Here is a 57,256-nt window from a genome sequence, read left to right as displayed (position 1 = left end):
ATTTGGGGGATGTGGCAGCGCCGACATCGGAAACCGCGTCGGAACCGGTGGCGGGTCGGAAGGCCGACCGCGAAGATCGCCGCGCCAACCGCGAGGATCGTAAAGAGCGGCGGCGCGCTGGCAAAGGGGCGTAGGTTGCGCGGCATCTTCAAAGGACGCGAAAATGGCTGAGGTTCAGGTGTTACGCCGCAGCCTTGGCGTGCGCGATTGTGACCTAGCTGGCGTGCCTCGGCTGCTCGACTGCGTGGAAACTGCGGACGAGCGACGGCGCTATTTCTTCGGCGCAGGCTCGCAAGCTGCGGCGTTTTTGGCGCAGGCCACGGTTGGTTGCGCTGTGATTGAGGCTATTGCCGAGGTCGCAGGTGCGGTAATGATAACCGCACATGGCGTTGGGCCACTGGCTTTGGCTGACGCTGAGGTCGGTATAGGCGATGGCGCTGCGGCTGAAGGCTCTGCCACGAGCGGATTTGCAGGTGGCACGTTCGACGCTACACCCTCACGCGCTGAGCCGGATCTGTTTTCGGGTCGCAACTGTTTGCTGTCCAGCCGGATTGACGAAACTGCGGCGCAGGTGGCTGAAGGGCTGGTCTATCACGCGCGGAAGTTCGGCGCGAACGGCGCGGTGATCATAAACCGAGCGCAGAACACCGATCCGGGGTTTGATGATGAGCTGGCTAAGGCCCTGAACGGTCTCGATTTTACCGTGGTCCTGCTGGACAGCCCGCTGCCGCTGGGTAGGCCGAACGACATTGCGCAGAACCATCTCTATCAAGCCCCCGCCGCCCCCGGTAAAGCCCGGATGCAAAAGCCCGAGCCTGACCGTTGGCGCGCAGCCTTGGGTGAGCCACTGATTTACGAGGTCGCAAAGTGGCGATTTCTAAGCGAAGCCCGCGCGGTGCTGGCGTTAGATGTATCGGACATAGTGGCGCGGGATGCGGTCAATCCGTTTGATCTGTGCACCACCACCGAGGGCGGCTGTATCGCGCTAAGCGGAATGCTGACCTATCCGTGGCGGGTGAAGGGTAACAAGGGTGCGGGCTTTGGTGACCATATCTGTCGCCAATTCGACGCCATCCGTGGGGTCACGCGCTGGGGGGTTGCCCCGCGCAAGGCCGGGTTGCCGCGTGCTTGGCGGATGATCCGCATTGCGGACGCGCATATGGCGACGTTACCCATGGTGCCGTTCTACCGTGCGATGGCAATTCGGGTGTCGGGAGAGTCTACCGCCAAACTGGTGCCGAAAACCTCGCTGATCGAAGATGCGCGGTTGCTTGCAATCGCTACCGAGGCATTCCAGCACAATCCGGTGCGGGTGCCCGTGACCGAATTGAAATCCGTGGCGGAAAAGTCGCCGCAAAATCTGCGCACAATGATTGTGACGACGATGAAGAACGAAGGCCCGTTCCTGCTGGAATGGATCGCTTATCACCGTGCGATTGGTGTCAGCGATTTTCTCGTTTACACCAATGACTGCACCGACGGGACCGACACATTTCTGCAACTTCTGCAAGCGAAGGGTATCTGCGAACACCGCGCCAATCCGTGGAAAGCAGGCGATGTAACCAACCCGCAGTATTCGGCGCTGCAAGCCTCGGAATCCGAGCCGATCATGCAAAATGCCGATTGGTCGATTTGTATGGATTGTGATGAGTTCATCAATATCAAACTTGGCGACGGCACCTTGCAGACCTTGTATGCGGCGATGGGCGAGGCCAACATGATCAGCATGACGTGGCGGCTGTTTGGCGACAGTGGCGTGGTTGATTATGAGGACAAACCGATTATCGCTCAATTTGACCGCTGCGCGCCGGAAATTATCCGCAAGCCGCATCAGGCTTGGGGCTTTAAGACGCTGTTTCGCAACAATGATATATTCCGCAAGTTCGGCGTGCATCGTCCGAAGGGTTTGCAGCCGGAGCATTGGGATCAGATCAAATGGTTGAATGGTTCGGGGCGTCCGATGCCGCAATCTGTTTTGCGTAACGGCTGGCGCTCTACCTTGGCGACCTATGGCTATGACTGGGTGCAGCTTAATCATTACGCTGTGCGCTCGGTGGAAAGTTTTCTGGTCAAGCGTGATCGGGGTCGGGTCAACCATGTCGACCGCGATCAGGGCAGCAATTACTGGTTCCGGATGAGCCATAATCAGGATCGCGATACGTCTATCCAGAACCGTTTGCCAATGTTTCAGGCCGAGATGGATCGCCTTCTGGCTGACCCCGACATTCGCGCAGCCCATCAGCACAGCGTCGGCAAGCACCGAGAAAAAATTGGCGGACTGCTGACGCAAGATGCGCAAAAGGCGTTCTACGCCGAATTGACCAGTGAGCGGATGCGCAGGCTTTGCCAGATGCAGAATGTGTTCGGCTCGGCGGTGTTCGCGCTTGGGCCGGATGTGATCCCTGATGCGGTGGCGTTGGACCGAAATCTGCCGGCGGATTTCTTTTTTACTGTAGAGCACGAAGGTGAGGCCAGTCATTGACCGGCGCGTTTCACTGACCCTGACGACGAGGAGCGACGCTGTGACGATTGATCTGATGGATGCAAATGGGGTGCCCAGCGTCGAAGGCGGCTGGTCAACGCAGATCAGAACAGTGCCGAACGGAGTGATCAACCATGTCAAACAAGGGTTTCGAGTGCACGGCTCGGGTGTGCTGGATGTTGATGGTGGGTATGTGCCGGAATCTGTGCTTTGGCGCAGCCGGCCGTTGATGGTGGCACCGCCCGTGCCGGAAAACCCTGCTTATCAGCCCGGTCGCTGGCTTTGGGGCGGCAAACTGCTGGACCATTTTGGACATTTCCTGATCGAAAGTACCGGGCGGTTGTGGGCACTTGATCACCTGAAAGGCCATATGGACGGCATCGTTTTCGTTCCCGAAGGCGATTTGAGTGGCGAGTCAGAGCCGCCCGAGCTGAAAGCGTTCCAGCGGGTGTTCTTTGATCTTCTGGGCATTACGCTGCCGATAAAAGTGCTGACCCGTCCGACCCGCTTTGAAAGGCTGGAAGTGCCGGGTCAGGGCTTTGGTACCGGACTGATGGCCGCCGGCACGGCGCAATTTCGAGATTTCATTCAAAACCGTTTTGGTGCCACAGTTGCCGCAAGCGGGTCTGAATTGCTTTATATCTCCCGTTCGCAACTCGGTCGCGATTTGGGTGGGATTGTGGGCGAAGCGCGGCTGGAACGGTATCTTTCGGAATGCGGCTATGAGATCTATCACCCGCAGAACCATTCTTTGACCGAACAAATAGCGCGCTATAAAGCGGCGCGGCAGGTGGTGAGCGTGGATGGTTCGGCGCTGCATTTGTTTGCGATGGTTGGCACGCCGCACCAGCGGATAGCCATGATAAGGCGCCGCTTGGGCACAACGCCCGAGGGTATTGTGCGACACCTACGTGCGTTCACGCAGACAGATCCGTTGGTTCTGGATGCCATTACCCAGAACTGGGTTCGATCCGATCGAAAGCATGCCGATAATTTTTCCTATGGCGAATTGGACTTTGCCGCTCTGGGCAAAGAGCTAAGCCGCAACGGATTCGTGCCTGCCGGGCTTAAGTGGCGACCGCTTTCGACGGCGCGGGCGGCTATGGCGATCCAGCGCATTGCGGCATGGTTTGCGCCAGAGGCTATTTCGTTCAACGCGGTGCCTGTCGCCGCCAAACAGCCGGAAAAACGCAGCGAACGCAACCTTGCCCGCAAAGGCGCACGTCCCTGAAGCCTCTGCTTCCGCCTATGTCAGGCCACCCGGTGGCTTTCCGCCATCCTAGGTTCAAACTGGCTGATGGGGGCTCTAACTAACGGATTTTTCTTCTCATTTTGCTGGTAATTGGCTCTGTCGTCCCCATCTAGGAAACAATCGCGCTAGTGCAAATCGAAATGGAGTCAAAACGTCGATGTCAAATCCAAGCACCCTTGCTGCTGTCCGGTTTGGCTGCGGCTTGCCGTTTCCGCCAAATGCCCCCGAAACGCCGGAATCTATCCTTACGGTTTTGGCGGGCCCCGACCTGATGGCGCAGGCTTGGCCGATCGCAGGCCATGCGCGTTATGTTGAAATCATCGGTGAAATGCGCGACTTGCGTTTGAGCGGTCTGGATAGAAAGTCCCCTGAAATGATCGCAGCCCGTGAGGTTTTCATCGAACAAACCCAAGCGGCGGCGCGGGATGCGGCAGTCGCCACTTTTGCGCGGGCGATTGACGCGCCCGATGGCTTTCGCGAGCGGTTGGTGAATTTCTGGGGAGATCATTTCTCGGTATTGGCGACACGCAAGTTGGAGACAATGTTTCCGTTTGCGATGATCGAAGACGCTGTGCGGCCGCATCTGAACGGGCTTTTCAGCGATATGCTGGTCGCTGTTTCGCTGCATCCGGCGATGTTGGTGTATTTGGATCAGTCAAGTTCCATCGGCCCCAATTCGCGCTTGGGTAAAAAGCAAAGCAAGGGGCTGAACGAAAATCTCGCTCGTGAAGTTATAGAATTGCATAGCCTCGGCGTCGGCGCTGCATATAGCCAGACCGACGTCACCGAACTCGCGCGACTGTTGGCCGGAATTACCATTGGGCCGACAGGCGAGATGATCTTTGATGAGCGTAAAGCCGAGCCGGGGCCAAAAACGCTATTGGGCAAAACCTATACTGCGGGCGGGTTGGATGATGTGCGTGCTGCCCTGCGGGATCTCGCGTTGCACCCGGGCACTGCCAAGCATGTTGCGCGCAAATTGGCGGTGCATTTCGTCTCAGATACGCCGGATGAGGCTTTGGTTGCGGCAGTCGGCGACGCATATCACAGCTCTGGTGGCGATCTGATGGCGACCTATGCGGCGATGCTTTACCATCCGGCGGCATGGGTAAACGCGACGACAAAGGTTCGTCAGCCCTTTGATTTCATTGTGGCTTGTTGTCGTGCGATTGGGATGACTGGGGCTGATATTCAGGCGCTGAACTACAAAATCTTTAAAGTTGTAATCTTAGATACGATGGCGGTGATGGGCCAGCCTTTCAAACGCCCGGCTGGGCCGAATGGCTTTCCTGAAGAAGCTGAGGAATGGATCACCCCGCAGGGTCTGGCGCGTCGGATCACCTGGGCGATGCGTGCGCCGACGCGATTGGTCAACCCGCTGCCAGACCCCGTGACGCTCGCGCAAAGCTGTTTGGCCGATCGGGCCAGCGAGGGTCTGCTATGGGCCGCAGCCCGCGCTGAAGATATCAGTCAAGGCGTTGGGCTGGTGCTCGCGTCAGCAGAATTTAACCGGAGATAGCGCATGGACAGACGGCATTTTCTGCGTGGTTTGGGCGTCTTGGGTTGCTCGGTGGCGGCGCACCCATTGCTTACAACGGTGACCATGGCCGGAGCGGATGGCGCGCGCAGCTTGGGTGATCAGCGGCTGATCGTGATCATTCTGCGCGGCGGTATGGATGGACTGGATATTGTGCAGCCGCAGGGCGACCCCGATTTCGCGACCCTGCGCCCCACGTTGCTGGCCTCGCAAGCGCATGATCTGGATGGATATTTCCGTTTGCATCCGGCGATGGGCGATCTGATGCCGCTGTGGCAAGCGGGCCAGCTTGGCTTTGTCCACGCCACCTCATCGCCTTACCGCGACAAGCGCAGCCATTTTGAAGGCCAAGACATGCTGGAGGCTGGCACTGGCATGGACGTGCCGTTGTTGCAGGTCAAAGACGGTTGGCTGAACCGGTTTTTGCAAAGCCAGCAAGGCTTGACATCAGAAACCGCCTATTCGATCGGTCAGGTAGCGATGCCACTGCTGGAAGGTGCCGCCGAGGTGCGCAACTGGTCGCCCGAAACGACGCTCTTGCTATCGCCGCAGGCGCGGTTGTTGTTCGAAAAAGTTTACCATGACGACCCGCTGTTTCAGGCGGCCGCAATGGAGGCGATGGAACTTGCCGACGCTGGCGACATCGGCATGATGGCGCAGACACCGCTAAAGGTGGCGGGCGTGCAACTGGCCGATATCGAGATGCTGGTTGATTACGCCGCAGGAAAGCTGCGGCAAGATGCGCGGATCGCGGCATTTTCGATGAGCGGTTGGGACACCCATCGCAACCAAGCCGATGGCTTACCGCGGTCTTTGACCCGCTTGCAGTACGCGATATTACGGTTGCAATCGGGCCTTGGGGCAGAGGTTTGGGGCAAAACCATGGTGTTGGCGATGACCGAATTTGGCCGCACTGCGCGTGAAAACGGCACCGCTGGGACCGATCACGGTACTGGCGGGGTGATGGTTATGGCCGGTGGCGCGTTGCGCGGTGGCAAGGTTTACGGGCCTTGGCCGGGCCTGTCCGAGGCCAATCTTTACGACAGGCGCGACGTGATGCCGACCTCTGACGTGCGCGCTTGGGCTGCGCATGCCATGCAGGCACTTTATGGGATCGACCGCGCCACGCTGCAAGGCTCGGTGTTTCCCGGTTTGCAAATGGGCACAGATCCAAAATTCGTTCTGTAGGGTCAGGGGCAGGGCAAAGGCAGGGCGAGCAAGTTGCCGCCCCGCCGTTGCTGTTATTCCGAGACGATGCTCTGCAAGTAGCGACCGTATTCGTTTTTCCTGAACAAATCGGCACGGGCTTGCAACGACGCTTTGTCGATCCATCCGGCGCGGTAGGCGATTTCATCCGGGCAGCCGACTTGCAGACCTTGCCGCGCCTCTAGAGTGCGGACGAAATTGCCCGCGTCGAGCAAGCTCGCGTGGGTGCCGGTATCGAGCCAAGCAAAGCCACGGCCCATTTTCTCGACCGTCAGGCTGCCCTCGGCGCGGTAGATTTCCAGAAGGTCGGCGATTTCCAACTCTCCACGCGGTGACATCTTCACTTGCGCTGCAAGTTCGGGCGCGCGGCCGTCCAGATAGTAAAGCCCGGTTACCGCATAGTTGGACGGGGGCACTTCCGGCTTTTCGATGATCGCTTCGACATTGCCCGCCGCATCAAATTGCACGACGCCGTAGCGTTCGGGGTCGGCGACGCGATAGCCAAACACTGTGCCGCCTGTTGTCTTAGCCGCAGCCGAGGCCAAAATCTCGGGCAGGCCGTGACCGAAGAAGATGTTGTCGCCCAATACCAGAACGCTCGGCGCTCCGGCCAGAAAGTCTTTCGCGAGCAGATAAGCTTGTGCCAAGCCATCGGGCGAGGGCTGCACGATGAAGGTCAGCGAAAGCCCCCACTGGCTGCCATCGCCCAAAAGCCGGACAAACTGGCTTTGATCGTCGGGCGTGGTGATGATCGCGATTTCGCGGATACCGCCGAGCATGAGCACGGACAGAGGATAGTAAATCATCGGTTTGTCATAGATCGGCAGCAGTTGTTTGCTGACGCCCATAGTAATCGGCCACAGCCTTGTGCCCGAACCGCCCGCCAGAATAATACCCTTACGCGTCATACCGTTAACTCCTGCAAAATCTTGTTCAAACCTGCGCGCCATTCCGGGCGGGCAATGCCAAAAGTCGCCAAACCGCTGCAATCGAGCCGTGAGTTTAATGGCCGTTTCGCGGGGGTGGGGTAGGCGCTGGATGGTATGTCATTGATCGCGCAGTTGAGGCCCGCTTGCGCCATGATCGCGCGGGCAAAATCCGCCCACGAGCAATCGGGTGCGCCTGCGAAATGCTGCACGCCACCGGGTTGACCTGCCAGCAATGCCGAGGCCATCGCGTAAAGCGCATCGGCAATATCCGCCGCCGGGGTCGGCCCACCGATCTGGTCGGCGACGACGTTCAGACTGTCGCGTGTCGCACCCAACCGCAGCATGGTCTTGACGAAATTCGCGCCATGCGCCGACACCACCCACGAGGTGCGCAAGATGATATGCGCGCCACCAGCAGCCTGAACCGCCTGTTCACCCGCCAGTTTGGTGCGACCATAGGCACCGAGTGGGGCCAACGGATGATCCGTGCCAAACGCCTGATCGCCTGTGCCATCGAACACGTAATCGGTTGAGATATGCAGAAACGGCAAACCCCGCGCCGCGCAAGCTCGCGCCATAGCGCCCGGAGCGTCGCCATTCACCACCAGCGCCGCCGCTTCCTCGGCCTCGGCCTTATCGACAGCTGTCCAAGCCGCGGCGTTGATCACCACATCGGCGTCAGTCGCAGCTATAGCCGCCGCACAAGCCGCCGGATCGGACAGATCAGCCTGACCGCGTCCAAGAAACTCTGCCGTCACCCCAACTGGCATCCGCCGCGCCAATTCCTGCGCAACTTGGCCGGTCTGGCCGAATACCAGCGCCTTCACGCCTTCACCCCCAGCCGCACACCGACACCGGCGCGGGCCTGCAACGGCTTCCACCACGCCTCATTGTCGAGATACCACTGCACGGTTTTCTCCAGACCTTCTTCGACCGTCACCGATGGCCGCCAGCCTAACTCATCGCGGATGCGCGACGGATCAATCGCATAGCGCGCATCATGGCCGGGGCGGTCGGTGACATAGGTGATCTGCTCGGCATAAGGCGCAGATTTCGGGCGCTTTTTGTCCAAAATCGCGCAGATCGTCTTCACCAGATCAATATTGCGCCGTTCATTTTCGCCGCCGATATTATAGCTGCGCCCCAGCGCGCCCTTTTCGACGACCAACAGCAGCGCATCGGCGTGATCTTCGACATAAAGCCAATCGCGGACGTTCTCGCCGCCGCCGTAAACCGGGATCGGTTTTCCCGCCAAAGCGTTCAAAATCACCACCGGCACCAGCTTTTCCGGGAAGTGGAACGGCCCGTAATTGTTGGAGCAATTCGTCAGCACCACGGGCAGGCCATAGGTTTCATGCCATGCCCGCACCAGATGGTCACTCGCCGCCTTGCTGGCCGAATAGGGACTGCGCGGGTCATATGATGTGTCTTCGGTGAACTGGCCTTCGGCGCCCAACGAGCCAAAGACCTCATCCGTGCTGATGTGGTGGAAACGGAAACCCGCAGGTTTGCCAGCGCTCAGCCAAAAGGCTCGCGCGGCTTCCAGCATGTTATAGGTGCCGTTGATATTGGTCAGGATGAAATCCCCCGGCCCGTCAATCGAACGGTCTACATGCGACTCCGCCGCTAAGTGCATCACCACATCTGGGCGATGCAGCTCGAAAATCTCATCCAACCGCGCGCGATTCCGGATGTCGGCTTGCTCGAACGAATAGAGGTTCGAGCTGGAAACATCAGCCACGTTTTCGAGACACGCCGCGTAGGTCAGCGCGTCAAGGTTCACCACCTCATGCCCGCGCGCAACTGCCAGCCGCACCACTGCCGAGCCGATAAAGCCCGCGCCGCCCGTCACCAGAATCTTCATGCGGACACCCATTCAAACGGCGATACCACCTCACCTAGCAGCGGAGCTATGGCATCTTTGCCCGACAACACTGCAGGACCGGATAGCCCCCAATCAATGCCGATTTCCGGATCATCCCAACGCACGCCGCCGTCACATTCCGGCGCATAAACGTCGGTGCACTTGTACTGAACTTCGGTATTGGCCGCGCGGGTCACAAAGCCATGCAGAAAGCCCTTTGGCACCAGCAGTTGCTTGCCGTTCTGCGCCGACAACTCGACGCCAAACCAGCGGCCAAATGTCGGCGACCCGCGCCGAAAATCCACCGCCACATCGAAGATCACCCCGGCCGTGCAGCGCACCAGTTTATCTTGCGCGCGTGGTGGTGCCTGATAATGCAAGCCGCGCACAGTACCGACGCCCGCCGACATAGAGTGATTGTCTTGCACAAACTCTAAATCCAGCCCGGCGCTTGCCATGGCGCTGGCATTCCAAGTCTCGGAAAACCAACCACGGTCATCGCCGAAGCGTTTTGGGGTCAGAACTAACACACCAGCAAGCACAGTTTCTTCTATCTGCATACACTCAATCTCGACATTGGGGCTTTGAAAATCTCAGCGAACATTTAACACGGCAGCTTAACATTGCAGCCAAGCTGTAACCACTTTATTTACCGACAGCGTTTTTGTTGCAATACCGACGCGCCGGTTATTGACGAATGCGCCAGCCAGTGCGGAAAATCCACCACACGGCCGCAAGGCAAAGCCCGGTGAACGCCGCGATCGCCAGCAAACTGACCGCAATCGGCACATCTGCGGTGTCAAAGAATGACCAGCGAAACACCGACATCAGATAGACCACTGGATTGAACAGCGCGATGGTGCGCCAGACGCCCGGCAGCATATCGACGCTGTAAAAGCTGCCGCCCAAAAAGATCAGCGGCGTCAGCACCAGCAAGGGGATCAGTTGCAACTGCTGGAAATCCTTCGCCCATATTCCGATGATGAAGCCGAACAGCGAGAAACTGGCGCTGGTCAGCGCAAGCAGGGCCAGCATTGCCACAGGATGCGCAATCGGCAGATCCACAAAGGCAAACGCCGTCGCCAGAATAACCAGCCCGATCAAGATGGATTTCGTCGCGGCTGCACCGACGTAGCCGATGACAATCTCCATGTAGCTGACCGGGGCGGTCAGCAACTCGTAGATCGTGCCGGTGAATTTCGGGAAGTTGATCGCAAAGGATGCGTTGGAAACGGATTGCGTGATCACCGTTAGCATGATCAGCCCCGGCACGATGAACGCGCCGTAGGTCACGCCGTTAACTTGCTCAATCTTGCTGCCAATCGCAGCACCAAACACAACGAAGTATAGTGAGGTCGAGATCACGGGGGAGATCAAGGATTCAATGATGGTGCGGAAAAACCGAGCCATTTCCTTGCGATAGATCACGTTGATGGCGCGAAAGTTCATGGCTTTTCCCTTACCATTCCAACGAAAATATCCTCAAGACTGCTTTGCCTTGTCGCAAGATCAGTCATCTGCAAGCCAGCACTGCGCAAATCACCCAAAAAGTTGGTGATCCCGGTGCGCTCGCGTTTGGTGTCGTAGGTGTAGATCAGGCTGCGACCATCGCTGCCGAGTTCCAAAGCATAACTTGCTAGTGCCTCGGGTATGGCCGTAATCGGCTCGGCGAGGTCAACATGCAGTTGTTTGCGGCCCATTTGCGCCATCAACTCGGCCTTGTTCTGCACCAGCAGAATTTCGCCCTTGTTGATCACGCCGACCCGATCTGCAATTGCTTCGGCTTCTTCAATGTAATGGGTGGTCAGGATGATCGTGACGCCCTGCGCCTTTAGATCAGACACCACAGACCACATATCTTTGCGCAATTCGACATCAACGCCCGCCGTGGGTTCATCCAAAAACAGCACGCGCGGTTGGTGTGCCAAGGCTTTGGCGATCAAAACGCGGCGCTTCATACCGCCAGATAGCGACTGGATATTGTTGTCCTTTTTGTCCCAGAGCGACAACTGCCGCAGGATTTTCTCGACATACTCCGGATCGGGCGATTTGCCAAACAGCCCGCGCGAGAAGGTCACGGTGTTAAAAACTTTCTCGAACGGCTCCAGCGAAATTTCCTGCGGCACCAGCCCAATTTGGCTGCGCGTGGCACGGAAATCGCGGACAACATCATGGCCTCCCACCAAAATCTGACCAGAGGTCGGCTGTACGATGCCGCAAATGGCCGAGATCATCGTGGTCTTGCCCGCGCCATTCGGCCCCAGCAGCGCAAGAATCTCGCCTTCTTCAATCTCTAGATTGACCGACTTTAGCGCCTGAAACCCGGTGCTGTAGGTCTTGGTCAAGTTGCGGATAGAAACGATCGACGGCATGGATCACCCATTTTAAGGAACAATCATCTCTAAACCAAGCTGCAGGAAAGGCAAAGACCGTCGTGCGCGCTTTGCAAACAGAAGATGGCGATGCAGACGGAGGTGGCGGGCTGGCATTTCGCCCTCTTTCCCTTCACTCCATTTCCAAATATCTCACAGGCGTCGGGGCCAGACCCCATTTTGCCGGAGCCAAGCCATGATCCCTGTAAAAGGCTATGAAGGCCGAAAAGTCGCTGTGCTCGGTCTGGGCCGGTCCGGTCTGGCCACTGCCCGGGCCCTGCAAGCCGGAGATGCAGAGTTGTTGTTGTGGGACGACAGCCCAGAGGCCCGCGCTAAAGCCGAGGCCGAGGGATTTCAATGCACCGACCTCACCCGAGCCGGGGCTTTTGACGGCGTGGTGGCCTTGGTCACCTCACCCGGCATCCCGCATCTTTATCCCACCCCGAACAAAGTGATCGCGCTGGCATTAGAGGCGGGCATCCCGCTGGATAACGATATTGGCCTGTTCTTTCGCAGCTTCGCCATGTCGGACTGGGACGATTTTGACATCACCCCTCGTGTGATCTGCGTGACCGGCTCGAACGGCAAATCGACCACTACTGCGCTGATCCACCATATCCTTGAAGTGGCAGGGCGGGCGACGCAAATGGCTGGCAACATTGGCCGCGGCGTTTTGGATATCGAGCCCGCGCAGGATGGCGAGGTCGTAGTGCTGGAACTTTCCAGCTATCAAACTGAACTCGCGCGGTCATTGACCCCGGATGTGGCAGTGTTCACCAACCTTTCGCCGGATCATCTGGATCGACATGCCGGGATGGGCGGCTATTTCGCGGCGAAGCGGCGGTTGTTTTCCGAAGGCGGCCCGGACCGGGCGGTGATCGGGGTGGACGAAGCTGAGGGGCGCTTCCTCGCCAATCAAATGGGCGAGGGACCGCAGGATGATCGGGTGATCCGTATATCGTCGGGGCAAAAACTGGAGGGTTTCGGCTGGGCGGTGTTCGCGCGGAAGGGTTTTTTGTCGGAATGGCGGCGTGGCAAGCAGGTGGCCTCGATTGATCTGCGCGAAGTGGCGGGACTGCCGGGTGCGCATAATCATCAGAACGCTTGTGCGGCCTATGCGGCGTGTCGGTCACTCGGGATCGGGCCGAAGCTGATTGAGACGGCGTTTCATTCGTTTGCTGGGTTGCCGCATCGCAGTCAGGTGGTGGGTGAAAAGGCCGGAGTGCGGTTTATCAATGACAGCAAGGCCACCAATGTCGATGCAGCGGGCAAGGCTTTGCAGGCGTTTCCGGCGATCCGTTGGATAGCGGGGGGTATGGGTAAGGATGGCGGGATTGCCGGGCTGCTGCCGTTCCTCGGGTCGGTGGTGAAGGCTTATCTGATCGGGCATTCGGCGCGGGATTTTGCGTTGGAACTGGGGGCGACCCCATATGAGATTTGCGAGACGATGGAGCGCGCGGTTCAGCGTGCGGCTGAGGAGGCTGTAGCGGGGGAGGTGGTATTGCTGGCCCCGGCTGCGGCGTCGTTTGATCAGTATCCGAACTTTGAGGTGCGGGGCGATGATTTTACGGCGCGCGTGAAGGCTTTGTTGGGGTGATTTGGCGGGCTCCCAACTTGGGAGTATTTTTATATGTTCAACTTCAATATGTTAGAATTGTTTGTTTAAGGTTTTGTTAACTGTTTGCGGCTTCATCTTGGTCTAAATACTCCCGCCGGAGGCTTCTGGGGTTGCCTACGGAGCCTCCGGCGGGGATATTTTTGCAGAGAGGATGACCTTTAACGGGAGCGTTTTGGGTTTGGCGGTTGCTTACAATCTGCGGAAGGTTGGGACCGGGCCGGAGTTGTCGAAGAACGGCACGCCGGGTTGTGGGTGGCCGTTCAGCAGGGCGGTGACTTCGGCTAGGACGACCTCGGTTATAAACGGCAGATCGAGGGCGCGGGCTTCAGTCAGGCCGATCCAGTGTAGGTGTGACAGTTCGGTCAGGGTGTCGGAGAATTGCTCGGTATCGCCTGTTATGTTCGCGGCTGAGGCGAGGAAAAACCTTGCGTCAAAGCGGCGAGAGCGGCCCGGTGGGGTGATGGCGCGGAAGATGAAGCGTAAGTCACCGGGCGCGGGGTTGGGCAGGCTTAGGCCGGTCTCCTCGGTCAGTTCGCGCAAGGCGGCGCGGGCTAGGGTGCCGGGGGAGGGTGCGTTTTCTGGGCAGCTTAGCGTCAGGCGGTGGGCGCAATCTAAGTGCAAGCCGGGGAGGTCGATTGTGGCATCCTCGGGGTCAACACCGCCGCCGGGGAAGACGTATTTCGACGGCATGAAGGCGGCGGCATGGCCGCGTTGACCCATCAGCACCTGCGGGCCGCTGGCTGCGGATCGCCACAGGATGATCGTGGCGGCGGGGCGGATGGCTTCGGTCATTGGGGGCTCGGGTTTGCGGGGGGTGAGGCTGGTTGATAGCTAACGCCATTAACTTGTCGGAATTCTTTCACACGGATCAAAATTAGTTTTTGAAGGTTTCACGACCTCAAAGTTGGCGCTAAAAAGTTTTTTGCCATTCCTTGTGCCAGAAACTGTCCATTTGCCTAGCGGTTTGCCGTCCGACAGTCCTATCTCGTAGCCGCTGAACGATGCCTCGCGCGAGCGCATATAGGTCGTCCAGCTTTCAGACCGAGTCCCCTGTGCTCCAAGTGGAGGATGCGTCACCTCAATAGTGACCGCATCGCCGGTGGCTGGTCGCTCCCGACCTTCAATACCAAACAATATGTGATCAACTGCAGGGATAAGATTGGTCGCGCGGCCTAACACTGGCCGCTCAGAGTAGCGCGCGATATCTCCGCTTATTGTATTTTTGCTTTGAGATTTGGAAGTCACCGGAGGCGGGCAAAATATTCCCACGCGTACATCAACAACCCGCTTTGGGTCAGACCAGACTTCACCGTCCGCCAGACTCATTGTGGCGCAACCAAAGGCGAAGGCGATCCCAATACTCCAAGCACACCGACCCATCATCACAACTCCACCAATGACCCTGTGGCAAGGTGTCTGTGCAAATGCTGTCGCGTCAATGACAAAATTAGCTACGAACTGCGATCGTTTTTTTGATTCCGCGCAATACAACCTGCCGATGCCATCTGCCTGTCTCGCCGTGGTGGCATCAATAGTGCGCAAAGGTCCAATTTGTCCCTACCCAAGGGTTCAAAGTGACATCTCGCCTAACAGGCCGACCGCAGCAACTTTCGCTGGACTTGCGAACCCTCTTTTGATCGGCCTCGCCAACGTAACCCGCGTCACTCGCCTGCGCTTACGACTGCTGGCTCGCATCTACGCGACCAAAGCCGTGCATGCGCTTCGCCCATTGCAGAGCGACCATCGCGCCTTTCAGCCGGGGTAGCAGATACAGCGACAGCGCTACGGTGCCGATGGAGAAGATGGTGATCAGGGTTGCGGGCTCGGGGCGATATTTGACGAAGACGAACATCAGCAGCGGCGCTAGGATGTGGCCGACGATCAGGATTGTGAGGTAGGCGGGGCCGTCATCGGCGCGCTGGGCGGTGAAGTTCTCGCCGCAGACCGGGCAGCTTTCGCGCACCTTCAGATAGCCTTTCATCAGCGGGCCTGCGCCACAATTCGGGCAGCAACGCGCCCAGCCACGGCGCAGCGCAGGCCATGTTGGCCGCTCCACTTCGGTATCATACGGGGAAAGCGCGGCAGAGTGCGTAGCAGCGGAGTGCAGGGCAGCATTGGGCATCGAATTATCCTGTGTGCGTCTTGGTCATATAGCGAATGTGCAGGCCGAAGTTGAGGGGTGAGCTGGGGGGGTGCTGCTTTGTCGCAAGCGCAACAAATCGGCGGGCCGTGAGGCCGCGCAAAATAGCTGCGACGGAAAGCCAAAGCTGTGGCGTTTATCTGAGTATGAACGCCACGGCAGCAAGCGTGCGGCGAGATTGAGGAGACGACTATGAGCAAGAGTAAATTGGCGATGAGCAAGAATAAGTTGGCCGGTTCGGCATTGGTTTTGGTTGCGGCCCTGATGGGTGCTGCGGCTTACGCGCAGGACGCGGCACCGAAGCCTCCGGGTCCGTTTGATTTCGCGACTTTGGACACCGATAAGGATGGCAAAATCACCAAGGCCGAGGTGGATGCGTTCCGCGCGGGCAAGGTCAAGGCGATGGATGCCAATGCGGACGGCAAACTTTCCGCCGATGAAATGGCTGCTCCACGCATTGCGGATGTGACGGCACGGATCAATGCGCGCTCGGCCGAGATGGTCAGCCGGATGGACACCGATGGCGACGGTTTGCTGACGGCGGCCGAGATGGCGGTGCGTCCGGGACCAGAGAAGCTGTTTGAACGCCTTGACGCCGACAAGGATGGTGCTGTGACGCAAGCCGAGGTCGATGGCGCGATGAAGGCGATGCATGACAAGCACGGCAAGGGCGAGCGTGGCCATGGTAAGCACGGCAAGCATCGCCCATGGATTGGTGACGACAAGGGTGGTCCCGACGATATGATGGGCGGCCCGGATGGCATGGATGGTCCGGACGGTGGCCCTGATGCTGGCCCAGACGGCGGTGACGATCAGGCGAACTGATCGCAGCCGGCTTGGCGCCCCGCCGCGATTGGCGGAGTATCCCCAGTGCTCACCAACTTTGTGCGGGGCGTCAGGTTATTAAGGCAATTCTATCGAGCGAAATGTTGCGAGCCCGGCTTTGGCCGGGTAAGCCCGATCTCAGGATGACAATGCCGCGCGATACCCTTGCAGAATTGGCCGATGAGGCGCTGGTGGTGCTCTATGCCAATGGAGACCCGGATGCCGCACGGCTGCTGACCAAGCGCTTGTTGCCGCGGGTGATGGGCTATGCCGGGCGGATGCTATCGGACCGGGTTGAGGCCGAAGATGTGGCGCAAGAGGCGATGTTGCGGTTGTGGAAAGTAGCGCCGGAATGGCGGCAGGGCGAGGCTAAAGTTTCAACCTGGGCTTACCGGGTGGTGACCAACCTGTGCACTGATCGCTTGCGGGCGCGCAGGCGGCGCAGGCTTGATGCGTTGGACGATGTGGCCGAACCTAGCGACGGCGCGATGAGCGTGGTCGCGGGGATGATAGAGGCGGATCGGATGGCGGCACTGGACGGTGCGTTGGCGCAACTGCCCGAGCGTCAGCGTGAGGCGGTGGTGCTGCGGCATATCGAGGGCTTGAGTAACCCTGAGATTGCGGAAGTTTTGCAGATTGGTGTGGAAGCGGTGGAAAGTCTGACGGCGCGGGGCAAGCGGGCGTTGGCTGCGATATTGTCGGGCCAGCGGGCGGCTTTGGGCTATGAGGGGGCGGAATGATGCGAGGTGGCGAAATGATAGATGAGCTTGACGATCTGTTTGCCAGCGCGAAGGCCGCCGCGATGCAGCCTTCTGACGCTTTGATGGCGCGGGTTTTGAGTGATGCGGCGGCTTTGCAGATGCAGCCGGTGGTTTCTGTTCCGGTGCGGCGTCGCGGTGGGTGCTTGGCGGGGCTGGCGGCGGTGTTTGGCGGGGCTGGGTCTTTGGTCGGTGTCGGCTCGGCTGCGGTGGCGGGGCTTTTTCTCGGCTTTGTGCAGCCGGACGGGTTGGGGTCGGTGGCGGATGTGTGGGCCTCGGATACGGTGGATCAGGTTGAATTGATGCCGCAGGTCGATGCGCTGTTGGCAGAGGAATAGGCAATGAGCGAGACGGCGAGCGAGACGGCGAGCGAGACGGCTGTGGTCAAGACTTCCAGCAAAGGATTGCGGATTGCGTTAGCGGTTTCGGTGGCGCTGAATTTGGCGGTAGCGGGGATGTTTGCGGGATCCTTTCTGCATGACGGCGAGCGGCGCGACAATGTGCGCGAAATCGGCTTTGGCCCGTTTACCGAAGCGCTAAGCCACGAGGACCGCAAAGCGCTGCGCAAGGCGTTGATGGCGAAGATGCCAGAGATGCGGCAAGCGCGGCAGGAGGTGAAGCAGGATATGCAGACGTTGCTGGGCGTGCTGCGGGCGCAGCCGTTTGACGCGGGCAAACTATCGGCGGTGATGGAAGCACAGCGGGTGCGGATGGCCGGGCGGTTTGAGGTTGGGCAGAATTTGATGCGCGACCTGCTGGTGTCGATGACGCCGCAAGCGCGGCTGGCTTTTGCGGATCGGTTGGAAAAGCACTTGCGCCGTGCGGCTGAGCGCAAGGCGGGTAAGGCTGAGGGCAAGGACGCAAGTGACGCGGCCGCGCCTTAGTGAATAGCTGTTAAGCTTTTGGAGCCGGCGCAGGTTTGCCTCCGCTTTGGTTTTTTTTGCCAACAGGGTCAGGCAGCGGAGCGGCTGGTGGTGACTTGGTTGCGGCCTGCGGATTTAGCGTGGAGCAGCGCGCGGTCGGCACGCTCCATCAGGTCGGATATGGCGTCCTTTATGTTGGGCATAGCGATATCGGCGGAGCTGGCAAGGCCAATAGAGACGGTGACTTGCGGCGCTGCGAGATCGCCGATGCGCACCGGGGCTTCTTCTATCGCATGGCACAGACGTTCGGCAATCGCGCGCGCGTCGTTGAGGCTGGTGTCGGGCAGGGCGATCAAAAACTCCTCTCCTCCGATGCGGGCCAACAGATCACCGTTGCGCAGATTGCGGGTCAGACGGTCGGCCACTTCGATGAGAACAGCGTCGCCCGCTGCATGGCCCCAACGGTCGTTCACCGATTTGAAACGATCCAGATCAACTAGCATCACCGCAAATTCTTGGCCCGAGCGGCGCGAAATATCGGCAATCGCGGCCAATTGCGCCATGCCGTAGCGGCGGTTGTGCAGACTTGTCAGGCTGTCGATCATTGCCAATCGCAGGCCGTCTTGCACCGAGGCGCGCATACTGTCGGCCTCTCGCTTGCGCGCAAGCAGGCGGACCAGACGAACGGCGAGTTCTTCGGCTGAGATGCTTTGTGTCACGAGATCATGCGCACCAAGGTCAAATGCCACAGCCGCACTGATGGCGCTGCCGGGGCTGGTTTGCACGCAAAACGCAGCATGTCGGGTATGGGTGCGGCTGCGCAATTCTGACATTAGCCTAAGACCACTGCCGGGACCGCTCAGATCAGATTCGATCAGAAACATATCTGGCGCGGCGCTAGGATGCAGACCTTCGGTCATAGCCTGTTCTGCTGTCATGGCGAGGATGCGGTCACACAGATGCGGCGCCAACTCCCGGCGGAGTTTTAAGGTGACGTCGCTGCGGGCGGTTATGATGGCGATTACGCCCGGTTGGCAGAAGCTGGCGGAATTTTCCGCCAGACCCAGCATGGCGATGCCGTCGTGGTGCGCAGAGAAGCCTTCGACTTGATCGCGGGCGCGCATGAAACTGCGAATGCGCGCCAATAGAACTTGATCTTCAAGCGGCTTTTGCAGGAACTCATCCGCGCCGCTGCGAAAAGCAGCGCAGCGCGCGGCGGCGTCTTGATTTGCCGATACCATCACCACCGGAACATGCCGCAGCAACGGTTCGGCGCGCAATGCCTCAAGCACCCGCAGACCGGACATATCGGGCAGCGTCAAATCAAGCAGGATCAGGTCCGGCAGTTCGCGCATAGCAATATCAAGGCAACTGGCACCGTCTGATGCGACGAGCGGAGTATAGCCTGCCGCAGCCAGCTTGACCTTCATAACGATGCGGTTTGTCGCAACATCGTCAACGATGAGTATCTTGCCAACCATTACCGAAACGCCCGATTTGAAAATTAACCTTATGTTTCCAGTTTCGGTCTAAAGGGTTAAGAAATCCTTTCTAAAACCATAAAGCGGCTCGCGCAGTTTGGGGCGAATGTGGCTAAATCATGGGGAAAACGCGATGAATAAGCGGGAATCTGCTGAAACAATGGCTTTGCGAGCGTTTTCTTGGCTTTTGGGGCAGGATGATCTGGTCGGTGTATTCCTTAACGCAACGGGCGCTGGGCAGGACGAACTGTCGAAGCTCGCGGGTGATCCGGTGTTTCTGGGGGCAGTACTGGATTTTCTGATGGAAGATGATGCGCGGGTGATTGGGTTTTGTGACAGCGCGGGGTTGCCCTATACGGCGGTAATACAGGCGCGACAGGGCCTGCCGGGGGGAGATTTGCCAAACTGGACGTGATTGCGTTTTCCGCTTTACCCGGTCAGGGTGCGGCAAAATTAAGTCGGGATCGGCGCGCTGATCGAGTGGAGACGAGTATGATTGAGGCGCTGATTTTTGACAAGGATGGCACGCTGTTTGACTTTCGGCTCAGCTGGGGGGGTTGGACTCGCGAGCTGCTGGCCGAGTTGGGCGATGGTGATGGCCTGCTCGCGACGGTGCTCGGTTATGACGGTTTGCACAATGATTTTGCGCCGGACAGTCCGGTGATTGCGATGACCACGCCCGAGATCGCGGATATTTTGCTGCCGCATCTGCCCGGACTATCGTTTGCCGAATTGCTCGACACGATGAACCGATTGGCGGGCGATGCGCCGATGGTGCCCGCGGTCAATCTGCCAGCTGTGCTTGGGGCGTTGCGGGCGCGGGGTTTGAAGCTGGGATTGGCGACCAATGACACCGAGGTTCCGGCGCGGCGACATCTGGATGGCGCGGGGGTGCTCGGGCTGTTCGATTTCGTGGCAGGCTGCGATTCAGGCTTTGGCGGCAAACCTGCGCCGGGGCAATTGCTGGCTTTCGTGCGGGCATGTGGATTGACCCCGGCTCGGGTGGCTATGGTGGGCGATAGTTTGCACGATCTGGATGCGGGCCGTGCTGCGGGCATGAAGACTGTGGCGGTGCTGACGGGGATCGCCACGCGCGCCGATCTGGAGGCCCGTGCGGATGTGGTTCTGGGCGATATTAGCGAGCTCGAAGCTTGGATAGACGGTTTGGTGGCGGTCTAAGCGGGCCAACATATAAAAACGACGTATTTGGGTCGCAAACGTGGTGCGCTAACCGGGCGTGTTTCCTTCATCTTGGCGCAAAGAGCGGCCACGGTTGTGGTCGCAACAATGGAGACGCCAGATGAGCGATGATGCAAACCGCAAACGTGCCCGAGCCGGCGGCCGCGCAGGCAACAAAATCCGGGCGGGCTCGGCGGTTCTTGATCAGATGCCGTGGCGGATTCCGGTTAACCCTGATCGCCCGACGGAACCGTTGGATGCTGACGGCGTGCAGGCGGTGCATAAAGCGACGATGCGAATTTTGAAGGAAATCGGCATCGAGTTCTTGAACCCCGAAGCGGTGGCTTATCTAAAGCAAGCTGGCTGCGTGGTGAATGGCACCAACGTCAAAATGGACGAAGATTTCGTGATGGAGATGCTGTCGCATGCTCCGGAAAGCTTCACGATCACGCCGCGCAACCCCGAGCGTGAAGTGATCATGGGCGGCAAGCATATGCTGTTTGTCAACGTATCTAGCCCGCCAAACTCGTGGGATCTGGAGCGGGGCAAGCGTACGGGTGACTTTGAAACCTTCAAAGATTTTATGAAGTTGACCCAATACTTCAATTGTATCCATATCGCGGGCGGCTACCCGGTGGAGCCTGTAGATATTCATGCCTCGGTGCGGCATTTGGACTGTCTATACGAAAAGCTGACGCTGACCGACAAAGTGGTTCACGCCTATTCTTTGGGTGCCGAGCGGGTCGAGGATGTGATGGAGATGGTCCGCATTGCTGGCGGTCTGAGCCATGAGGAATTTGAAGCGAAGCCGCGGATGTACACCAACATCAACTCGGTCTCACCTTTGCAGCACGATTATCCGATGTTGGACGGGGCGATGCGGTTGGCGAAACGCGGGCAGCCGGTGGTGGTGACGCCGTTCACTTTGGCGGGCGCGATGGCTCCGGTGACGATGTCGGGCGCGGTGACGCTGTCATTGGCCGAAGGTTTGGCGGCGGTGGCGTTGCTGCAATATATCAATCCGGGTTGCCCGGTGGCTTTGGGGACGTTCACCTCGAACGTCGATATGAAGTCGGGTGCGCCCGCATTCGGTACGCCGGAATACATGCGCGCGACGCAGATGACCGGGCAGTTGGTGCGGTATTACAAGCTGCCACTGCGCTCGTCTGGTTGCTGTGCAGCCAATGTGCCGGATGGTCAGGCAATGTGGGAAACTTCCAACGCGTTGTGGGCGGCGGTTCAAAGCCGCACGAACATGGTTTATCACTCGGCGGGCTGGCTGGAGGGTGGTTTGATCGCGAGCCCAGAGAAGTTTATCATGGACTGCGAAGTCTTGCAGATGATCCAACGCTACTTCGAGGATGCCGTGACTGCTGTGACGCCGGACGATCTGGCGTTTGATGCGATTAAGCAGGTCGGACCGGGCGGGCATTACTTTGGCTGCCAGCACACGCAAGACCGCTATCAAACCGCGTTTTATGCGCCGATGGTATCGGATTGGCGCAATTATGAGGCTTGGCAGTTGGACGGCTCGGTGTGGACGGTGGAGCGCGCGCACAGGCTCTACAAGCAGATCATCGCTGAATTTGAAGCGCCGGAAATGAACGGCGCTCATCAGGAAGAGCTGCGCCAATTCGTGGCTAAGCGTAAGCAAGAGGGCGGCGCGCCGACCGACTTCTAAGTGACTGCGGCCAGTGCGTTGTAGCGCGCTGGCCTTTTGCATGGATCGACCCCGTTTATGCGTTTGCTTGTTGTTAACGCGCGTGGACTAAAATCGGGGGAGAATCATTCAAGAGTTCGCCATGCATGGGCTGATCAATCGCTCCATCCAATGTTTTCTACGGGACACCTACGGTGCCGCCGTTTGGATGGAGATTGCGCGCAAAGCGGGCTTAGGTTTCGATAACTTTGAACCCCTACTGACTTATGACGCAAGTCTGACGGAATCGGTGATTGAGGCCGCAGCCCAGCATTTGCAGCGTTCCCGCGAAACAGTGCTGGAAGATTTAGGTACTTATCTAATCTCTCATCCAAATCTGGAAGCGTTGCGGCGGCTGCTGCGGTTTGGTGGCGTGGGCTTTCTGGATTTTCTGCACTCGCTGGAAGATTTGCAAGAACACGGACGTCTCGGGCTGCCGGATTTGGAGGTGCCAGAATTTTCGCTGACCGATCAGGGCAACGGCCAATTCTTGCTGCGGGTTTCGCAACTGATCGCGGGGGTGGGGCATGTGACTGTTGGGCTGCTGCGGGCGATGGCCGATGATTATGGTGCGTTGGTGGTGCTGGATCATGTTGGGATTGAAAGCGGGCAAGAACTGGTCGCCGTGCTTTTGCTGGACCATGCTTATTCGCAGGGGCGGCGGTTTGACCTCGCTTTGCCGGTGGGCTGAGCGGTGCCGGGTGTAGCTTTAGAGCAAACAGCGTTGTCTTGGTTGATGCCGATGCACGTGGGGCTTGATGCGGCAGGGCTGATCACCTCGGTGGGACCGACTCTCGCTAAGTTGATTGAGGGGCCGTTGCCGCTGAAGGTCGCATTCCTGAAGGTGTTTGAGGTGCGCAGGCCAGCGGGGATCACTTCTATAGAGACATTGCGCGAACGTGCGGGCGCGCGTTTGCACGTCAACTTGCGCGGCAAGGGCGATGCGTTTCGCGGGCTTGCAGTCCCCACGCAAGGGGGGGGCATCTTGCTGAACCTGTCATTTGGCATCCGGTTGATTGACGCGGTGCGGCAACATGCTTTGACCGATGCAGATTTCGCCCCGACTGATATGGCGGTCGAAATGCTGTATCTGGTAGAGGTGAAACAAGCGGTGATGACAGAACTGCGGCGGCTTAACCTAAGCCTGCAAGGCGCCAAAGCGACGGCCGAGCAACAGGCGCTGACCGATACGCTGACAGGTTTGCGCAATCGGCGCGCGCTTCAGATGGCCCTACCGGCGCTGATTGCGCAGGGGGTGGATTTTGCACTGATGCATATCGATTTGGATTATTTCAAGCAGGTTAATGACAATTTTGGCCATGCAGCGGGCGATGTCGTGCTGCGCGCCGTGGCGGATGCGTTGGCAGTGGAAACCCGCGCCTCTGACACTTTGGCGCGCGTCGGTGGCGATGAGTTCGTAGTGCTGCTGCCGGGGTTGTCGGATACCACCAGACTGGCACAGATCGCGCGACGGATCATTGATCAGGTGATGCAACCGATTGAGTTCGAAAGCACAACTTGCTGTATATCAGCGTCGATTGGGTTGACCATTTCGACGCTTTATGACGGACCGGACGCGGCGCGGATGCTTTGTGACGCAGACAATGCGCTATATGCTGCAAAGCGGGCGGGGCGGGCTCAAGTGAAGTTTTATCAACCGCATATTGATTTGTCGGCCGTTACTGATGATTTGAAGACGGCGTGAAAGCTCTGGCGGTCAGATTGCCAAAAACTCTCTCACAAAAGCTGTAGCCGGTTTGGCGCGGATGTCTTGTGGGCGGCCAATCTGCTCGATACGGCCCATCGACATCACCACAACCAGGTCGGCGAGTTCCATCGCTTCGTCTTGGTCATGCGTCACGAAAACCGTGGTGAGGCCAGTGGTGTCATGTATCTCACGCAGACCCGCGCGCAGCTCTTTGCGCACGCGGGCGTCGAGCGCGCCGAACGGCTCATCTAACAGCAGCATGCGCGGTTCAATCGCCAAAGCTCGGGCGAGGGCGACGCGCTGGCGTTGGCCACCGGAAAGCTGGCTTGGATAGCGTGCACCAATGTCGGGAAGCTGGATCAATTCCAGCAGTTTGGTGACGCGGCGAGCGATTTCCGCGCTTGCCGGACGCTGGGCACGGCTGCGAGCGCGCAGGCCGTAGGCGATGTTTTCAAACACCGTCATATGGCGGAACAAAGCGTAAGACTGGAACACGAAACCGGCGCGGCGGTCTTGCACCGTCATGTTGGTGGCGTCCGATCCGTCAAACAAAACCCGACCAGCGGTTGGAAATTCAAGACCGCCAAGGATGCGCAGCAAGGTGGTTTTCCCCGAGCCGGATGGGCCAAGAAGGGCAACCAAAGCGCCAGATGGGATCGACAGCGATACCGGATGCAGGGCAGCTGTCGCGCCGAACTCTTTGGAGATGTGATCAATTTCGATTTGCATGACTGGAACCTTTTACAAACGATTTGCGGCGGCCAGCTGATCGGCAAAGCGCCATTCCAGCAGGGTTTTCAGGGTAAGCGTGACCAGCGCCAGCAATGCCAGCACGGCAGCCAAGCTGAAGGCGGAAACCGAAAGATACTCGTTATACAGCATCTCAATAGTAATCGGCATGGTGGCGGTTTGGCCGCGAATTTTGCCGGACACCACTGCGACCGCACCAAATTCACCCATGGCGCGGGCGTTACAGAGCAGGACTCCGTAAAGCAGCGCCCAGCGGATGTTGGGCAGCGTGACGGTGAAGAAGATGCGCCAGCCTGAGGCTCCCAAAGTGAGCGCGGCTTCTTCTTCGGCCTTGCCTTGCTCGATCATTACTGGGATCAGTTCGCGCGCGACGAAAGGGAAGGTCACGAACATTGAGGCGAGGATGATCGAGGGCAGCGCGAAGACGATTGGGTAACCTTGGGCAACCAGCCAGCCGCCAACGGCTGTGTTCGCGCCGAAGGTTAACACAAGGCAGAGCCCTGCGACGACAGGTGAGACAGAGAACGGCAGGTCGATCAGGGTAATCAGCAGGGCCTTGCCGCGAAAGTCGTATTTGGTGATGAACCAAGCGGCGGCGATGCCGAAGACTGCGTTTAGGGGGACGGCTACGGCGGCGACGATCAAGGTGAGTTTGATCGCTGACGTTGCCTCGGGGTTGGCGAGGGATTTGATGGCCTCGACAGCGCCCTTTGACAATGCCTCGGCGAATACCGCGACGAGGGGGGCGAACAACAGCAGCGCGAGGAACACAACGACAACGGCGATGAGCGCCACGCGAAAGCCGGGGGATTCGGTGGTTACGGGGCGATGCGCGGCAGAGGCGGGCTGCTTAGGCCAATGGTTTGTGGGCACGTCAGACATAACCAATTCTCCGGCGGCTGAACACTTGGATGGCGTTGATCACCAACAGCATTGCGAATGAAATCAACAACATGGCGATACCTATCGCGGTGGCCCCGGTATAGTTGAACTCTTCCAGTTTGATGACGATCAGCAGCGGGGCGATTTCAGTTTTCAGCGGGATGTTGCCCGCGATAAAGATCACCGAGCCGTATTCGCCGACCGCACGGGCGAGCGATAGGGCAAAGCCGGTCATCGCGGCGGGGGCGAGCATCGGCAGCACGACGCGGCGCAATGTGTAGGCGCGGGTGGCACCAAGGGTTGCGGAGGCTTCTTCAACCTCGCGTTCGATTTCCTCCACCACGGGCTGCACGGTGCGGGTGACGAAGGGCAGACCGACGAAAATCAACGCGATCAAGATGCCCCATTGAGTGTAGGCGATCTTGAAGCCGAGGTCTTTGGCAATGGAACCGAAGGCTCCGTTTGGTGCGTAAAGTGCGGTGAGTGCTATGCCCGCGACGGCGGTGGGCAGCGCGAAGGGTAGATCGACCGCGGCGTCGAGCAGTCGGCGGCCGGGGAAGCGGTAGCGCACCAAAACCCAAGCGAGGGCGACGCCGAACACCAGATTGATCAGGGCCGCATAAAGCGACAGCTTGAAGGACAAGAACAGCGCGCCCCAGATGCGAGGAGTGTTCACCTCATGCCACAGGGCCGGAAAACCGGCAGTGGCGCCCCTCAGAAGAAGGGCGCCAATCGGCAGTAAAACCACCAGAGACAGCAGGGTGAGGGTGATCCCGGCACTTAAAGCCATGCCGGGAAGGGGGGATCTGTTGATCAGGGGTCTACTCATACTCTCACTTCTCTGCTCTCACTTTGCCGTGTAAATCTGGTCGAAGGTACCACCGTCGGCGAAGTGGGTTTTTTGTGCTTCTGCCCAGCCACCAAAGCGGGTGATATCGACCAGTTCCAGTTTAGGGAAGCGGGCAACGTCAGCTGGGTCGGCTTTCGAGGTATCCCAGCCACGGTAGAAGTCTTTGAAGATGATAGCCTGAGCTTCGGGGGTGTAGAGGAAGTTCAGGTAGGCTTCTGCCAACTTGCGCTGATCGTCGTTGTGGATATTGGCTTCAACCAAAGCGACGGGCGGCTCGGCGAGGATCGACAGCGACGGGACGACGATATCAAATTGATCTGCACCGAGTTCCTTTTCAGCCAGGTAAGCCTCATTTTCCCAAGCGAGCAGCACGTCACCAATGCCACGTTGAGCGAAGGTGGTGGTGGCATCACGCGCTCCTTTGTCCAGCACTGGAACGTGCTCAAGCAGAGTTTTGACATAGGCTTGCGGGTCTTTGCCGTTCTTTTCAGCCCAAGCCCAAGCAGCAAGGTAGTTCCAACGCGCACCGCCTGAGGTTTTCGGGTTTGGAGTGATCACTTCAACGCCGTCATTGATCAGATCGCCCCAGTCTTTGATGCCCTTTGGGTTGCCTTCGCGGACCAAGAACACGATGGTCGAAGTGTAAGGCGAGGAGTTGTGGGGAAGTTTCGACTGCCAATCGGCGGGCAGTTTGCCCTCTTTGGCAATTTTGTCGATGTCGGCGGCCAAAGCCAGCGTGACGACTTGCGCATCAAGACCTTCGATCACGGCACGGGCTTGCGCACCCGAACCGCCGTGGCTGGCCTCAATCGTCGGGGCCGCGTTGCCAGCGGCTGTGTAGCTGGCGATAAAAGCAGCGTTCAGGTCTTTGTAAAGCTCACGCGTCGGATCATAGCTGACGTTCAGCAAGGTTTCCGCATGGGCCTGCTGCACGGGTGCAAAGCCAAGATACAGCGCTGACAGCGCGATTAGTGCAGCTTTGCCAAGCCAGCTTTCACGCACGGGAAAGCCAGTAAAATCACGCTCGCCGGTGGTGATGGTAACGCGGCCATCAGCGTGCCGCTGTTTCAGAGTGCCTTGGACGGTGATCGTGCCCGCAACGGTGATGGTGTTGAGCATTTCAGTCTCCTGCAGATGAGGGCGGCGTTTGGCCGGAAAGGGGATTGCGGGGATCAGCCCGAGAATGGGTGTGGCGTTCATCTTGCGTAGGCGTCCAACGGCTCGACGCGGGTTTCCCACAGCCGCACATCGCGGCCATCGAGAAGTTCCCGCACGGCGGATTGCGGATCACGGGTGAAGCGAACCAGCGGGCTGCCCGAGATGCGGTGGGCGCGGCCGGTGCGGCGGTCGATCAGCGAAACCTGATAGGCGCAGGACATCGGTGCCGAAAGGCTGAAGTCTGTTTGAGGCGCTGCGAACATTGTGGTCTCCCTTAGGATCGAGTGTGTCGATACCCTTTTAATAACGACAGAGTTAGTCGAGTTTAGCAACAGAATAATAACGCCAAAAACGGTCGTGATTTTAGAAATAAATTCTCCGGCGCGTTCTTGTTAGAAAGACAATAGGGGGAATATCAATAAAAATCTATTAAGAACAACATGTTAACGCGTAAAAGGAATATTACACGATAAACATAGTAGACATTTAGAATTTTTACATCATCCTTGGGCGCGAACCAGAAGGGGAACGGCCATGGCCGAGCTTGACCAGATTGACCGTAAAATTGTTGCCGAGTTGATGCGCGATGCGACGCTGCCTGTCGCACAAATTGCTGACCGAGTGGGGTTGTCGCAGACGCCGTGCTGGAAGCGAATTCAACGGCTTGAAGCAACCGGGATCATCACGTCAAGGGTCGCGATGGTTGATCCGGCACGGTTGGGATTTGGGCTGACGGTGTTCGTCGAGGTCGAGGCGGTGGATCATTCCGCCGACTGGCGCGACGCTTTCATGCGCGCCACCGAAAGCATTCCCGAGATTATGGAAGTCTACCGGATGGCCGGTGAGATGGACTATCTTCTGCGCGTCTCGGTCGGCGATACGGCAGATTTTGACGCGCTTTATAAACGCCTGACCGATGCGGTGCCGATCAAGAATTTCACCTCGCATTTCGTGATGGAACGGATGAAATACGGCACTGCCTATCCGGTGGACACGCAGCGCCGTTAGGTTAGTCTAAGGCATTGGGCTTAGAATTCGCCCCCGTGTTGGGGCGAATTTTCGTTATGCCATAAGCACATCATCCTTCAGGTTCTCACGCAGGAAGTCTTGCGCAAGGGCGATGCCGTCGGGCGTGATGCTATGGCCGACACCGGGCAGCAGATGCAGTTTGGTGCGCAGGCCAGCGGCTGTGAGCGTAGCCTCGGCATGATTGGCGACTGGCACTGGCATCACAGGGTCATTGGTGCCGTGGATCAGCAGAACCGGCGTTTGTAGCGCAGGAGTAAGCGGGGCGGGGCTGGAGAAGCGCAGCGAGAACGCTACCACAGCACCGACGGGCCAGCGGCCCGAGGCCACCGCATCCAAAGCCATGATCGAGCCTTGGGAAAAGCCTACCAGCGCTACGTTGGGTAGCTGGTTTTGCAGGCCGTGTGCTTCGATAATCTCGCTGATCGTGGCGTCAAAACTTGCGCGGGCATCGGCTACTCGGTCGGGGCGATTGGCCTCGGTTACACCATTGATCGAGAACCATTGACGGCCCGTGCCGCCTTGATCGAATGCGTATGGGGCGTCAGGACTGGCGTAATCCGCGCCGATATTTTGGGCGATATGTTGGCCGATCAGGGCGAGATCAGCGCCGTTGCTGCCAACTCCGTGCAGCATAATCAATAGCTTAATCATGCTTTGTCCCAATCGAGCGCTGGACCGACCGGGATAAGCCCGACTGGGTTCAGGGTTTTGATCGAATAGTAGCCGTGCTTGATATGGTCAATGCTGACGGTCTCACGCACTCCGGGAATCTCCAGAACTCGCAGCATATAGGCTTGCAAATGCGGGTAGTCGGCGATGCGTTTCTGGTTGCATTTGAACAGGCCGTGATAGGCGGCATCGAAGCGGATCAGCGTGACGAAGCCGCGGATATCCGTCTCGGTGAATTGATCGCCGTGCAGGTAAGTCCGGCTGTCGGACAGGCGAGACTCGAGGCTGTCGAGCGTGGCAAACACGTCGGCGAAGGCCCCTTCATAGGCGACTTGGGTGGTGGCAAAGCCCGCGCGATAGACGCCGTTGTTCAGATTGGGGTAAATCTGGTCGTTCAGCGCATCAATCTGGGGGCGCAAGGCTTCGGGATATAGGTCAGGCCCAGACGCAAGATCGCCAAAACCGGAGTTCATCATTCGAACGATGTCCGCCGATTCGTTGTTCACGATGGTGTCGGTGTGTTTGTCCCACAGCACCGGCACCGTAGCGCGGCCCGAAACCTGCGGATCGGCGCGGGTGTAAAGTTCGTGGATGTAGGTGGCACCGTGTAGGTGATCGACCGTGCTGCCGGGATAATCACCGAAGCGCCAGCCTTGATCTGTCAACGTAGGCTCCACGACAGAGACGGTAATAGCCGACCCTAAGCCTTTGAGTTTTCGCGCAATCAGCGTGCGAGAGGCCCAAGGGCAGATCAACGCAACGTAAAGGTGATAGCGTCCGGCTTCGGCCCTGAAACCAGAAGCGCCATCCGGGGTGATCCAGTTGCGAAAGCTGGATTGCTGGCGCAAAAAACCGCCATCGGCGTCTTTTGCCTGCACCGGCTGCCAGTTTTCCATCCATTTGCCATCAACGAGCATCTCACGAACCCTTAGGCGACAGGGTGATCGGGGTGCCCCAAGGATCAGTCAGGGCGGCGGGAAGTTTGGCACGCAAGGCTGCAAGCGGCGCGGCATCGGCGAGAATCTCGAGGTCGGCAAGCCCAGTCGAAGGCAAGTCGCGCTTGCCCGCCCCTCGGCTGTTCCAAGTGTTTGTTGCGAGATGGTGGTGGTAGCCGCCCGAGCCGTAGAAGGCGGCACCGGGGTAATGGGTGGTGATCGCAAAGCCTAATTCACCATTGTAGAACGCCTCGGCCTCTGGCACCGATCCGGTTTGCAAATGCACATGACCGATCACCGTGCCAGCCGGGGCTTGGGTAAACGGGGCGGTGGCGTTGGCGGCCAGGTTATTCAAATCGAGCCCGTTGGTGGCCATTTGAATCTGTCCGTTCTGGGTCTTCCAAGCACTGCGCGGGCGGTCGACATAGATCTCAATACCGTTGCCTTCGGGGTCCGACATATAGATCGCCTCGCTGATGAGGTGATCGCTGGCACCCTCTAATTGGAGGCGCGATTCTGAGGCGTGCAGCAGCCAAGCGCCCAGATCGGCGCGGCTTGGCAGTAGGAAAGCGGTGTGGAACAGGCCCGCTTCCTTCGGCGAACGCTTGCGGGCATTTTTATCGGCGCGCAGTTCCAGTAGCGTGGTGTTGGCTGCGCCAAGGCGGAGGGTTTCACCGTCGTTGCTGATTTCCGCCAAGCCAAGCGCTTGTTTATAAAAGGAACCGACGCGCCCGATGTCATTTACCGTCAGGGCGACACGACCGATTTCTAAAGGTGCAGATGCAGTGGACATGTCGGTTCTCCAATATCTCAGGGTTATTTGCGGCGGCCAAGCGATGCGGCACCGTCGCCGAGCAAGGCTTGAACCACAAGGGCGACGATCCAGAATGCCGGGTATTCCCAGCCGCCGTTAGCGTTGGTAAATAAGAATCCAGCAGCGAAATGCACGGTGACGATGGCACCGAGCAGCACCGGGATCAAGATAAGCGAGACGATGCGGGTACGGTATCCGGCGATCAGCGCAACGCCGCCGATGATTTCCGCTGCGATGGTCAGATATGCCAGCGGACCGGGCAGGCCGAGGCTTTGAAAGAAACCCGCGGTGCCTGCGAGGCCAAAGCCGAACAGTTTCAGCCCACCATGGGCGAGGAACAGAATACCGAGGGCGACGCGCAGGATCAGTGCTGCGAGGTCCGGGCGATTTGGCGACTGGCTGGTAAGAGCGGTCATAGCGATTATCCTACATGGGTTGGCGTGATGATCCCAATATGGCTCAATCGTAATCCCGCGATAATCCGGCAGTTTGGAAGATCATTCCATCCGATTTGGAAGGGGTTGCGGAAGATTTTGAGCAAGAAAATCAATCAGCACCCGCATCTTCAGCGCCAGATGACGACCGGAGGGGTAAAGCGCATAAACGCCCATCGGGGGATCTTCGTAACCAGCAAGCAAGCGGATTAGCCGACCCGACGCAAGGCTTTCGGCCATCACGAAATCGGGTGATGAGGCTATACCCAGACCAGCCTCAGCGGCTATCACACAAGCCGAAGCGTTAGAGAACGTTAGACGCCCGTTAACCGCTACGCGCTGATTTTGCGTAAAACTCCAGCGGTTCGGGTCGCGGTAGTTGGTGTCGATCACACATTCATGCTGGGTCAAATCTTGCGGGATTTGGGGACAACCGCGCGCTGCCAGATAATCCGGCGATGCCGCCACAATCAACTGCGACGTGCTAAGTTTGCGTGCTATCAGTGTGGTATCGCCGGGTTTGCCGACCCTGACGGCCATGTCGAACCCTTCATCGACAAGGTTCACCAGCCGATCCGAGAAATGCACATCCAGCGCAATCTCGGGGTAAACCTTGGCGAAATCCGCAAGTCGAGGTGCAAGCCGAATGGTGCCAAAGCTGAGCGGCGCGCTAAGGCGAATTTTTCCGCGCGGCAATAGTGCTTCGTTTCGGATCTGGGTGTCGAGCGCATCAAACTCATCGAGCAATCCGCGCAGACGGTCGAAATAAGCCTGTCCGGCTTCGGTCGCAGCCAGTGCGCGGGTCGTGCGGTGCAAAAGTCGCACACCAAGATCGGATTCGAGCTTTGAGACCAGCTTGGAGGCTTGGCCAGAGCTGGTGCCTAAACGCAGCGCAGCCGCCGCAAAGCTACCGGTTTCAAGCACGGTAACGAACATACGCTCCGCGATTAACCTGTCCATTGCGCGCCTTTACTTGGGGATGAAGCACAGGCTAGCGCGATTACTGCTGATTTGGAAGCAAACTGGCAGTTGGCAATCCGCAACGTTAGTTTTGGATCACTGATATTTTGGAGGTAAGTGGCAGCCCGTAGGGGAGTCGAACCCCTCTTACCAGAATGAAAATCTGGTGTCCTAACCGATAGACGAACGGGCCACTGCGGCGTTTCCTAAGCGGTTGCGGCGCGGGCTGCAAGGGGGTGAAGGCAGTCAGCCGTCAATTTTTGCGCCCATAAGCGCGATGGCTTGCTGATAAACCGTCGCGGCGTTCCATTGCTTGATAACCGCGAAATTCGGCTCGCCTTCCTGATAGCCCTGGCCCGGTTGCCAGCCTTTTTGGCTCAGGTAGTTGGCGGTGGTCGCCAGCGCATCGGTCAGGTTGGTGAGGTCAATCCGCCCATCGCCGTTGCCATCCTGGCCAAAATTCAACGCATTGCCCGGGAGAAATTGGGTGTGGCCCAGCTCGCCATGCTTTGCCCCGACCGATTTTGCGCTGATCGAGCCTTGATCGACCAGCACCAGAGCGCCCAGCAGATGCGGACGGAAGAAATCCGAGCGGCGGCAGTCGTAAGTCAGCGTGGCAATCGCTGAGACAACATTCGTGTCGCCCATAAAATTGCCAAAGCCAGTTTCCATACCATGAATGGCCAACAGCACACCCGCTGGCACACCATATTGCGCCTCTAGCCCGGCATAAAGATCGGGATTCTTCTTTTTGCGCGAACGACCTTGTGAGACGATCGCATCTGCTCCGCGCACCGAGAGGAACTTTTGCAGCGTGTATTTAAAGCTTTTCTGATTGCGATCTGCCGAAATCGTCGCTTTGGAATAGCTTGCCCCCATTAGCGCCGCGCGACCGGCTTTACCGACTCCCTCGGCCTTGGCCTCTTGCGCCATATCAGCCTTCCAAGCCTCAAATCCGGCCGAAGTATTGCCGCAAGGGGCGGCCAAGGCTGGGGCGGCGAGCGCCAGCGACAAGAGCAATGCAGTCATTGATTTGGTCAACACGTTTGGGCACCCAGCGATGAAATATCGGGCGCAGAATAGCCGGGCTATCGCGCGACACAAGGGGGCTAAAATCGCCAGACCGCCCGCGCGGCCTTTGACCGTCTTAATAGCCCGCTTGGCTCGGCCCGTCTATATCCGCGAAGGCCGTTCCGTTGCTAAGCCGTATCCTCAAGCTTGAGTTTCACATGGGCAACGAAAGGGCAATTTTGAATGTTCGGGTATCTGTGACAGATGCGCTATCCTTGGGGCTCTTTAGAAACATGAGCATTTGCCCGCAATAAGTCGCAGCGCGCATTTATGCGCCGTCGTTTCCCGAGCGACCGCGTCGCAGCCTCCTGTCAAATATGGCGACCAGGTTCTCTAGCAATTTGATGACAAAAAAGGCTCGAGGCCCGGGGAATGTGCTTGGAAAGCCCGGACGACTATCGGACTTTAGCTGCAACCAGCCGCGATTTAACGACAGCATAGGTTTGTCGGACGACCACATATAGCTGCTGGTCAGCTTTGGCGGCGTCCAGATATATCGCTGTAGTGTCAGCCGTAGCGGCTATCGCGAAGTGCGTAATGCGCGCCGTATTGATCGTCACATTTCTTTCAGTCAGGCCAGGAAATTCAATGAACATGAGAGACCCTTTTCCAGTCTTACGCCAGCACCGCCGCGATTCTCGGGGATGATTCGAGGCTAGCATCATCGGCGGCGCGGATGAATACTGCAATCACGAGTTGTTTATTTTATAGCTGTACAACCTAAAGGATAGTGACCTTCAATCATTAGACGTCGGTTCCACCAACAGCGTGAAACTGACCATGGAGTGGGAGCCTGGGCATTCAACGCAAAGGAGGTTGCCGATGTGTATCATCAAGCCAGCCGGACTGAGTTTCCCGCAAGGAGGGGTGAGTTTATGGCATACACCTGTCGAGCCCAGCGACAGCTCTGGTCGCGACCGAGCTTTAATGGCCGAAAACAACACGAAAATGAATGAAGTGGCAGCCCGTAGGGGAGTCGAACCCCTCTTACCAGAATGAAAATCTGGTGTCCTAACCGATAGACGAACGGGCCACTGTTGGTCGGGCGGTGTTTAAGGGCAGAAATGCCGCTTCGCAAGAGGAAAAATCAAGCCTTTGCCGCATCTTCCAGACGAAATTGCACACGCGTCTTGCCGCCCCAGGTGTTCAGCTCCAGTCGGCCAGCGAGGTGAAAGCGTTGGTGGCCGGGGTTTTCCAAAGCTGGGCCAAGATCGCTGTTGAAGGCACCGAAAGCGATGCCTTCAAGGCGCGCGCCGACACTATCGCCGAACGAAATTTTCAGGTGCTTTTCGCCGATGCGGCGGGTGGCGACATTTGTGTCGGCAAAGGCAAAGCGTGGCGCGGGGGCAGAGGCTCCAAACGGGCCTGCGGACTCGATTTGCTCGACAAATCCGGGAGTTGCGGCAGTCGGCATCAACAAGCTGTCGATGCGCAGGTCTTCACGGCCGCCCACACCCGCGCCTTGTTTTGCCAGCAGTTCAGCGAGACGCTCCATCGCCGCTTCCAGCTTATCGCGGGCTACTGTGAGGCCAGCCGCCATCTTGTGACCGCCACCTTTCAGCAGCAAGCCTTCCGTAGTCAAACGGTGAATCGCGGCGCCAAGATCGACACCGGTGACAGATCGGGCGGAGCCTTTGCCTTCGTTGCCGTCAAAGCCGATCACCACGGCGGGGCGGTGGCTGGCTTCTTTCAGCCGGGCCGCGACGATGCCGACGACGCCGGGGTGCCAGCCGTCGCCAGCGGCCCAAACCAGCGGGCCATCCATGCCGCGCATCTCGGCTTGGGAGAGGGCTTCTTCGCGCACACGGGCCTCGATATCGCGGCGTTCGGTGTTGAGCTGGTCAAGTCGCTCGGCCAAAGCCGTTGCTTCTAAAGCATTATCTGTCGAAAGCAGGCGCGCGCCAAGGTCGGCTTGGCCAATGCGACCGCCTGCGTTGACGCGCGGGCCGAGCAGGAAACCTAGGGCGTAACAGGTGGGAGCCTGATCCATGCGGGCAATGTCGGCAAGGGCGCGCAGGCCAGCGCGTTCGCGGCGGGCCATGACCTTAAGGCCCTGACGCACGAAGGCGCGGTTGACGCCAATCAGGGGGGCGACATCGGCGACGGTGGCGAGGGCGACCAGATCAAGAAGTGCCATAAGATCAGGGCCTTGGATGCCATCGGCGCGCAACTGGCGATTGGCTTCGACCAGCATCAGGAACACCACGGACGCGGCACACAGGTGGCCCAGATCGCCGTCTTCGTCTTGGCGGTTCGGGTTCACCACGGCGAAGGCGGCGGGGAGGGTTTCGGCGCCGAGGTGATGGTCGAGCACCACCACATCGCATTTGGCGGCCGCGATAGGATCAAAGCTGAGCGTGCCGCAATCGACGCACAGGATCAGGTCGTGCTTGCTGCCAAGTTCGGCCATCGCGGGCACGTTTGGGCCGTAACCTTCGTCGATGCGGTCGGGGATATAAAGGGTGGCCGGGGTGTTCATGGCGCGCAGCCAGATGATCAGAAGTGCTGCCGACGAGCCACCGTCCACATCATAATCCGCAAAGATTGCAACGCGTTGGCGGGTTTTGACGGCATGCAGGAAGCGGGCGGCGGCCTTGTGCATATCGCGCAGTTTTAGCGGATCGGGCAGTAGGTCGCGCAGCTGCGGGGCAAGAAAAGCCGGGGCGTCTTGCAGGGTGACGCCTCGGGTTACGAGCGTTGCACAGAGGGCGAGCGGCAGGCGAGTGATCTGCGCCATCGCCTCTGCCAGACGTTCGGATTCGTCAGTGGGGCCGATCCAGCGACGTTGGGTTAGCGAGGTTTCCACCGAAAGAAATGCGCGTTGGGTCATGGCGTGGGTTTGCCTGACCGTGGGCCCGGGAGCAAGGCGGAAATTGAGAAATTCTGCGCGCGGTTTTCGGTGTGGAAATCAGTTGAGCCTTTATTTCATTGGGCTTTTATAGATCATCCGGCGCACTGAACCGGTTTTTGAGCGCATCAGGATTGTCTCGGTCGTCACCCATCCGCCCTCAATTTTTATGCCTTGCAGGATGGAGCCTTGGGTGACGCCGGTGGCGGCGAAGATGACGTCGGCGGTGACCATCTCATCGCGGGTATAAATCCGGTTCAAATCGGTGATGCCAGCCTTGTAGGCGCGGTCTTTTTCGTCGTCATTGCGGAACAAAAGCTTGCCGTAAATCTGGCCGCCCATGCACTTTAGCGCACTCGCCGCGAGCACGCCTTCAGGTGCGCCGCCCGAGCCCATATACATATCAATCCCGGTAATTTCGCTTTCCGCACAATGGATTACGCCTGCAACGTCGCCATCGGTGATAAGGCGAATGGCGGCCCCGGTGGAGCGGACTTCGGCGATCAAAGCCTCATGCCGGTCGCGCTCTAATATGCAGACGGTGATCTCATCAGCGGCGACGCCTTTTGCGCGGGCTAGGGCACGGACTCGGGCGGCGGGGGGCATGTCTAGGGTGACGGTGTGGGGGACGTAGCCGGGGCCGATGGCGAGTTTTTCCATGTAGACGTCGGGGGCGTGCAGCAGGGTGCCGCGCGGGGCCATCGCGATGACGGTGAGGGCGTTCGGCATGTCTTTGGCGGTGAGGGTGGTGCCTTCGAGCGGGTCAAGCGCAATATCCACCGCTGGGCCGTTTCCGGTGCCTACTTTCTCGCCGATATAGAGCATCGGAGCCTCGTCACGCTCACCTTCGCCGATCACCACGACGCCGGAAATATCGAGCAAATTCAACTGGTCACGCATCGCATTGACCGCTGCTTGGTCAGCGGCTTTCTCATCGCCGCGTCCGATCAGTTTGGCCGAGGCCAAAGCTGCGGCTTCAGATACGCGGGCGAGGCCGAGGGAAAGCAGGCGGTCTTGGAATTCGGTGACGTCGGCCATGGGATATCCTTGCGGGGAAATTGGATTCTCTCTGATCTAGCCCGAGGCAGGCTTAGGCGGCAAGGATGATGGCGCTAACATATTGGGGGCGCTGCATTAATTTGTCAGTTTGTGTGGTTTTGCATCGTATGGAAAGCGGCCATTAATGGGCCATTTTTCGGCCATACGATTGTTGGGCCTTTTCGGCGTTAACCAATATCCGAGAATCAGGTCAGACTTCCTCGATCCGCAGCGCGACTGGAGCACCCACCATCACGCCAGTGCCCACGAAACTCGCCGTCGCGTGGTCGATATCGGCGCGGGTGGCTTTGTGGGTGACGATCAGCACGGTGGCCTTGTCGCCCTCGTGGTCATACTGGCGCATTTGGTCGATGGAGACGCCAGCCTCGCCCAAGCAGGTGGCGATTTTCGCCAAGGCGCCGGGTTTGTCCAGCAGCGTCATGCGCAGATAGTAGCTGGCGGGGGTGGCGGACCGGGCGGCTTGCGGGGTGGCGAGGGTATGGGCGGGCTGGCCGAAGGTCGGCAGGCGCAGGCCGCGCGCGATATCGAGCACGTCGGACATCACGGCGCTGGCGGTTGGCCCCATACCTGCGCCGGGGCCGCGCAGCACGATTTGGCCGACAGAGTCGCCTTCGAGCACGACCATGTTGGTGCCGCCTTGCAACTGGCCGAGCGGGCTGTCGGCGGGGACGAGGCAAGGGGTCATGCGTTGCTCTAGCCCTCGGCCCGTCATTTGCGCGACGCCGAGCAGTTTGATGCGGTAGCCCATGTCGGCGGCGAGTTTGATATCGTCGATCGAGATCGCGCCGATGCCTTCGAGTTCTACCGCGTCAAAGCTGACTTGAGTGCCGAAGGCGATTGCGGCGAGCAGGCTCAGTTTATGGCCCGCGTCGATGCCGCCGACGTCTAGGTTCGGGTCAGCCTCCAAGTAGCCAAGTTGCTGGGCTGCGTCGAACACCTCGGCGTAGGTCAGGCCCTCATTCTGCATCCGAGTCAGGATGTAGTTGCACGAGCCGTTCATCACGCCCATCACGCGTTTGATCTGATTGGCCGCCAAGCCTTCGGTCAGCGCCTTGATCACCGGGATCCCGCCTGCGACGGCGGCTTCAAAGCGGATGACCCGGCCTGCGGACTCAGCCGCGAGGGCGAGGGCTTGGCCGTGGTGGGCGAGCAGGGCTTTGTTGGCGGTAACCACATCTTTGCCTGCGGCGATGGCGGCTTCGGTGGCAAGCTTGGCGGGGCCTTCGTGGCCGCCCATGACCTCGACAAACACGTCGATATCGTCGCGTTGGGCGAGGGTTATGGGATCGGTTTCCCATGCGTAGGCGGAGAGATCGGCGTCGCGGTTTTTGGATTTATCGCGGGCGGAAACGGCGGTGATTTGCACAGGCCGCCCGCTGCGTTTGGCGATCAGATCGGCGTGGTCTTGCACGATCTTCACGACGCCAATGCCCACGGTGCCAAGACCAGCGAGACCAATGCGCAGGGGTTTGGCAGACATGGGCGGGCTCCGGGTTTGGATTTGGTTGGCTCGGGTGTTAGCCGATGGCGGGCCGGGGCGCAACGCGGGCGTTTTGGAGTTATTCTGCCGCTTGGCTGCGCAGGGCCGCGGCGCGGGCGTTTAGGGCCGCAACCGGGCCTGCGAGCGGATCAGCCGGGGCGGTCTGATTGATGCCAGAGATCAGTTGATCGGTAGGTAGCAACGATGGCGCGGGCAGATTGGTGCGGGCACCTGCATCCACTTCAGGGAACTGGGTGCAGGCGGAGAGGGCGAAGATAAGGAGGAGGGCGCGCGTCATGCGGGCGAGCATAGCGGGCGTGTGGGGCGGGGGCAATGCGTGGGGTGCGTGGTTTGCGCGCAACGGATTGGGTAACACCACGCCGCCCCGGACTTGATCCGGGGCCTCATGGTGGCTGTGGTTGGAAGGGAGGCCCCGGATCAAGTCCGGGGCGGCTTGGGATTTGGGGTTAGTAAGCAGGTTTGCGCGCTAGTGAGCAGTTCCGTCCGACCGCTAGTGCGCGGGTTTGATGAAGGTGCCGTTGCGCAATTCGGCCATGGCTTGTTGCAACTCGGCTTGGGTGTTCATCACGATGGGGCCGTGCCATGCGACGGGTTCCTGGATCGGCGCGCCTGACACCAGCAGAAAGCGGATACCATCCGACCCGGCTTGCACGGTGATTTCGTCGCCTTTGCCAAACTCGATCAGGGTGCGGTTGCCGGAGAGATCGCGGATGTTCAGCTCCTCACCTTTATACTCCTTCTCTAGCAGCACGCCGCGCGGACGGGCGCTGTCCGCAAACTTGCCAGCGCCTTCGAACACATAGGCGAAGGCGTGACGGCGGGTGTTAATTTTGAAAGTCTTTTTCTTTTCTGGCGGCACGTAAACATCAAGGTATTGCGGATCGGCGGCAATGCCATCGACCGGGCCGGTTTTGCCCCAGAAGCTGCCAACGATCACCTTCACGATGCTGCCATCGTCATCCATGATTTCCGGAATGTCGTTGGATTTCACATCCTGATAGCGCGGCGGCGTCATTTTGAGATGCGAGGGCAGGTTGGCCCAGAGCTGAAAGCCATGCATCTGGCCGCTGGCGTTGCCTTTCGGCATTTCTTGGTGAAGGATGCCGGAACCCGCCGTCATCCACTGCACATCGCCGCCTTTCAGCGTGCCGCGATTGCCGAGGCTGTCGCCATGTTCAACCGCGCCCGAAAGCACGTAGGTGATGGTTTCGATGCCGCGATGCGGATGCCACGGGAAGCCCTTTATATAATCGCGCGGAGTCTCGCCCCGGAAATCGTCGAACAGCAGGAACGGGTCGAATTGGCTTGGATCGGCAAAACCAAAGGCGCGGTGCAAATGCACGCCTGCGCCTTCAATATGCGGTTGTGCTGTGGTTTGGCTGAGAACGGGGCGGAGGGACATTGCAGGCTCCTATGATTGCGTTGTCCCAGAGTTAAGCGCGGTGCGGTTTTGCAGCAAGGCGTGAAGGCACAGGGCAACTGTGCATATCTGCACAGGTACACGAGTTTGATTTGGCGCTGAGAATTAGGTGCAGGTCACGCCTGTCATGCATAATTTCGGAATGAAGCGCGGGCGGGTGACGATGAATTGCTTTATAACTTCGTCATGCATGCCGACGTCGAACGCGGGCATGCCGATGTCGAACGCAGGGTGGTAGCTGACCTCAGCATCTACGATGATCACGCGGTCACCATCGGCCATCGCAGGTATGCGGTAAGCGGAGGTCGCAATGGTTGTGGTGGTCTGCTGCGGCATGGCGTTATCGGGCGAGCGCGACCAATCGACCTCAAACCGGGCGTTGGCGCTGGACCATGTCACCGAGGTGACACGGAGTTTGACGGTTTGATCTTTGTCGATCAGATAGCGCATCAGATCGCGCATTCCGGTGACGTAATTGGTGGGCAGCGTCACCATCTCACGCGAGATCATATCCGAGATCGTGTAGGCCGCCTTTTGCGCGGTGTTGACAGCGCGGTACGCATCCCAATAGACGAAAAGCGCGAGATATGCCCAGAGCATAAAGGGCAATACGATAAGGGCTTCGGCCATCAGCGTACCGCTTTCGTCACGGCTGAAACGTTCAAGTGTATTGCGGAGCGATTTCACGGCCTTACTCCTAACTTGGTTCGGTCACGAAGGCCGTTGTCGCAACGACACCGTAGCCGCCGTGGCCGTCTTTTGGCAGGCCCAACCCGATGCCTGTCATGGGAAACATTGCATCCTGGACGACGCAGACCCGCACCAGCATGATGTCATTTTGCTGGCCAATTTGCAGCGAGGTGACCGGTTGGATTTCTTCGGAGCGGTCAACGCAAGCGATCGCGGTGGTCGGCAGCGTCCAGCTTGTGGTGCTGATCCGGGTCATCTCAATTGTGATGTTGGCCTCGCAGTCCCTGAAAACTATCGTGCGATTGCAGATTTCTCTTTTCAATAGGGCGGCATCGGGGAGTGTGTAATGACCCAAGCGGAGTTCTCGCATCGTGATATCGACTGATTGCTCCAGCATGATCGAGCGGATCATCAGAAAGCCGCTTTCAAACGATGCCATAAAAATGGTGATCAGCAGGGGAACGGTAAGCACAAACTCCAATGTGGCGGTGCCGTCCTCAAGCCGAAAGGCATGGCGTAAGCGCTTGAGAAGGCGGATCATTGCGTCAGCCTGAGCTGGCTGATGTTGCTGGCGATGGCGCGGAAAGCGGTGCGGATTTGCAGGCCAGAGGCACTGAAGTAATGCGCGGCTGAGGTCGAGCAGTTGCGGATCTGGGTTTGACCGTTTGCCGGGGCTTCAAATGCGATGCCATAGACGATAACGCCCTGACCCTTGGCAAGCCCGCAGATGTTCTGCAACTGTGCATCCATAGCGTCGGTATCGGTTTGGGTGCGGAACGCTGCCATCGCGGCGTTATATTGCGTTGTGCGGGTGGTAGGATTGGTGCCAAGGGCGCGGGCATAGAGCTGCCAAGCGACATAGCTAAGCCGCATCTGCGACCAGACCTGCGGCCAGGTTTGCTGGGTAGCGCCAGTGGATTTGTTGTTTGTCCAAGGCCCAGCTTGCCACGCGTTTTGCGACGGCACCCAGTATTGATTGGTGCCGGCCGTGGAAGGGCGACCCGTGGTGAAGCGGATCGAATACAGGCCGTCATTAACGCTTTTATAGATCGGTGACAGGCCGGATTTATAAGCCGCGTTCACGCGCTCTTCAGCAAAATGCTCGCCGTCGGTCATCAGCACGATCACCTTCATCGCCTCGGGATCGGTGAAGCTGAACGGACGCCCGCTGAGATCGCTCGACATTTTTCCAGACGCAATCAGCTGGGTGTACATGGTCGCTGCCGCGGGGTCCATCAGGGCCATGCCCCATTTCAGCCCGGCGTTGATCGAAGTTGCCCCCACCGCTACCAGCCCACCGATCTGATTTTGCAGGCCGGAAATCGACTCGGACGGCAGGCGGATGATGTTGCCAGCTATCGGCGGGCACCAGACGTTGCCCGCGTTATTGGTGGCGTTGTAGCCGATCGCATACGTGGTGTCAGTGTACGCCACATAAGACGTGGCTTGGTTGGTGGTGGAATAGGTATCGGCGTGGGCGGTCATCGACATTGAGGTATTGGTCGGCAGTGCAGTGGCGTTGTAGACCGAGCTGGGCATGTCAACGCATTGCACTTTCGCCGCGTCACTGTTTGACGGCAACGCAACCGCAGGATCGTCGGTCAGTCCGGTGTATTTCGCGCGCAAATCCGGGCCGATATTGACCTGACCGTTGAAGGGTACCAAGCCAATCGAAATCTTATGCTCGGCATCGCTGGAAAGCACGGTGTCGACAAACTCTTTGGCGGCGGTTTTCAGGTTAACCAATTTGTTGTTGGTCGCCATCGAGCCTGACACATCCAGCACCAGCATGATCTCAACATTGGTGACGCGTTGTTCGGCCATCGAATGGCCTGCAGCGTCGAGCTTTGATTTGCCAATCAGATGCAGGAAATAGGGGTCAGTTGCAGCCGCAGCATCGGCGGTGACGTTTCGGAAGTTCATACCTTCTGACACGGTGACGCTTTTAAGGTATTGGTTCAGTCCGGCCTTGGTGAAGTAATCGGCGACGACGTTCTTGGGCTCAAGTGACTGGGTCAGCGAGGCCGCAGCCAGTGTGGCGCGGTCCAGTGTGTTTTGCAGCGTGGTGCGGGTTTGCTCGTAGCGCATCAGGTCAACCGCGAGGCCCCCCATCATCACCATCAGCAGGAACAGGCAGAGCGCGAGCACGGTCAGCGAACCGTCTTGTGCCGCGCAAAATCGTTTCAATGCCGCGTGGCGCAGGTGCGCCAGCAGGTTCGAACGGTTCCGGTCTTGAATTCCACAGTTCAGCTTGAACATGGACATATCCCAACTCCTGCCCACGGTCTTGGGTGCGGCGCACCGGACGGCGAGGCTTAGAAACACAGCTTGAAGGGAAATAAAGCGCTCGGCCTTGGGCAAAACTAAGGCTTTGGTGTTTCAGATTGTGGGCAAGATGTGGCGGAAACCAAAAATTCGGCAACAAATCAGCGAAATCGGCACGGTTGTTCATGCTTTCGAAAACATGCTCGCAACGCTCGGTTGTGGGGTACGTCAGGCTGGTTGCGGGGCTTGGTTTATGGGGTAGGGCGGACGAATCAGCGCAACGGTTGCTGTGCATGGCTATACCGATAATTGAGGAGGCGGGCACTGGAAGTTGAAACGCGCATCGCATTGCCCCGGCTTGATAATGCAGGCCGGGACAAGTTTATTGCGTGAGTTTCAATTGGGTCAGGTTCGAGGCGATGGTGCGGAAGGCTTGGCGCATCTCGGCAGAGTTTTTGGCATCATAGAAGTGGTTCTCAGAACTGGCGCACTGGGAGATTTGCGCGATGCCCGTCGGCGGAGCCTCGAAGGCGATACCGTAGACCAGCACTTTGTTCTGCTTGGCCAAGCCGCAGCTTTGTTGCAGCGAGGCGTTCATGGCATTGATCGTCGCATAGCTTGATACCATCGCGGTCATCGTGTTGGTGTAAGCTGTGGTTCCCAACGCGCGGCCAAAGAATTGCCAAGCGACATAGCTGGCGCGCAGATTGGCCCAAATGTCCTGCCAGTTTTGCTCGGCACCGCCGCCAAAAGGCGAGGCCGCCCAAGTGCCGAGATGCGGCACCCAATATTTATCGCCGCTATGGCTGGCATGATAGATCGAGTATTGGCCAGCGGCGGTTTTGTAGATGCGCGACGGCCCGGTCTTGTAGGGATCGGTGATGCGGGTGTGGGCAACATGCTCGCCATCGGTCATCAGCACGATGACTTTCATCGACTCGGGGTCGGCATAGTCGAATGGGCGGCCTGCAAGGTTGCTGCCCATTTGGCTGGCGCTGATCAGCTCGTTGTACATACCCCGGGCCGAGGGATCGAGCAGTGCCAAACCCCATTTCATCCCGAGCGTGATAGAGGTGTTGCCCCCAGCGACAAGGCCGTTGATCTGCGATTTCAGCGTTGCGGCGTTTTGGCTCGGCAGGCGGACGATATTTGAAGGCATTTTGGTGCAGAACACGTTGCTATAATTCGGCAAGGCGTTGCTTGCGTTGGTGGGCGAGACGAAAGCACTGGTCTGGCTGGTGCTGGATGCGTAATCCGCATAGGCCATCATCGGCAAATCGACATTGCGTGGAATGCCGGGCGCGTTGAACACCGAGGTTGGCAGTTCAAGGCAGTTGACGTCGGCAACCCCGTGCAGGTTCACCGCTTGATATTTGGCGCGCAGCACCGAGCCGAGGTTAACCTGCGCATTGTAGGGCACGATGGTGATCGAAATGCGGTGGTTCGGATCATTGGCGAGCATGTTATCGACAAACTCGGTCGCGGCGGTTTTCAGACCGGTGAGTTTCGCACCCGCCATCGAGCCGGACACGTCAAGCACCAGCGCGATCTCAACATTGGTGATTTTCTGCCGTGCCGCTGAGGCTGCCAGCGCGTCAAACTTATTGATGCCGATCAGGTGCAGAAAGAACGGTTTTGTATCAACGCGGCCATTCGAGCGGACATCGCGCGCGTTCAGCGCCTGCGTCACCTGGACGTCTTTAAGGCTGTCGCCAAGCCCGATTTTGCTGACGCAATCTTCCACCACCGATTTCGGGTCAAGCCGCTGATCGAGGCTCGCGGCCATCAGCGTGCAACGGTCCAGGGTGTTTTGCAGTTCGGTGCGCGCCGTCTCGTATCGCATCAGGTCAACCGCCACGCCACCCATCATCGCCATCAGCATGAACAATACCAACGCCAAGATGATCAGGGCGCCGTCTTCTTCGCGGCGGAAGCGACGGATGCGATTTAGCAAAACGCCGCGCAAAGCACGGACAGAGGGGGCGAAGACCACGGTATGTTCCTTTGCAAGCCACGTCGGATGCTGCCCCCGCAAACACATCCTTTGGCCATGTTGCTGCCCATAAGTTGTGGCGAAATTGTGGCAAACTAGGCGAGCGAGGGGCATTGCGTGAGTGGGTGGAAACACTGCTGCGATGTGGAGTGGAATGTGTCGGGGCTATCAACAGTGGTCCGTTAAAAAGATTGATGGCAACGCCGCACTACTGCCCAAATTGGACAAATCCGAATCACTCTTGGCAGAAAGTTGTCCAGACATGTCTTCATTGTGTGCTGGATTATTAGGCAAATGGCGGTAGGTGTTAGGCTGGCGCAGCGTGCGCCTCGCCGCATCAGATGCGGCAATTCAGGAGGACGACCATGAATGTTGCTGGCGAGCCGAGTTTTCGCGAATCCGTAGATATGATGTTCCGGCGGGCGACCGCTTTGATGGATCTTGGCCCGGGGCTTCAGGAAAAAATCCGGGTCTGCAACTCGACCTATACGGTGCGGTTTGGTGTGCGATTGCGCGGCAAGATTGAGACGTTCGTCGGCTACCGCTCGGTGCATTCGGAACATATGGAGCCGGTCAAGGGCGGCATCCGTTATTCGCTGGGGGTCAACCAAGACGAGGTTGAAGCATTGGCCGCGCTGATGACCTATAAATGCGCTTTGGTTGAGACTCCGTTTGGGGGATCGAAGGGCGGATTGTGCATTGATCCGCGGGCGTGGGACGAGCACGAGTTGGAGCAAATCACCCGGCGCTTCGCCTACGAGTTGATCAAGCGCGACCTGATCAATCCGGCGCAGAACGTGCCAGCGCCCGATATGGGCACGGGAGAGCGCGAAATGGCGTGGATTGCCGATCAGTATGCGCGGATGAACACGACTGATATCAATGCCAAGGCTTGTGTCACGGGGAAACCCCCGCACGCCGGGGGGATTCAAGGGCGTGTCGAAGCGACCGGGCGCGGGGTGCAATACGCGTTGCGCGAGTTTTTCCGCAACCCCGAAGACGCGGCGGTGGCTGGGCTGTCGGGCGATCTCGATGGCAAGCGCATCGTGGTGCAGGGTTTGGGCAACGTCGGCTATCACGCGGCGAAATTCTTGTCGGAAGAAGACGGCGCGAAGGTGATCGCGATTATCGAGCGTGATGGCGCGTTGCTGAATGACGACGGGCTGGACGTGGAAGACGTGCGGCAGTGGATGAACAGCAATGGCGGGTTGCTCGCGGGTTATCCGAAGGCCACACATGTGGTGGATGGCGCAAAAGTGCTTGAAATGGCCTGCGATCTGCTGATCCCGGCGGCTTTGGAGGGGGTGATCAACCTCGGCAACGCGGCGCGGATTCAAGCTCCGTTGATCGTCGAGGCTGCCAACGGCCCGATCACCTATGGCGCAGATGAGATTTTACGCGCCAAAGGCTGTGTGATCATCCCGGACATGTATGCCAATGCGGGCGGCGTGACGGTGTCTTATTTCGAATGGGTGAAGAACCTTTCCCACATACGCTTTGGTCGGATGCAGCGAAGGGCCGAGGAAGCCCGCTCGCGCGTGTTGGTCGAAGAACTGGAGCGTTTGTCGAACGATCAGCACTTGGGTTGGCAGTTGACGCCGGATTTCAAGAAGAAATTCCTGCAAGGCTCGGATGAGTTGGCGCTGGTGCGATCCGGTTTGGATGACACCATGCGCACCGCTTATCAGGCGATGCGCGAGGTTTGGCATGGGCGGCCCGAGGTGGGCGATTTGCGTGTGGCGGCTTATATCGTGTCAATCGGGCGTATTGCAGCGACCTATAAATCTAAAGGGCTGTGAGGTCTTCAGACTGGTCTAAATACTCCCGCCGGAGGCTCCCTTGGCTAGGGCAAGAGCCTCTGGCGGGAATGTTTCAGCCCATGTGAAACGCGCAAGCCGCAACAGGCTTGCGACACTCTTTGTCGCGGATGGCTCAGTTATTCGGGTTTGACTGTTGAATAACCCGTGCAAAGCGGGTTCACTTCGCCCCAGCAGTTTAGGAGCCACCCATGCGCTATTCCGGGTTGAAGGTGATCACCGAAGGGTTGTTCGGCAACAAGGGCTGGGGGCCAGCGTGGCGCAATCCTGCACCTAAAGCCGAGTATGATGCGATCATCATTGGCGGCGGCGGGCATGGGCTGGCGACGGCGTATTATCTGGCGAAGAACCACGGCATGACCAATATCGCGGTGCTGGAGAAGGGCTATCTTGGCTCTGGCAACATCGGGCGGAACACCACGATTGTGCGGGCGAATTACTATATGCCGGGGAACTCGGAGTTCTACTCGCATTCGTTAAAGCTGTGGGAAGGGCTCGAGGCGGAGCTTAACTATAACGTCATGCACTCGCAGCGCGGTCAGTTGATCTTGGCGCATTCGGATGGGCAGCGCGATACCCTCGCGCGGCGTGGCAATGCGATGATCAATCAGGGTGACGATGCAGAACTCTGGACGCTGGATCAGGTCAAGGACTTCGCGCCGTATTTAGATTTCGCGCAGACGCGGTTCCCGATTTATGGCGGCTTGATGCACAAGCGGGGCGGCACGGCGCGGCATGATGCGGTGGCTTGGGGCTATGCGCGCGGCGCGGATCGGCGCGGGGTCGATCTGATCCAGAACTGCGAAGTCACCGGGATTGATATTGAGAACGGGGTGGTGACGGGCGTGCAGACCACGCGCGGGGCGATCCGGGCGAAGAAGGTTGGCATGGTTGTGGCAGGGCGTTCGTCTCAGGTCGCGGCGATGGCGGGGATGCGGTTGCCGATTGAAAGCCATGTCTTGCAGGCTTTCGTGACCGAGGGGCTGAAGCCGATCATTGACTCGGTGATCTCGTTCGGGATGGGGCACTTCTATATCAGTCAGTCCGACAAGGGCGGTCTGGTGTTCGGCGGCGATCTCGATTTCTATTCCAGCTATGCAGCTAGGGGTAATCTGCCGATGGTTGAGCATGTGATGGAAGCGGCGATGACTTTGATGCCGATGATCGGGCGGGCGAAGGTGCTGCGGTCTTGGGGCGGCATTATGGATATGTCGGCGGATGGCTCACCGATCATCGACAAGACCCATATCGAGGGGCTGTTCGTTGATGCGGGCTGGAACTATGGCGGCTTCAAAGCGGCCCCGGCATCCGGTTGGTGCATGGCGCATCTGATGGCGACGGGGCAGAGCCATGAGGTGGCGCGGCGCTTCCGGCTGGACCGCTTCCGCACTGGCCATGTGATGGACGAAGAAGCCACCGGCAGCCAACATAATTTGCATTAAGGGAGTAGAGAGATGCGTATACCTTGCCCCCTTTGTGGCACTCGGGATCGGCGCGAGTTTTATTACTACGGGTCCGAGGATTATCTGAAGCGGCCCACGGATCAGGGCACGATTGAGGACTTGGATGACTATTTGTTCCTGCGCGACAATCCGGCGGGGGTGACGCGGGATGTTTGGTATCACGAGGCGGGCTGCGGGGCTTGGATGGTGGTGACTCGCAATACGATTAGCCACGAGGTTCTGGGATCAGAACTGGTTGCCAAGAAGAAGGAAGCCTGAACATGCGGATTGCAGGTAAGGGGCTGATTGACCGGTCGAAGCCGGTTTCGTTTCGGTTTGATGGTAAGACTTTTCAGGGGTTTAAGGGCGATACGGTGGCTTCGGCTTTGCTCGCCAATGGGGTGAAGCTGGTTGGGCGGTCGTTCAAGTATCATCGGCCGCGTGGGGTTTTGACGGCGGGGTCCGAAGAACCAAACGCGATGATCGAGGTGATTGGGGCGTCTAATCAGACCCCCAACGTGCGCGCTACGGTGCAAGAGATTTTTGAGGGGCTGAACACGCGCTCGCAGAACCGTTGGCCTTCGTTGCGGTTCGATGTGATGGCGGTGAACGATATGCTGTCGCCGTTCCTGTCGGCGGGGTTTTACTACAAGACGTTCATGTGGCCGCGCGCGTTTTGGGAAGCGATTTACGAGCCGATTATTCGTCGTGCGGCGGGGCTTGGTAGCCTGTCGGGCAAGCATGACGAGGGGCATTACGAGAAGGCGTTTGCGTTCTGCGATGTGCTGGTGATTGGCGCTGGGCCGACGGGGCTGATGGCAGCGTTGGAGGCGGCGCGGGCTGGCGCGGATGTGATTTTGTGCGAGGAGGACCGGCTATTGGGCGGTCGTTTGCTCGCCGATGACGCGCATTTGGATGGCAAGCCTGCTTTGGAGTGGGTGGCCTCGGTGGAGGCGGAGTTGAAGGCGCTGCCGAACGTGCGGATCATGCCGCGCGCCACGGTGACGGGGGCTTATGACGGCGGACAGTATTCGGCGGTCGAGCGGGTTGGCCTGCACAAGGGGCCCCGTCCTGATTTGCCGCGTGAGTGTTTCTGGCGGATCACGGCGGCGCGGACGGTGTTGGCGGCGGGTGCGTTGGAGCGTTCGATTGCGTTTCCGATGAACGATCGGCCGGGGATTATGCTGGCCTCTGCGGTGCAGACTTACCTCAATAAGTTTGGCGTGGTGCCGGGGAAACGGGTGACTTTGTTCGCCAACAATGACGGGGCGCGGGCTGTGGCGCGGCAGTTGATGGCGGCGGGCGTCACGGTGGCTGCGATCTTGGACAGCCGGACGGATGCGAGCGCGGTGGAGGATTGCCCGGTGTATCTGGGCGCGCAAGTCACTGACACCAAGGGGCGTTTGGGGCTGCGGGCAATTTCGGGCACGCATGTCGGTGGCGAGTTTGCGCTGGAAACGGATTTGCTCGCGGTGTCGGGCGGCTGGAATCCGACGCTGCATATCACTTGCCATCTGAACGGGCGGCCTCGGTGGGAGGCGTCTTTGGCGGCGTTTGTGCCTTTGGCGGATGCTGTGCCGAACCTGACGGCGGCGGGGGCGTGTAACGGCGTGTTTGATACGCTCGGCTGTCTGAGCGAAGGCCAAGCGGCGGCGCGGGCGGCGTTGCGCGGGCTGAATATGGCTGCGGCGGATGCGGTTTTGCCGACGGCCGAGGGGCTGCCTTATGTGATTGCGCCGTTGTGGCAGGTGGCTGGTAAGGGGCGGGCTTGGCTCGATTTTGCCAATGACGTGACGACCAAGGATGTGAAGCTGGCCGCGCAGGAAGGCTATACTTCTGTCGAGCATATGAAGCGCTATACGACGCAGGGGATGGCGCCGGATCAGGGCAAAAACTCGAACGTGGGGGCGCTGGCGGTGCTGGCGGATACCACGGGGCGGGGGATACCCGAGACGGGGACGACGACGTTCCGCCCGCCGTTTGTTCCGACTTCGATTGCCGTTATGGGGGCGGGCGGGCGTGGCGCGGGCTTTGCGCCGCAGCGGTTTTTGACCTCGGATCAGGCCAGCCGCGACCGGGGCGCGCCGATGATTGAGGCGGGGCTGTGGTATCGGCCGAGTTATTTCCCGAAGCCGGGGGAGACGACTTGGAAGCAGTCTTGCGACCGCGAGATTGGTTATGTGCGCGGCGCGGTTGGGGTGGCGGATGTCTCAACCTTGGGCAAGATTGATATTCAGGGTCGCGATGCGGGGCGGTTCCTCGATCTGGTTTATACCAATACGTTCAGTTCCTTGGCGGTTGGTCGGGTGCGCTATGGGCTGATGCTGCGGGCGGATGGTTATGTGCTGGATGATGGCACCTCGGCTCGGTTGGGCGAAAATCACTACCTGATGACCACCACGACGGCGGCGGCGGGGTTGGTGATGCGGCATCTCGATTTCGTGCATCAAAGCGAATGCGCGGATTGGGATGTGCGGTTTATCTCGGTGACGGAGTCCTGGGCGCAGTTTGCGGTGGCGGGGCCCATGGCGCGGGCTTTGCTGAACGGATATCTCGATCAGCCGTTGGGCGATTTCCCGTTTATGGCGACGGGAGCGGTGACGGTGGGCGGCGTGCAAGCGCGGCTGTTCCGCATCAGCTTTTCGGGTGAGGAAGGCTATGAGATTGCGGTGCCGACGCGTTATGGCGAGGCTTTGTTCCGTGATCTTGTGGCGCGGGCGGAGACGATGGGCGGCGGGCCTTACGGCATGGAAGCGCTGAACGTGCTGCGGATTGAGAAGGGTTTGATCACCCATGCCGAGATTGATGGCCGGGTGACGGCGTTTGATATTGGTGCTGCGAAAATGGTGTCGGCGAAGAAAGATTGCATCGGCAAGCTGGCGGCGACGCGGCCCGGTCTGGTTGGGCCGGAGCGGCAGCAGATGGTCGGGTTGAAGCCTTTGGGGGCGGAAAAGATCACCTCGGGCGCGCATCTGTTCATTCCGGGGGCGGATCTGAGCCGGGTGAACAGCCAAGGTCATATCAGCTCGGTCGGCTATTCGCCGATGTTTGACCGCGATTTGGGGCTGGGATTCTTGGTGAACGGTCGGGCGCGGATTGGCGAGACGGTGCGGGTGATCGATCGTCTGCGCGACATTGATGTGCTGGCCGAGGTCTGTGATCCGGTGTTCCACGACAAAGACGGGGAGAAATTGCGTGCCTGAATTGATCGCAAAGACCGCTTTGGCGGGGAAGAAACTGGTGGTGGCTGGGACGGTTTTGGCCGAGGTGGATCATGGTGTGGTGAGTTCCATCGCGCCGTATCCGGGCCAGGGGGATGCGGTGAGTAACGCATTGAAACCGCTCGGCTTTGGCTTTCCAGCGGTGAACAGTTTTGCTGTGAGCGGTGAGGCGCTGATCGCTTGGGCAGGGCGCGAGCAGGCGTTTCTGATTGGCGCTGACTGCCCGGATTTGAGTGGGCTGGCGGCGGTGACGGATCAATCCGGCGGCTGGGTCAGTCTGTCGTTGCAGGGGCCGTTGGCGGTGGATGCGCTGGCGCGGTATGTGCCGATGGATCTGAGGTTGTCGGCTTTTCCGGTGGGAGCTGCGGCGCGCACGCCGCTTTATCATATGTCGATGGTGCTTTTGCGGGTGGCTGAGGATGGCTTCCGGCTGATGCTGTTTCGCTCGATGGCGCGGACGGCATGGCATGAGATTGAAGTGGCGCTGAAAACGCTGGCCGCTCGGGCGGCGTGATGCTTTCGGCGGCGGATCTGGCCGAGTTGGCATCGTTTCGGCGTGAGTTGCATCAGTTTCCAGAGGTGTCGCGCGAGGAAGCTGCGACCGCGCAGCGGATTGTGCGGGCGCTGGCGGCACTTCAACCAGATCAGGTGGTGACGGGGCTTGGCGGGCATGGTGTGGCTGCGGTGTTCAACGGCGCTGAGGCGGGCCCGACGGTGATGTTTCGCGCCGAGTTGGATGCGCTGCCGATCACGGAAATCTCGGAGGCCGCGCATCGCTCAACCATCCTCGGCAAGGCGCATTTGTGCGGGCATGATGGGCATATGACGCTGCTGATGGGCCTCGGGCGGTTGATCGCGCGTCAAAAGCCTAAGCGGGGCCGGGTTGTGCAGATGTTTCAGCCTGCCGAGGAGGATGGCTCAGGGGCGGCTGCGGCGGTTCGCGACCCTCGTTTTGAGGCATTGCGGCCCGATTGGGCGTTTGCGATTCATAACATGCCGGGATTGCCGTTTGGGGTTTCGGCGCTGAAGGCGGGGGCGGTGAATTGCGCCTCGCAGGGGCTGAAGATCACGCTTTCGGGTAAGACGGCCCATGCGTCGTTGCCGGAAACGGGAGTGTCTCCGGCGCTGGCTTTGTCGCGGCTGATCCCGGCGATTTCAGCTTTGGGGCAAGTTGGGCCGTTGGGGCCGGACTACCGTTTGGTCACGATCACTCATGCGCGGCTGGGCGAGGCGGCGTTTGGGATTGCGCCGGGCGAGGCGGAGTTGTGGGCAACTTTGCGCACGATGCAAGATGGTCAGATGGCGGCGTTGCGGGCCGCTGCGATGGATTTGGCGCGGGCGGAGGCTGCGGCGCAGGGGCTTAGCGTTCGGTTCGGCCATCACGACGATTTCGCGGCTTCGGTGAATGACGCGCAGGCTGTGGCGCATCTGGCTCGGGCGCTGGAGGCGTTGGGGATGCCCTATGATGAGGGCGATCTGCCGATGCGGGCTTCGGAGGATTTTGGGCGGTTTGGGCAGGGTGGCACACGATCGGCGATGTTGTTCTTGGGCGTGGGTGAGGATCATCCGGCGCTGCACAACCCCGACTATGATTTCCCAGATGCGCTGATCTCGGTGGGTGTGCAGATTTTTCATCGGGTGATGCGCGATCTGTTGGGGTGAATTGCTTAAAATCTGTCTAAAATTGTCATCCTCTTTGCTCAAATATCCCCGCCGGAGGCTCTTTTTGCTTAGGTCGGATGCCTCCGGCGGGGATATTTGGACCAATGTGAAACTGCGAGCGGTGCACTGGACAGACCGCCCATCAGACCTGATATAACGGGGCATGAGTCTGCCACCCGGTTTCCTTGACGAACTGCGCACGCGCGTCTCGCTGTCCTCGGTTGTGGGCAGGAAAGTGACGTGGGATCCGCGCAAATCCAATCAGGGCAAGGGCGATATGTGGGCGCCTTGCCCGTTCCATCAGGAAAAATCCGCCAGCTTCCACGTCGATGATCGCAAGGGATTTTACTATTGCTTTGGCTGCCATGCCAAAGGCGATGCAGTGACGTTTATCAAGGAAACTGACAACCTCAGCTTCATGGAAGCGGTGGAGGTTCTGGCTCGGGAGGCCGGGATGCCGATGCCTGCGCGTGATCCGCGTGCGGCGCAGGTGGCGGACAGGCGTAGCCAACTGGTTGAGGTGATGGATGAGGCGGTGAAGTGGTTTCGGCTGCAACTGCGCACTTCGGCGGCGTCTGAGGCTCGGGCCTATCTGACCAAGCGCGGGTTGTCGGTAGAGGCGCAGGATCGCTGGGAGATCGGCTTTGCGCCGGATCAGCGGCAGGGGTTGTATCTCGCGCTGCGGCAAAAGGGTGTGGCGGATGATTTGATCGTGGCCTGTGGGGTGTGCGCTAAGCCGGATGATGGGGGTGCACCTTATGATCGCTTTCGGGGGCGGATTATCTTCCCGATCCGCGACGGCCGGGGCAGGGCGATTTCCTTGGGCGGGCGGGCGATGGACCCGAACGCGCGGGCGAAATATCTGAACGGGCCAGAGACGGAGCTGTTCGATAAGGGGCGCAATCTGTTCAACCATGCGGCTGCGCGGGAGGCTTCTGGCAAGGGTGCGGCTTTGGTGGTGGCCGAGGGTTATATGGATGTGATCGCTCTCAGTGAGGCCGGGTTCAAGGCCTCGGTGGCCCCTTTGGGCACGGCGGTGACGGAAGATCAGTTGCGGTTGATGTGGCGGATTTCGGATGAGCCGATCATTGCTTTGGATGGCGACACAGCGGGGATCCGGGCGGCTTTGCGGGTGATTGATCTGGCTTTGCCGCTGCTCGAGGCGGGCAAGGGCTTGCGCTTTGCGGTGCTGCCGGGCGGGATGGACCCGGATGATTTGATCAAGTCGCAGGGTGCTGGTGCGATGAAAGCCGTGCTGGATCAGGCGGTGCCGATGGTCAAACTGCTGTGGCAGCGCGAGATTGAGGGCAAGCAGTTTGACAGCCCCGAGCGCAAGGCGGCGTTAGACAAATCCTTGCGCGCGCATCTGAAGCGCATCGCGGACCCGTCGATCCGCAGCCATTACGGCGAGGATATCAAGCAGCTGCGTTGGGAGCTGTTTGGTCAGCGCCCACGTTCTGCCAAGCCGTTTGTGCCGCGCCAGCCGGGGCAGAAGGGGCGTTTTGCGCCGACGGTCGAGATGCCGCCGGTGGCATCGACCAAGGATTCGGCGCTCGCCACTGCTTCCGAGCGTGGCGAAGAAGTGTTGCGTGAGGCGGTGATCTTGGCCGGGTTGATCTTTCACCCGAGCTTGATCCGGCGGTTTGAGTCGGCGCTGGAACAGATGGAACTGATCGGCGACGGCCACCATGCCTTACGCGGTCTGCTGTTGAGCAATCACGATGCCGAGCCCGCCCAGCTTTATGACCAAATTCAGCAGGCAGCGCCCGCTGCCCTTGATGCGCTGATGGCCCGTCCCCATGTTCAGATCGCGCCGCCAGTGAGAAATCGCACTGACAGCGAACTTGCCGAATTGTGCATTGCCGAGGGTTTGGCGCATCTGGAGGCCAGCCGCGGTGCGCGGCGTGAGATTGCCGAGGCGATGGAAGATATTGAGGGTTTGGCCGATGAAGGTCTGACCTGGCGTATCAGCCAAGCCAATGTGGCGAGATTTACTGCCTCGGCAGGTCCGAAAGGCAAAACGGCCGAGGCTGTTATGGCCTCGAACGGCGTGCAGATGGATAAGGACGAGTTGGAAGGCGCGCGCAGCTTGTGGGAAAGCATTCAGTTCTCTAAGGACGGCCCAAAGCGTTAGCTGGGTTAATTTGACTGATTCGGCTTTCCCCGGCTGTGATTCGCGCTATTGATTCGATTTGGTTGCTTATGATTCGCTAAACTACCCGAAGACTGCCCGCCCATCCCGTTTTGACCTAGGAGCGCTTATGGCCTCGAAAGACACCGACGACGGCAAACCTGAAGCCGATGAAGCGGATGTTTCCCTTGATATGAGCCAAGCGGCCGTCAAGAAAATGATCGCCGACGCGCGTGAGCGGGGCTACATCACCTATGAGCAGCTCAACAATGTGATGCCGCCCGAGCAGGTGTCCTCCGAGCAAATCGAAGATGTGATGTCGATGCTGTCCGAGATGGGCATCAACGTCATTGAAGACGAGGATGTTGAGGAAGGCGAGCCCGTGGTTGGCGGCGATCTGGTGGAAACCGGGTCGGGCGCGCGCGATGTGGCGGTTGTCACCACCACGACCGAAGCGTTGGATCGCACCGACGACCCGGTTCGGATGTATCTGCGCGAGATGGGCAGCGTTGAGTTGCTATCGCGCGAAGGCGAGATCGCGATTGCCAAACGCATCGAGGCTGGCCGCAATACGATGATCGCCGGGCTGTGTGAAAGCCCGCTGACGTTCCAAGCTATCATCATCTGGCGCGACGAGTTGTTGTCAGAAGACATTTTGCTGCGCGATGTGATTGACCTTGAGGCCACCTTTGGGCGGTCTTTGGATGGTGAAGAAGGTCTGGTTGGCGCTGATCTTGAAGGCGTCGATGTCGATGCGGCACCGCGTCGGGCAGAGGGCGATGAGCCCGAGCTTGATGCGGACGGCAATCCGTTGATGCGTTCGGATGACGACGACGACGAAGATGATGGCACCTCGATGTCGCTTGCGGCGATGGAAGCCGCGTTGAAGCCGAAGGTGCTGGAAACCCTCGACCTGATCGCGCGCGACTACACCAAGCTGGCCGAGATGCAGGATCTGCGGATGTCGGCGACGTTGTCAGAAAAGTCGCGGTTCTCGGCGACCGAAGAATCCGCCTATCAGAAATTGCGTAGCGAAATCGTTGTGTTGGTGAACGAACTTCATCTACATAACAACCGGATCGAAGCGCTGATTGACCAGCTTTACGGCATCAACCGCAAGATCATGGCGATCAACTCCGGCATGGTTAAGCTGGCTGATGCTGCCCGGATCAACCGCCGCGAGTTCATCGACGAATACCAAGGCTACGAGCTGGACCCGAACTGGCTGGACAAGATGGCGTCCAAAGCGGGCCGTGGCTGGCAGGCGCTGATTGAGAAAAGCCGCGATAAAGTGGAAGATTTGCGCGCCGAGATGGCGCAGGTCGGCACCTATATCGGCGTGGATATTTCCGAATTCCGCCGTATCGTGAACCAAGTGCAGAAGGGCGAGAAAGAAGCCCGGCAGGCCAAAAAGGAAATGGTCGAAGCCAACCTGCGATTGGTGATCTCGATTGCGAAAAAATATACCAACCGTGGTTTGCAGTTCTTGGATTTGATCCAGGAAGGCAACATTGGCTTGATGAAGGCCGTCGATAAGTTTGAATACCGCCGGGGTTATAAGTTCTCAACCTATGCGACGTGGTGGATCCGTCAGGCTATCACCCGCTCGATCGCCGATCAGGCCCGCACCATCCGTATTCCGGTGCATATGATCGAGACGATCAACAAGCTGGTCCGCACTTCACGCCAATTCCTGCACGAGCAGGGCCGCGAACCGACGCCGGAAGAAATGGCCGAACGCC

General features: G+C 59.0%; 54 protein-coding genes and 2 tRNA genes (1 of these 56 cut by a window edge). 24 read left to right on the top strand and 32 right to left on the bottom strand.

The window, feature by feature from the left end; genetic code table 11:
- From JWS10_RS10535 to JWS10_RS10515, 5 genes are all read left to right on the top strand, one after another.
- Positions 1 to 134, top strand: the final stretch of a protein-coding gene (locus JWS10_RS10535; RefSeq protein WP_299507121.1) for a GSCFA domain-containing protein. It extends 943 nt beyond the left edge of the window; only the last 134 of its 1,077 coding nucleotides appear in the window; its start codon lies off the left edge, out of view; its stop codon occupies positions 132 to 134.
- Positions 135 to 163: 29 nt separating this feature from the next.
- Positions 164 to 2,482 (top strand): glycosyltransferase family 2 protein, encoded by a 2,319-nt coding sequence (locus tag JWS10_RS10530; protein ID WP_299507118.1) that lies wholly within the window; start codon positions 164 to 166, stop codon positions 2,480 to 2,482.
- A 40-nt stretch (positions 2,483 to 2,522) separates the two neighbouring features.
- Positions 2,523 to 3,713, top strand: a complete 1,191-nt coding sequence (locus tag JWS10_RS10525; protein ID WP_299507115.1) for a glycosyltransferase family 61 protein — start codon at positions 2,523 to 2,525, stop codon at positions 3,711 to 3,713.
- 178 nt (positions 3,714 to 3,891) lie between these two features.
- Positions 3,892 to 5,253 carry a DUF1800 domain-containing protein gene (locus JWS10_RS10520; RefSeq protein ID WP_299507112.1) on the top strand — a complete coding sequence of 454 codons (1,362 nt, stop codon included), beginning with the start codon at positions 3,892 to 3,894 and terminating at the stop codon, positions 5,251 to 5,253.
- Positions 5,254 to 5,256: 3 nt separating this feature from the next.
- The gene (locus JWS10_RS10515) at positions 5,257 to 6,459 is read left to right on the top strand and encodes a DUF1501 domain-containing protein (RefSeq protein WP_299507109.1); all 1,203 of its coding nucleotides are present in this window, start codon (positions 5,257 to 5,259) and stop codon (positions 6,457 to 6,459) included.
- Between the two features lie 53 nt (positions 6,460 to 6,512).
- Here JWS10_RS10515 and rfbA read toward each other — a convergent pair whose 3' ends face one another.
- From rfbA to JWS10_RS10485, 6 genes are all read right to left on the bottom strand, one after another.
- Complete coding sequence (gene rfbA, locus JWS10_RS10510) at positions 6,513 to 7,385, bottom strand: glucose-1-phosphate thymidylyltransferase RfbA (protein WP_299474552.1); 873 nt, start codon at positions 7,383 to 7,385, stop codon at positions 6,513 to 6,515.
- Positions 7,382 to 8,233: a dTDP-4-dehydrorhamnose reductase gene (gene rfbD / locus JWS10_RS10505; RefSeq protein ID WP_299507106.1), complete on the bottom strand. Its 852-nt coding sequence runs from the start codon at positions 8,231 to 8,233 to the stop codon at positions 7,382 to 7,384. The genes rfbA and rfbD overlap by 4 nt, the downstream gene beginning before the upstream one ends.
- Positions 8,230 to 9,270: a dTDP-glucose 4,6-dehydratase gene (gene rfbB / locus JWS10_RS10500; RefSeq protein ID WP_299507103.1), complete on the bottom strand. Its 1,041-nt coding sequence runs from the start codon at positions 9,268 to 9,270 to the stop codon at positions 8,230 to 8,232. The genes rfbD and rfbB overlap by 4 nt, the downstream gene beginning before the upstream one ends.
- Entirely contained in the window at positions 9,267 to 9,830 is a 564-nt protein-coding gene (rfbC, locus tag JWS10_RS10495) for a dTDP-4-dehydrorhamnose 3,5-epimerase (protein ID WP_299507100.1), read from the bottom strand. Before rfbC ends, rfbB begins: the two co-directional genes overlap by 4 nt.
- A 127-nt stretch (positions 9,831 to 9,957) precedes the next feature.
- Positions 9,958 to 10,719 (bottom strand): ABC transporter permease, encoded by a 762-nt coding sequence (locus tag JWS10_RS10490; RefSeq protein WP_299474540.1) that lies wholly within the window; start codon positions 10,717 to 10,719, stop codon positions 9,958 to 9,960.
- Entirely contained in the window at positions 10,716 to 11,642 is a 927-nt protein-coding gene (locus JWS10_RS10485) for an ABC transporter ATP-binding protein (protein ID WP_299507097.1), read from the bottom strand. Before JWS10_RS10485 ends, JWS10_RS10490 begins: the two co-directional genes overlap by 4 nt.
- Positions 11,643 to 11,790: 148 nt before the next feature.
- Between JWS10_RS10485 and murD the strand changes: the two genes are divergently transcribed.
- Positions 11,791 to 13,239 carry a UDP-N-acetylmuramoyl-L-alanine--D-glutamate ligase gene (murD, locus tag JWS10_RS10480; protein WP_299507150.1) on the top strand — a complete coding sequence of 483 codons (1,449 nt, stop codon included), beginning with the start codon at positions 11,791 to 11,793 and terminating at the stop codon, positions 13,237 to 13,239.
- 210 nt (positions 13,240 to 13,449) lie between these two features.
- On the opposite strand, the gene JWS10_RS10475 is transcribed toward murD, so the two are convergent.
- The 3 genes from JWS10_RS10475 to JWS10_RS10465 all read right to left on the bottom strand — a co-directional run bounded on the left by JWS10_RS10475 (position 13,450) and on the right by JWS10_RS10465 (position 15,382).
- The gene (locus JWS10_RS10475; protein ID WP_299507094.1) at positions 13,450 to 14,052 is read right to left on the bottom strand and encodes an NUDIX hydrolase; all 603 of its coding nucleotides are present in this window, start codon (positions 14,050 to 14,052) and stop codon (positions 13,450 to 13,452) included.
- A 48-nt stretch (positions 14,053 to 14,100) separates the two neighbouring features.
- Positions 14,101 to 14,802, bottom strand: coding sequence for a DUF3859 domain-containing protein (locus JWS10_RS10470; protein WP_299507091.1), 702 nt, complete (start codon positions 14,800 to 14,802; stop codon positions 14,101 to 14,103).
- Between the two features lie 133 nt (positions 14,803 to 14,935).
- Positions 14,936 to 15,382 carry a DUF983 domain-containing protein gene (locus JWS10_RS10465; protein WP_299474524.1) on the bottom strand — a complete coding sequence of 149 codons (447 nt, stop codon included), beginning with the start codon at positions 15,380 to 15,382 and terminating at the stop codon, positions 14,936 to 14,938.
- A gap of 210 nt (positions 15,383 to 15,592) precedes the next feature.
- Between JWS10_RS10465 and JWS10_RS10460 the strand changes: the two genes are divergently transcribed.
- The 4 genes from JWS10_RS10460 (at position 15,593) to JWS10_RS10445 (ending at position 17,867) form a co-directional block, all read left to right on the top strand.
- Positions 15,593 to 16,225, top strand: a complete 633-nt coding sequence (locus tag JWS10_RS10460) for a hypothetical protein (protein ID WP_299507088.1) — start codon at positions 15,593 to 15,595, stop codon at positions 16,223 to 16,225.
- Positions 16,226 to 16,368: 143 nt separating this feature from the next.
- Positions 16,369 to 16,965: an RNA polymerase sigma factor gene (locus tag JWS10_RS10455; RefSeq protein WP_299507085.1), complete on the top strand. Its 597-nt coding sequence runs from the start codon at positions 16,369 to 16,371 to the stop codon at positions 16,963 to 16,965.
- Between the two features lie 14 nt (positions 16,966 to 16,979).
- A complete protein-coding gene (locus tag JWS10_RS10450) occupies positions 16,980 to 17,321 on the top strand; it encodes a dihydroorotate dehydrogenase (RefSeq protein WP_299507082.1) in 342 nt (113 codons plus the stop codon).
- A gap of 3 nt (positions 17,322 to 17,324) precedes the next feature.
- Entirely contained in the window at positions 17,325 to 17,867 is a 543-nt protein-coding gene (locus JWS10_RS10445) for a periplasmic heavy metal sensor (protein WP_299507079.1), read from the top strand.
- Positions 17,868 to 17,935: 68 nt separating this feature from the next.
- On the opposite strand, the gene JWS10_RS10440 is transcribed toward JWS10_RS10445, so the two are convergent.
- On the bottom strand, positions 17,936 to 19,327 hold the full coding sequence (locus tag JWS10_RS10440) for a diguanylate cyclase (protein ID WP_299507076.1): 1,392 nt from the start codon (positions 19,325 to 19,327) through the stop codon (positions 17,936 to 17,938).
- A gap of 133 nt (positions 19,328 to 19,460) precedes the next feature.
- Between JWS10_RS10440 and JWS10_RS10435 the strand changes: the two genes are divergently transcribed.
- The 5 genes from JWS10_RS10435 to JWS10_RS10415 all read left to right on the top strand — a co-directional run bounded on the left by JWS10_RS10435 (position 19,461) and on the right by JWS10_RS10415 (position 23,910).
- Positions 19,461 to 19,742 carry a DUF3572 domain-containing protein gene (locus JWS10_RS10435; RefSeq protein ID WP_299474506.1) on the top strand — a complete coding sequence of 94 codons (282 nt, stop codon included), beginning with the start codon at positions 19,461 to 19,463 and terminating at the stop codon, positions 19,740 to 19,742.
- Between the two features lie 77 nt (positions 19,743 to 19,819).
- Positions 19,820 to 20,506 (top strand): HAD family hydrolase, encoded by a 687-nt coding sequence (locus JWS10_RS10430; RefSeq protein WP_299507073.1) that lies wholly within the window; start codon positions 19,820 to 19,822, stop codon positions 20,504 to 20,506.
- A gap of 121 nt (positions 20,507 to 20,627) precedes the next feature.
- Positions 20,628 to 22,187: a trimethylamine methyltransferase family protein gene (locus tag JWS10_RS10425; protein WP_299507070.1), complete on the top strand. Its 1,560-nt coding sequence runs from the start codon at positions 20,628 to 20,630 to the stop codon at positions 22,185 to 22,187.
- Between the two features lie 121 nt (positions 22,188 to 22,308).
- Positions 22,309 to 22,896, top strand: a complete 588-nt coding sequence (locus JWS10_RS10420) for a heme NO-binding domain-containing protein (RefSeq protein ID WP_299507067.1) — start codon at positions 22,309 to 22,311, stop codon at positions 22,894 to 22,896.
- Positions 22,897 to 22,941: 45 nt separating this feature from the next.
- The gene (locus JWS10_RS10415) at positions 22,942 to 23,910 is read left to right on the top strand and encodes a GGDEF domain-containing protein (RefSeq protein ID WP_299507148.1); all 969 of its coding nucleotides are present in this window, start codon (positions 22,942 to 22,944) and stop codon (positions 23,908 to 23,910) included.
- A 12-nt stretch (positions 23,911 to 23,922) separates the two neighbouring features.
- Here JWS10_RS10415 and cysA read toward each other — a convergent pair whose 3' ends face one another.
- From cysA to JWS10_RS10390, 5 genes are all read right to left on the bottom strand, one after another.
- Positions 23,923 to 24,642 carry a sulfate ABC transporter ATP-binding protein gene (gene cysA, locus JWS10_RS10410; protein ID WP_299474491.1) on the bottom strand — a complete coding sequence of 240 codons (720 nt, stop codon included), beginning with the start codon at positions 24,640 to 24,642 and terminating at the stop codon, positions 23,923 to 23,925.
- A 12-nt stretch (positions 24,643 to 24,654) separates the two neighbouring features.
- Positions 24,655 to 25,545: a sulfate ABC transporter permease subunit CysW gene (cysW, locus tag JWS10_RS10405; protein ID WP_299507064.1), complete on the bottom strand. Its 891-nt coding sequence runs from the start codon at positions 25,543 to 25,545 to the stop codon at positions 24,655 to 24,657.
- Positions 25,538 to 26,374, bottom strand: a complete 837-nt coding sequence (gene cysT, locus JWS10_RS10400) for a sulfate ABC transporter permease subunit CysT (RefSeq protein ID WP_299474485.1) — start codon at positions 26,372 to 26,374, stop codon at positions 25,538 to 25,540. The genes cysW and cysT overlap by 8 nt, the downstream gene beginning before the upstream one ends.
- A gap of 18 nt (positions 26,375 to 26,392) precedes the next feature.
- Positions 26,393 to 27,514, bottom strand: a complete 1,122-nt coding sequence (locus tag JWS10_RS10395; protein ID WP_299507061.1) for a sulfate ABC transporter substrate-binding protein — start codon at positions 27,512 to 27,514, stop codon at positions 26,393 to 26,395.
- 77 nt (positions 27,515 to 27,591) lie between these two features.
- Positions 27,592 to 27,816, bottom strand: coding sequence for a hypothetical protein (locus JWS10_RS10390; protein ID WP_299474479.1), 225 nt, complete (start codon positions 27,814 to 27,816; stop codon positions 27,592 to 27,594).
- Between the two features lie 271 nt (positions 27,817 to 28,087).
- Between JWS10_RS10390 and JWS10_RS10385 the strand changes: the two genes are divergently transcribed.
- Positions 28,088 to 28,561, top strand: a complete 474-nt coding sequence (locus tag JWS10_RS10385) for an Lrp/AsnC family transcriptional regulator (RefSeq protein ID WP_299474476.1) — start codon at positions 28,088 to 28,090, stop codon at positions 28,559 to 28,561.
- Between the two features lie 54 nt (positions 28,562 to 28,615).
- Here JWS10_RS10385 and JWS10_RS10380 read toward each other — a convergent pair whose 3' ends face one another.
- The 17 genes from JWS10_RS10380 to JWS10_RS10300 form a co-directional block, all read right to left on the bottom strand.
- A complete protein-coding gene (locus JWS10_RS10380) occupies positions 28,616 to 29,233 on the bottom strand; it encodes a dienelactone hydrolase family protein (protein ID WP_299507058.1) in 618 nt (205 codons plus the stop codon).
- Complete coding sequence (locus JWS10_RS10375) at positions 29,230 to 30,168, bottom strand: glutathione S-transferase family protein (RefSeq protein ID WP_299507056.1); 939 nt, start codon at positions 30,166 to 30,168, stop codon at positions 29,230 to 29,232. The genes JWS10_RS10380 and JWS10_RS10375 overlap by 4 nt, the downstream gene beginning before the upstream one ends.
- Before the next feature lies 1 nt (position 30,169).
- On the bottom strand, positions 30,170 to 30,979 hold the full coding sequence (locus JWS10_RS10370; protein WP_299507054.1) for a VOC family protein: 810 nt from the start codon (positions 30,977 to 30,979) through the stop codon (positions 30,170 to 30,172).
- Between the two features lie 23 nt (positions 30,980 to 31,002).
- Complete coding sequence (locus JWS10_RS10365; RefSeq protein ID WP_299507052.1) at positions 31,003 to 31,416, bottom strand: DoxX family protein; 414 nt, start codon at positions 31,414 to 31,416, stop codon at positions 31,003 to 31,005.
- 81 nt (positions 31,417 to 31,497) lie between these two features.
- Complete coding sequence (locus tag JWS10_RS10360) at positions 31,498 to 32,394, bottom strand: LysR family transcriptional regulator (RefSeq protein ID WP_299507049.1); 897 nt, start codon at positions 32,392 to 32,394, stop codon at positions 31,498 to 31,500.
- Positions 32,395 to 32,512: 118 nt separating this feature from the next.
- Positions 32,513 to 32,587, bottom strand: a tRNA-Glu gene (locus JWS10_RS10355).
- A gap of 53 nt (positions 32,588 to 32,640) precedes the next feature.
- Positions 32,641 to 33,423: a lytic transglycosylase domain-containing protein gene (locus JWS10_RS10350; RefSeq protein WP_299477527.1), complete on the bottom strand. Its 783-nt coding sequence runs from the start codon at positions 33,421 to 33,423 to the stop codon at positions 32,641 to 32,643.
- 1,000 nt (positions 33,424 to 34,423) lie between these two features.
- Positions 34,424 to 34,498 (bottom strand) — tRNA-Glu (locus tag JWS10_RS10345).
- A gap of 54 nt (positions 34,499 to 34,552) precedes the next feature.
- Entirely contained in the window at positions 34,553 to 36,295 is a 1,743-nt protein-coding gene (gene recJ, locus JWS10_RS10340; protein ID WP_299507046.1) for a single-stranded-DNA-specific exonuclease RecJ, read from the bottom strand.
- A 90-nt stretch (positions 36,296 to 36,385) separates the two neighbouring features.
- Entirely contained in the window at positions 36,386 to 37,351 is a 966-nt protein-coding gene (gene glpX, locus JWS10_RS10335; protein WP_299507043.1) for a class II fructose-bisphosphatase, read from the bottom strand.
- Between the two features lie 211 nt (positions 37,352 to 37,562).
- The gene (locus JWS10_RS10330) at positions 37,563 to 38,852 is read right to left on the bottom strand and encodes a homoserine dehydrogenase (protein WP_299477539.1); all 1,290 of its coding nucleotides are present in this window, start codon (positions 38,850 to 38,852) and stop codon (positions 37,563 to 37,565) included.
- Between the two features lie 79 nt (positions 38,853 to 38,931).
- Positions 38,932 to 39,150, bottom strand: a complete 219-nt coding sequence (locus tag JWS10_RS10325) for a hypothetical protein (RefSeq protein WP_299477542.1) — start codon at positions 39,148 to 39,150, stop codon at positions 38,932 to 38,934.
- A 213-nt stretch (positions 39,151 to 39,363) separates the two neighbouring features.
- Positions 39,364 to 40,275, bottom strand: coding sequence for a pirin family protein (locus JWS10_RS10320; RefSeq protein ID WP_299507040.1), 912 nt, complete (start codon positions 40,273 to 40,275; stop codon positions 39,364 to 39,366).
- A 123-nt stretch (positions 40,276 to 40,398) separates the two neighbouring features.
- Entirely contained in the window at positions 40,399 to 40,980 is a 582-nt protein-coding gene (locus JWS10_RS10315; RefSeq protein ID WP_299507038.1) for a hypothetical protein, read from the bottom strand.
- 10 nt (positions 40,981 to 40,990) lie between these two features.
- Complete coding sequence (locus tag JWS10_RS10310) at positions 40,991 to 41,524, bottom strand: TadE family protein (protein WP_299507035.1); 534 nt, start codon at positions 41,522 to 41,524, stop codon at positions 40,991 to 40,993.
- Entirely contained in the window at positions 41,521 to 43,248 is a 1,728-nt protein-coding gene (locus tag JWS10_RS10305; RefSeq protein WP_299507032.1) for a pilus assembly protein TadG-related protein, read from the bottom strand. The genes JWS10_RS10310 and JWS10_RS10305 overlap by 4 nt, the downstream gene beginning before the upstream one ends.
- Positions 43,249 to 43,630: 382 nt before the next feature.
- Complete coding sequence (locus JWS10_RS10300) at positions 43,631 to 45,241, bottom strand: TadE/TadG family type IV pilus assembly protein (protein WP_299507029.1); 1,611 nt, start codon at positions 45,239 to 45,241, stop codon at positions 43,631 to 43,633.
- 365 nt (positions 45,242 to 45,606) lie between these two features.
- Between JWS10_RS10300 and JWS10_RS10295 the strand changes: the two genes are divergently transcribed.
- The 8 genes from JWS10_RS10295 to rpoD form a co-directional block, all read left to right on the top strand.
- Positions 45,607 to 47,040, top strand: a complete 1,434-nt coding sequence (locus JWS10_RS10295) for a Glu/Leu/Phe/Val dehydrogenase (RefSeq protein WP_299477560.1) — start codon at positions 45,607 to 45,609, stop codon at positions 47,038 to 47,040.
- A 209-nt stretch (positions 47,041 to 47,249) separates the two neighbouring features.
- Positions 47,250 to 48,500 carry a sarcosine oxidase subunit beta family protein gene (locus JWS10_RS10290; protein WP_299507026.1) on the top strand — a complete coding sequence of 417 codons (1,251 nt, stop codon included), beginning with the start codon at positions 47,250 to 47,252 and terminating at the stop codon, positions 48,498 to 48,500.
- A gap of 12 nt (positions 48,501 to 48,512) precedes the next feature.
- A complete protein-coding gene (locus JWS10_RS10285) occupies positions 48,513 to 48,779 on the top strand; it encodes a sarcosine oxidase subunit delta (protein ID WP_299507023.1) in 267 nt (88 codons plus the stop codon).
- A gap of 2 nt (positions 48,780 to 48,781) precedes the next feature.
- Positions 48,782 to 51,703, top strand: coding sequence for a sarcosine oxidase subunit alpha family protein (locus tag JWS10_RS10280; protein ID WP_299507021.1), 2,922 nt, complete (start codon positions 48,782 to 48,784; stop codon positions 51,701 to 51,703).
- A complete protein-coding gene (locus JWS10_RS10275) occupies positions 51,696 to 52,235 on the top strand; it encodes a sarcosine oxidase subunit gamma (RefSeq protein WP_299507018.1) in 540 nt (179 codons plus the stop codon). Before JWS10_RS10280 ends, JWS10_RS10275 begins: the two co-directional genes overlap by 8 nt.
- A complete protein-coding gene (locus JWS10_RS10270; protein WP_299507015.1) occupies positions 52,235 to 53,383 on the top strand; it encodes an amidohydrolase in 1,149 nt (382 codons plus the stop codon). The genes JWS10_RS10275 and JWS10_RS10270 overlap by 1 nt, the downstream gene beginning before the upstream one ends.
- A 163-nt stretch (positions 53,384 to 53,546) precedes the next feature.
- Complete coding sequence (dnaG, locus tag JWS10_RS10265) at positions 53,547 to 55,517, top strand: DNA primase (protein ID WP_299507012.1); 1,971 nt, start codon at positions 53,547 to 53,549, stop codon at positions 55,515 to 55,517.
- 127 nt (positions 55,518 to 55,644) lie between these two features.
- Positions 55,645 to 57,256: RNA polymerase sigma factor RpoD (rpoD, locus tag JWS10_RS10260; protein ID WP_299507009.1), on the top strand; the 1,612-nt coding region annotated here is incomplete at its 3' end.

Source organism: Cypionkella sp. (assembly GCF_028290025.1).
GTDB lineage: Bacteria > Pseudomonadota > Alphaproteobacteria > Rhodobacterales > Rhodobacteraceae > Cypionkella.
This window is presented reverse-complemented; position numbering and strand designations above follow the sequence as displayed.

Coding starts and splice junctions, on each gene's coding strand:
- JWS10_RS10350 (WP_299477527.1), bottom strand. CDS start 33,423: ATGACTGCATTGCTCTTGTCGCTGGCGCTCGCCGCCCCAGCCTTGGCC.
- JWS10_RS10440 (WP_299507076.1), bottom strand. CDS start 19,327: ATGGTTGGCAAGATACTCATCGTTGACGATGTTGCGACAAACCGCATC.
- JWS10_RS10320 (WP_299507040.1), bottom strand. CDS start 40,275: ATGTCCCTCCGCCCCGTTCTCAGCCAAACCACAGCACAACCGCATATT.
- JWS10_RS10380 (WP_299507058.1), bottom strand. CDS start 29,233: ATGATTAAGCTATTGATTATGCTGCACGGAGTTGGCAGCAACGGCGCT.
- JWS10_RS10305 (WP_299507032.1), bottom strand. CDS start 43,248: ATGTCCATGTTCAAGCTGAACTGTGGAATTCAAGACCGGAACCGTTCG.
- JWS10_RS10430 (WP_299507073.1), top strand. CDS start 19,820: ATGATTGAGGCGCTGATTTTTGACAAGGATGGCACGCTGTTTGACTTT.
- JWS10_RS10375 (WP_299507056.1), bottom strand. CDS start 30,168: ATGCTCGTTGATGGCAAATGGATGGAAAACTGGCAGCCGGTGCAGGCA.
- JWS10_RS10325 (WP_299477542.1), bottom strand. CDS start 39,150: ATGACGCGCGCCCTCCTCCTTATCTTCGCCCTCTCCGCCTGCACCCAG.
- JWS10_RS10515 (WP_299507109.1), top strand. CDS start 5,257: ATGGACAGACGGCATTTTCTGCGTGGTTTGGGCGTCTTGGGTTGCTCG.
- JWS10_RS10445 (WP_299507079.1), top strand. CDS start 17,325: ATGAGCGAGACGGCGAGCGAGACGGCGAGCGAGACGGCTGTGGTCAAG.
- JWS10_RS10290 (WP_299507026.1), top strand. CDS start 47,250: ATGCGCTATTCCGGGTTGAAGGTGATCACCGAAGGGTTGTTCGGCAAC.
- JWS10_RS10395 (WP_299507061.1), bottom strand. CDS start 27,514: ATGCTCAACACCATCACCGTTGCGGGCACGATCACCGTCCAAGGCACT.
- dnaG (WP_299507012.1), top strand. CDS start 53,547: ATGAGTCTGCCACCCGGTTTCCTTGACGAACTGCGCACGCGCGTCTCG.
- JWS10_RS10420 (WP_299507067.1), top strand. CDS start 22,309: ATGCATGGGCTGATCAATCGCTCCATCCAATGTTTTCTACGGGACACC.
- rfbA (WP_299474552.1), bottom strand. CDS start 7,385: ATGACGCGTAAGGGTATTATTCTGGCGGGCGGTTCGGGCACAAGGCTG.
- recJ (WP_299507046.1), bottom strand. CDS start 36,295: ATGACCCAACGCGCATTTCTTTCGGTGGAAACCTCGCTAACCCAACGT.
- JWS10_RS10280 (WP_299507021.1), top strand. CDS start 48,782: ATGCGGATTGCAGGTAAGGGGCTGATTGACCGGTCGAAGCCGGTTTCG.
- JWS10_RS10310 (WP_299507035.1), bottom strand. CDS start 41,524: ATGATCCGCCTTCTCAAGCGCTTACGCCATGCCTTTCGGCTTGAGGAC.
- JWS10_RS10385 (WP_299474476.1), top strand. CDS start 28,088: ATGGCCGAGCTTGACCAGATTGACCGTAAAATTGTTGCCGAGTTGATG.
- JWS10_RS10425 (WP_299507070.1), top strand. CDS start 20,628: ATGAGCGATGATGCAAACCGCAAACGTGCCCGAGCCGGCGGCCGCGCA.
- JWS10_RS10435 (WP_299474506.1), top strand. CDS start 19,461: ATGAATAAGCGGGAATCTGCTGAAACAATGGCTTTGCGAGCGTTTTCT.
- JWS10_RS10370 (WP_299507054.1), bottom strand. CDS start 30,979: ATGTCCACTGCATCTGCACCTTTAGAAATCGGTCGTGTCGCCCTGACG.
- JWS10_RS10360 (WP_299507049.1), bottom strand. CDS start 32,394: ATGGACAGGTTAATCGCGGAGCGTATGTTCGTTACCGTGCTTGAAACC.
- JWS10_RS10465 (WP_299474524.1), bottom strand. CDS start 15,382: ATGCCCAATGCTGCCCTGCACTCCGCTGCTACGCACTCTGCCGCGCTT.
- JWS10_RS10295 (WP_299477560.1), top strand. CDS start 45,607: ATGAATGTTGCTGGCGAGCCGAGTTTTCGCGAATCCGTAGATATGATG.
- cysT (WP_299474485.1), bottom strand. CDS start 26,374: ATGAGTAGACCCCTGATCAACAGATCCCCCCTTCCCGGCATGGCTTTA.
- JWS10_RS10485 (WP_299507097.1), bottom strand. CDS start 11,642: ATGCCGTCGATCGTTTCTATCCGCAACTTGACCAAGACCTACAGCACC.
- rfbB (WP_299507103.1), bottom strand. CDS start 9,270: ATGAAGATTCTGGTGACGGGCGGCGCGGGCTTTATCGGCTCGGCAGTG.
- JWS10_RS10450 (WP_299507082.1), top strand. CDS start 16,980: ATGATAGATGAGCTTGACGATCTGTTTGCCAGCGCGAAGGCCGCCGCG.
- JWS10_RS10460 (WP_299507088.1), top strand. CDS start 15,593: ATGAGCAAGAGTAAATTGGCGATGAGCAAGAATAAGTTGGCCGGTTCG.
- JWS10_RS10270 (WP_299507015.1), top strand. CDS start 52,235: ATGCTTTCGGCGGCGGATCTGGCCGAGTTGGCATCGTTTCGGCGTGAG.
- JWS10_RS10455 (WP_299507085.1), top strand. CDS start 16,369: ATGACAATGCCGCGCGATACCCTTGCAGAATTGGCCGATGAGGCGCTG.
- JWS10_RS10415 (WP_299507148.1), top strand. CDS start 22,942: ATGCCGATGCACGTGGGGCTTGATGCGGCAGGGCTGATCACCTCGGTG.
- JWS10_RS10330 (WP_299477539.1), bottom strand. CDS start 38,852: ATGTCTGCCAAACCCCTGCGCATTGGTCTCGCTGGTCTTGGCACCGTG.
- glpX (WP_299507043.1), bottom strand. CDS start 37,351: ATGGCCGACGTCACCGAATTCCAAGACCGCCTGCTTTCCCTCGGCCTC.
- cysW (WP_299507064.1), bottom strand. CDS start 25,545: ATGTCTGACGTGCCCACAAACCATTGGCCTAAGCAGCCCGCCTCTGCC.
- cysA (WP_299474491.1), bottom strand. CDS start 24,642: ATGCAAATCGAAATTGATCACATCTCCAAAGAGTTCGGCGCGACAGCT.
- rfbC (WP_299507100.1), bottom strand. CDS start 9,830: ATGCAGATAGAAGAAACTGTGCTTGCTGGTGTGTTAGTTCTGACCCCA.
- JWS10_RS10285 (WP_299507023.1), top strand. CDS start 48,513: ATGCGTATACCTTGCCCCCTTTGTGGCACTCGGGATCGGCGCGAGTTT.
- JWS10_RS10520 (WP_299507112.1), top strand. CDS start 3,892: ATGTCAAATCCAAGCACCCTTGCTGCTGTCCGGTTTGGCTGCGGCTTG.
- JWS10_RS10490 (WP_299474540.1), bottom strand. CDS start 10,719: ATGAACTTTCGCGCCATCAACGTGATCTATCGCAAGGAAATGGCTCGG.
- JWS10_RS10475 (WP_299507094.1), bottom strand. CDS start 14,052: ATGACCGAAGCCATCCGCCCCGCCGCCACGATCATCCTGTGGCGATCC.
- JWS10_RS10365 (WP_299507052.1), bottom strand. CDS start 31,416: ATGACCGCTCTTACCAGCCAGTCGCCAAATCGCCCGGACCTCGCAGCA.
- JWS10_RS10390 (WP_299474479.1), bottom strand. CDS start 27,816: ATGTTCGCAGCGCCTCAAACAGACTTCAGCCTTTCGGCACCGATGTCC.
- JWS10_RS10530 (WP_299507118.1), top strand. CDS start 164: ATGGCTGAGGTTCAGGTGTTACGCCGCAGCCTTGGCGTGCGCGATTGT.